Origin of the sequence: Spirosoma sp. 48-14 (assembly GCF_001898575.1) — a bacterium.
Taxonomy (GTDB): domain Bacteria; phylum Bacteroidota; class Bacteroidia; order Cytophagales; family Spirosomataceae; genus Spirosoma.
The window spans coordinates 115,343-173,013 of the sequence record NZ_MKUD01000063.1; the positions used below are offsets into that span (position 1 = coordinate 115,343).

48 protein-coding genes (1 of these 48 cut by a window edge) are annotated in these 57,671 nt (G+C 49.0%); 22 read left to right on the top strand and 26 right to left on the bottom strand.

Annotated features, from left to right (window positions below):
* Positions 1-140: 140 nt before the first annotated feature.
* From apaG to BGO59_RS27555, 4 genes are all read left to right on the top strand, one after another.
* On the top strand, positions 141-527 hold the full coding sequence (gene apaG, locus BGO59_RS27540; protein ID WP_080058346.1) for a Co2+/Mg2+ efflux protein ApaG: 387 nt from the start codon (positions 141-143) through the stop codon (positions 525-527).
* Positions 528-614: 87 nt separating this feature from the next.
* Positions 615-1,394 (top strand): O-methyltransferase, encoded by a 780-nt coding sequence (locus tag BGO59_RS27545; protein WP_293689122.1) that lies wholly within the window; start codon positions 615-617, stop codon positions 1,392-1,394.
* Between the two features lie 68 nt (positions 1,395-1,462).
* The gene (locus BGO59_RS27550; protein WP_293689124.1) at positions 1,463-2,830 is read left to right on the top strand and encodes a hypothetical protein; all 1,368 of its coding nucleotides are present in this window, start codon (positions 1,463-1,465) and stop codon (positions 2,828-2,830) included.
* Between the two features lie 38 nt (positions 2,831-2,868).
* Complete coding sequence (locus tag BGO59_RS27555; RefSeq protein WP_293689126.1) at positions 2,869-3,555, top strand: LysE family translocator; 687 nt, start codon at positions 2,869-2,871, stop codon at positions 3,553-3,555.
* 82 nt (positions 3,556-3,637) lie between these two features.
* Here the strand turns inward: BGO59_RS27555 and xylA are convergent, their stop codons facing one another.
* From xylA to BGO59_RS27575, 4 genes are all read right to left on the bottom strand, one after another.
* Entirely contained in the window at positions 3,638-4,969 is a 1,332-nt protein-coding gene (gene xylA, locus BGO59_RS27560) for a xylose isomerase (protein WP_293689128.1), read from the bottom strand.
* Between the two features lie 202 nt (positions 4,970-5,171).
* Positions 5,172-5,873 carry an NUDIX domain-containing protein gene (locus tag BGO59_RS27565; RefSeq protein ID WP_080058351.1) on the bottom strand — a complete coding sequence of 234 codons (702 nt, stop codon included), beginning with the start codon at positions 5,871-5,873 and terminating at the stop codon, positions 5,172-5,174.
* 89 nt (positions 5,874-5,962) lie between these two features.
* The gene (locus tag BGO59_RS27570; protein WP_293689131.1) at positions 5,963-8,881 is read right to left on the bottom strand and encodes a glycosyl hydrolase 115 family protein; all 2,919 of its coding nucleotides are present in this window, start codon (positions 8,879-8,881) and stop codon (positions 5,963-5,965) included.
* A gap of 181 nt (positions 8,882-9,062) precedes the next feature.
* Positions 9,063-9,605 (bottom strand): RNA 2'-phosphotransferase, encoded by a 543-nt coding sequence (locus BGO59_RS27575; RefSeq protein ID WP_293689133.1) that lies wholly within the window; start codon positions 9,603-9,605, stop codon positions 9,063-9,065.
* A 235-nt stretch (positions 9,606-9,840) separates the two neighbouring features.
* On the opposite strand from BGO59_RS27575, the gene BGO59_RS27580 reads away from it, so the two are divergent.
* Complete coding sequence (locus BGO59_RS27580; protein WP_293689135.1) at positions 9,841-10,539, top strand: RNA ligase family protein; 699 nt, start codon at positions 9,841-9,843, stop codon at positions 10,537-10,539.
* A complete protein-coding gene (locus BGO59_RS27585) occupies positions 10,536-11,645 on the top strand; it encodes an AAA family ATPase (protein ID WP_293689137.1) in 1,110 nt (369 codons plus the stop codon). The genes BGO59_RS27580 and BGO59_RS27585 overlap by 4 nt, the downstream gene beginning before the upstream one ends.
* A 45-nt stretch (positions 11,646-11,690) precedes the next feature.
* On the opposite strand, the gene BGO59_RS27590 is transcribed toward BGO59_RS27585, so the two are convergent.
* The 3 genes from BGO59_RS27590 to BGO59_RS27600 form a co-directional block, all read right to left on the bottom strand.
* The gene (locus BGO59_RS27590; protein ID WP_293689139.1) at positions 11,691-12,260 is read right to left on the bottom strand and encodes a hypothetical protein; all 570 of its coding nucleotides are present in this window, start codon (positions 12,258-12,260) and stop codon (positions 11,691-11,693) included.
* Positions 12,250-12,762, bottom strand: a complete 513-nt coding sequence (locus BGO59_RS27595) for an RNA polymerase sigma factor (RefSeq protein WP_293689141.1) — start codon at positions 12,760-12,762, stop codon at positions 12,250-12,252. Before BGO59_RS27595 ends, BGO59_RS27590 begins: the two co-directional genes overlap by 11 nt.
* Positions 12,763-12,948: 186 nt before the next feature.
* Positions 12,949-14,844 carry a YgiQ family radical SAM protein gene (locus BGO59_RS27600; protein ID WP_293689143.1) on the bottom strand — a complete coding sequence of 632 codons (1,896 nt, stop codon included), beginning with the start codon at positions 14,842-14,844 and terminating at the stop codon, positions 12,949-12,951.
* A 218-nt stretch (positions 14,845-15,062) separates the two neighbouring features.
* On the opposite strand from BGO59_RS27600, the gene BGO59_RS27605 reads away from it, so the two are divergent.
* Entirely contained in the window at positions 15,063-15,965 is a 903-nt protein-coding gene (locus BGO59_RS27605) for a Nif3-like dinuclear metal center hexameric protein (protein WP_293689145.1), read from the top strand.
* Positions 15,966-16,017: 52 nt separating this feature from the next.
* Here the strand turns inward: BGO59_RS27605 and BGO59_RS27610 are convergent, their stop codons facing one another.
* On the bottom strand, positions 16,018-19,578 hold the full coding sequence (locus tag BGO59_RS27610; RefSeq protein WP_293689147.1) for a ThuA domain-containing protein: 3,561 nt from the start codon (positions 19,576-19,578) through the stop codon (positions 16,018-16,020).
* Between the two features lie 410 nt (positions 19,579-19,988).
* Between BGO59_RS27610 and BGO59_RS27615 the strand changes: the two genes are divergently transcribed.
* Positions 19,989-20,363 carry a LytTR family DNA-binding domain-containing protein gene (locus BGO59_RS27615; RefSeq protein ID WP_293689149.1) on the top strand — a complete coding sequence of 125 codons (375 nt, stop codon included), beginning with the start codon at positions 19,989-19,991 and terminating at the stop codon, positions 20,361-20,363.
* 350 nt (positions 20,364-20,713) lie between these two features.
* Here the strand turns inward: BGO59_RS27615 and BGO59_RS27620 are convergent, their stop codons facing one another.
* Positions 20,714-24,997 carry an ATP-binding protein gene (locus BGO59_RS27620; RefSeq protein WP_293689151.1) on the bottom strand — a complete coding sequence of 1,428 codons (4,284 nt, stop codon included), beginning with the start codon at positions 24,995-24,997 and terminating at the stop codon, positions 20,714-20,716.
* Positions 24,998-25,360: 363 nt separating this feature from the next.
* On the opposite strand from BGO59_RS27620, the gene BGO59_RS27625 reads away from it, so the two are divergent.
* Both BGO59_RS27625 and BGO59_RS27630 read left to right on the top strand, forming a co-directional pair.
* Positions 25,361-27,487: a hypothetical protein gene (locus tag BGO59_RS27625; RefSeq protein ID WP_293689153.1), complete on the top strand. Its 2,127-nt coding sequence runs from the start codon at positions 25,361-25,363 to the stop codon at positions 27,485-27,487.
* Between the two features lie 61 nt (positions 27,488-27,548).
* Positions 27,549-27,995 (top strand): LytTR family DNA-binding domain-containing protein, encoded by a 447-nt coding sequence (locus BGO59_RS27630; protein ID WP_293689155.1) that lies wholly within the window; start codon positions 27,549-27,551, stop codon positions 27,993-27,995.
* Between the two features lie 48 nt (positions 27,996-28,043).
* Here the strand turns inward: BGO59_RS27630 and BGO59_RS27635 are convergent, their stop codons facing one another.
* From BGO59_RS27635 to BGO59_RS27650, 4 genes are read right to left on the bottom strand one after another with little or no spacing between them, the layout of a single operon-like run.
* Entirely contained in the window at positions 28,044-28,979 is a 936-nt protein-coding gene (locus tag BGO59_RS27635; RefSeq protein WP_293689157.1) for a sugar phosphate isomerase/epimerase, read from the bottom strand.
* Between the two features lie 11 nt (positions 28,980-28,990).
* Positions 28,991-29,830, bottom strand: a complete 840-nt coding sequence (locus BGO59_RS27640; protein WP_293689159.1) for a ThuA domain-containing protein — start codon at positions 29,828-29,830, stop codon at positions 28,991-28,993.
* Between the two features lie 49 nt (positions 29,831-29,879).
* Positions 29,880-30,629 carry a LytTR family DNA-binding domain-containing protein gene (locus tag BGO59_RS27645; protein WP_293689161.1) on the bottom strand — a complete coding sequence of 250 codons (750 nt, stop codon included), beginning with the start codon at positions 30,627-30,629 and terminating at the stop codon, positions 29,880-29,882.
* Positions 30,630-30,674: 45 nt separating this feature from the next.
* Positions 30,675-31,835 (bottom strand): sensor histidine kinase, encoded by a 1,161-nt coding sequence (locus BGO59_RS27650; protein ID WP_293689163.1) that lies wholly within the window; start codon positions 31,833-31,835, stop codon positions 30,675-30,677.
* A gap of 248 nt (positions 31,836-32,083) precedes the next feature.
* Between BGO59_RS27650 and BGO59_RS27655 the strand changes: the two genes are divergently transcribed.
* Positions 32,084-32,422: a hypothetical protein gene (locus tag BGO59_RS27655; protein ID WP_293689165.1), complete on the top strand. Its 339-nt coding sequence runs from the start codon at positions 32,084-32,086 to the stop codon at positions 32,420-32,422.
* Positions 32,423-32,588: 166 nt separating this feature from the next.
* On the opposite strand, the gene BGO59_RS27660 is transcribed toward BGO59_RS27655, so the two are convergent.
* Positions 32,589-33,164: a hypothetical protein gene (locus BGO59_RS27660; RefSeq protein WP_293689167.1), complete on the bottom strand. Its 576-nt coding sequence runs from the start codon at positions 33,162-33,164 to the stop codon at positions 32,589-32,591.
* 272 nt (positions 33,165-33,436) lie between these two features.
* On the opposite strand from BGO59_RS27660, the gene BGO59_RS27665 reads away from it, so the two are divergent.
* Complete coding sequence (locus tag BGO59_RS27665; protein WP_293689169.1) at positions 33,437-34,897, top strand: Gfo/Idh/MocA family oxidoreductase; 1,461 nt, start codon at positions 33,437-33,439, stop codon at positions 34,895-34,897.
* 175 nt (positions 34,898-35,072) lie between these two features.
* Here BGO59_RS27665 and BGO59_RS27670 read toward each other — a convergent pair whose 3' ends face one another.
* Positions 35,073-35,618: a sigma factor-like helix-turn-helix DNA-binding protein gene (locus tag BGO59_RS27670; protein WP_293689171.1), complete on the bottom strand. Its 546-nt coding sequence runs from the start codon at positions 35,616-35,618 to the stop codon at positions 35,073-35,075.
* 244 nt (positions 35,619-35,862) lie between these two features.
* Here BGO59_RS27670 and BGO59_RS27675 point away from each other — a divergent pair, with 244 nt between their 5' ends.
* The 3 genes from BGO59_RS27675 (at position 35,863) to BGO59_RS27685 (ending at position 37,778) form a co-directional block, all read left to right on the top strand.
* The gene (locus BGO59_RS27675) at positions 35,863-36,168 is read left to right on the top strand and encodes a (2Fe-2S) ferredoxin domain-containing protein (RefSeq protein ID WP_293689173.1); all 306 of its coding nucleotides are present in this window, start codon (positions 35,863-35,865) and stop codon (positions 36,166-36,168) included.
* Positions 36,169-36,266: 98 nt separating this feature from the next.
* On the top strand, positions 36,267-36,956 hold the full coding sequence (locus tag BGO59_RS27680) for a YjjG family noncanonical pyrimidine nucleotidase (protein WP_293689175.1): 690 nt from the start codon (positions 36,267-36,269) through the stop codon (positions 36,954-36,956).
* A gap of 42 nt (positions 36,957-36,998) precedes the next feature.
* A complete protein-coding gene (locus tag BGO59_RS27685) occupies positions 36,999-37,778 on the top strand; it encodes a 3-hydroxyacyl-CoA dehydrogenase (RefSeq protein ID WP_293689177.1) in 780 nt (259 codons plus the stop codon).
* Positions 37,779-37,789: 11 nt separating this feature from the next.
* Here BGO59_RS27685 and BGO59_RS27690 read toward each other — a convergent pair whose 3' ends face one another.
* The 4 genes from BGO59_RS27690 to BGO59_RS27705 all read right to left on the bottom strand — a co-directional run bounded on the left by BGO59_RS27690 (position 37,790) and on the right by BGO59_RS27705 (position 42,143).
* The gene (locus BGO59_RS27690) at positions 37,790-39,052 is read right to left on the bottom strand and encodes an SGNH/GDSL hydrolase family protein (protein WP_293689179.1); all 1,263 of its coding nucleotides are present in this window, start codon (positions 39,050-39,052) and stop codon (positions 37,790-37,792) included.
* 146 nt (positions 39,053-39,198) lie between these two features.
* Positions 39,199-40,143, bottom strand: coding sequence for an FKBP-type peptidyl-prolyl cis-trans isomerase (locus BGO59_RS27695; protein WP_293689181.1), 945 nt, complete (start codon positions 40,141-40,143; stop codon positions 39,199-39,201).
* Between the two features lie 35 nt (positions 40,144-40,178).
* Positions 40,179-41,063 carry an FKBP-type peptidyl-prolyl cis-trans isomerase gene (locus tag BGO59_RS27700; RefSeq protein WP_293689183.1) on the bottom strand — a complete coding sequence of 295 codons (885 nt, stop codon included), beginning with the start codon at positions 41,061-41,063 and terminating at the stop codon, positions 40,179-40,181.
* A gap of 126 nt (positions 41,064-41,189) precedes the next feature.
* Complete coding sequence (locus BGO59_RS27705; protein ID WP_293689185.1) at positions 41,190-42,143, bottom strand: fasciclin domain-containing protein; 954 nt, start codon at positions 42,141-42,143, stop codon at positions 41,190-41,192.
* Between the two features lie 334 nt (positions 42,144-42,477).
* Here BGO59_RS27705 and BGO59_RS27710 point away from each other — a divergent pair, with 334 nt between their 5' ends.
* Positions 42,478-42,669 carry a cold-shock protein gene (locus tag BGO59_RS27710; RefSeq protein WP_293689187.1) on the top strand — a complete coding sequence of 64 codons (192 nt, stop codon included), beginning with the start codon at positions 42,478-42,480 and terminating at the stop codon, positions 42,667-42,669.
* Between the two features lie 162 nt (positions 42,670-42,831).
* Here the strand turns inward: BGO59_RS27710 and BGO59_RS27715 are convergent, their stop codons facing one another.
* Together BGO59_RS27715 and BGO59_RS27720 are read right to left on the bottom strand one after the other, a co-directional pair.
* Positions 42,832-43,002, bottom strand: a complete 171-nt coding sequence (locus tag BGO59_RS27715) for a hypothetical protein (RefSeq protein ID WP_293689189.1) — start codon at positions 43,000-43,002, stop codon at positions 42,832-42,834.
* A 62-nt stretch (positions 43,003-43,064) separates the two neighbouring features.
* Positions 43,065-43,508, bottom strand: a complete 444-nt coding sequence (locus BGO59_RS27720; protein ID WP_293689191.1) for a cold-shock protein — start codon at positions 43,506-43,508, stop codon at positions 43,065-43,067.
* Positions 43,509-43,996: 488 nt separating this feature from the next.
* On the opposite strand from BGO59_RS27720, the gene BGO59_RS27725 reads away from it, so the two are divergent.
* The 5 genes from BGO59_RS27725 to BGO59_RS27745 all read left to right on the top strand — a co-directional run bounded on the left by BGO59_RS27725 (position 43,997) and on the right by BGO59_RS27745 (position 50,731).
* A complete protein-coding gene (locus tag BGO59_RS27725; RefSeq protein WP_293689193.1) occupies positions 43,997-44,734 on the top strand; it encodes an isoprenyl transferase in 738 nt (245 codons plus the stop codon).
* Positions 44,735-44,924: 190 nt separating this feature from the next.
* Positions 44,925-47,474 carry an outer membrane protein assembly factor BamA gene (gene bamA, locus BGO59_RS27730; protein WP_293689882.1) on the top strand — a complete coding sequence of 850 codons (2,550 nt, stop codon included), beginning with the start codon at positions 44,925-44,927 and terminating at the stop codon, positions 47,472-47,474.
* Positions 47,475-47,613: 139 nt separating this feature from the next.
* Positions 47,614-48,189: an OmpH family outer membrane protein gene (locus BGO59_RS27735; RefSeq protein WP_020594863.1), complete on the top strand. Its 576-nt coding sequence runs from the start codon at positions 47,614-47,616 to the stop codon at positions 48,187-48,189.
* A gap of 23 nt (positions 48,190-48,212) precedes the next feature.
* Complete coding sequence (locus tag BGO59_RS27740; RefSeq protein WP_293689197.1) at positions 48,213-48,884, top strand: OmpH family outer membrane protein; 672 nt, start codon at positions 48,213-48,215, stop codon at positions 48,882-48,884.
* A 275-nt stretch (positions 48,885-49,159) separates the two neighbouring features.
* Positions 49,160-50,731 (top strand): hypothetical protein, encoded by a 1,572-nt coding sequence (locus BGO59_RS27745; RefSeq protein WP_293689199.1) that lies wholly within the window; start codon positions 49,160-49,162, stop codon positions 50,729-50,731.
* Positions 50,732-50,800: 69 nt separating this feature from the next.
* Here the strand turns inward: BGO59_RS27745 and BGO59_RS27750 are convergent, their stop codons facing one another.
* The 5 genes from BGO59_RS27750 to BGO59_RS27770 form a co-directional block, all read right to left on the bottom strand.
* On the bottom strand, positions 50,801-51,670 hold the full coding sequence (locus BGO59_RS27750) for an aldose 1-epimerase family protein (RefSeq protein ID WP_293689201.1): 870 nt from the start codon (positions 51,668-51,670) through the stop codon (positions 50,801-50,803).
* An 86-nt stretch (positions 51,671-51,756) separates the two neighbouring features.
* On the bottom strand, positions 51,757-52,224 hold the full coding sequence (gene rpsG / locus BGO59_RS27755; protein WP_080058471.1) for a 30S ribosomal protein S7: 468 nt from the start codon (positions 52,222-52,224) through the stop codon (positions 51,757-51,759).
* A gap of 139 nt (positions 52,225-52,363) precedes the next feature.
* Positions 52,364-52,795, bottom strand: coding sequence for a 30S ribosomal protein S12 (gene rpsL / locus BGO59_RS27760; protein WP_020594858.1), 432 nt, complete (start codon positions 52,793-52,795; stop codon positions 52,364-52,366).
* 164 nt (positions 52,796-52,959) lie between these two features.
* Positions 52,960-53,289 carry a DUF3467 domain-containing protein gene (locus BGO59_RS27765; RefSeq protein ID WP_293689204.1) on the bottom strand — a complete coding sequence of 110 codons (330 nt, stop codon included), beginning with the start codon at positions 53,287-53,289 and terminating at the stop codon, positions 52,960-52,962.
* 335 nt (positions 53,290-53,624) lie between these two features.
* Entirely contained in the window at positions 53,625-57,074 is a 3,450-nt protein-coding gene (locus tag BGO59_RS27770) for a pyruvate carboxylase (RefSeq protein ID WP_293689206.1), read from the bottom strand.
* A gap of 267 nt (positions 57,075-57,341) precedes the next feature.
* Between BGO59_RS27770 and BGO59_RS27775 the strand changes: the two genes are divergently transcribed.
* On the top strand, positions 57,342-57,671 hold the 5' end (the start) of the coding sequence (locus BGO59_RS27775; RefSeq protein ID WP_293689208.1) for a DUF1345 domain-containing protein. It continues 339 nt past the right edge of the window; the window shows 330 of its 669 coding nt (coding positions 1-330); it begins with the start codon at positions 57,342-57,344; its stop codon lies beyond the right edge, outside the window.

Genomic DNA, 57,671 nt, shown 5'->3' on the forward strand with positions numbered 1-57,671 from the left:
AAGGAACTGATAAGGGTTATTTGAGATTATAGACCTAAACCAGGCGCAAGCGGCTCTCTGAAATTTTTTCGCCAACGCTCTTGCGTAACAAAACTAATCAACTTAATTTTCGTTCTTAGGTTGCAAACGATACTAAATTTATGGTTTCGTCAGTCACAGAAGGCGTAAAAGTTAGCGTGAAAACAGAGTATCAGGCCGACTACTCCAGTCCGCTTCAGGCTCACTATGTATTCACCTACCGAATCACGATTGAAAATGCCAGCGACTATACCATCCAGTTGCTTCGGCGGCATTGGTTGATTTTCGATTCAAACGGAACAATTCGGGAGGTCGAAGGCGAAGGGGTTGTCGGGCTACAACCCGTATTGGAACCGGGCGAAGTCCACGAATATGTATCAGGCTGCAATCTCCGGTCGAGCATCGGCAAAATGTCGGGTACCTACCTGATCGAACGAATTATCGATGGCAAACAATTCCGTGTAAACATCCCTGAGTTTACGATGGTCGTGCCCTATAAATTGAATTAATAATGAAAAATGCATAATGGATAATGAAAAGCGAATGATGTGCTGAACTGCCATTGTTCATTTTACATTCTACATTATCCATTCCTTATGTTGCTTCCTTACTTTCGTTATTTAAGTCGCGCTCGCGACGAACATTCGCTGCATTCACCATTTCTCTTCTCGCTGTATACCCAGGTTATTCGGCCCAGGAATGGCTCAAAAGCAGTTTTTCAACCAATTCAGACGCTTCGAAAAGAACTTCGAAAAAATCACCAACTCATTACCATTACAGACTTTGGCGCAGGCTCAAAAGTGAACGCAGCCCGGCAACGTACAGTTGGTGATATTGCTCGTAACTCTCAAAAACCAGCTCACTTTGGTCGACTGCTGTATCGGCTTATTCACCGATTCGAAGCCCGGACGATTATCGATCTCGGCACCTCGCTTGGTATTACGACAGCCTACTTAGCCGAAGCAACCCGGTCCTTTCAGGGAAACGTTCTGACGTTTGAAGGGTGCCCGGAAACAGCGGCTATTGCCCGACAGAATTTTGCACAGCTTGGCTTTGACAATGTATCGCTGGTTGTTGGTAATCTGGACGAAACGCTGGCTCCGCAAATTGCTGCCAGTCCACCCATCGATTTTGTGTTCTTCGATGCCAACCACCGATATGAACCTACTATCCGCTATTTTGAAACCTGCCTGACCAACATTCATAACGATACAGTTTTCGTATTCGATGATATTCACTGGTCGGCAGAAATGGAGCAGGCATGGGCCTATATCAAGGCACATACGTCCGTAAGCATTACCGTCGATCTATTTTGGGTGGGGCTGGTTTTCTTTCGGAAGGAGCAGCCAAGGCAGGATTTTATCCTCCGCTTTTAACAGGCGTTTAACAGAAAAGTGCAGAAATAGCGTTATCTTTCGAAGGGCTTTTTGGCCTGAAACGGACTATGAACTTCCTGACTTATACCCGCTTAGGCCTTTGCATTGGGGTGTCGGCTATCCTGCTGAATCTGGTATCGTGTAGTAAAACGACAACTGATTCCCCCACACCTACCGAAACGGCCACCTTCGATCTGATTCAACAGAAAATCTTTACCCCATCCTGCGCGCTATCGGGTTGCCACGCATCGGAGAAAGATGCTACGTTTATTCAACACGGGCTGGTACTGGCCGAAGGAGTTGCGTATGCCAATCTGGTTGGCGTTGATCCGAAAAACACGAATGCTAAAGCCGATGGTCTGAAACGGGTGAAAGCCTATGCATCGCTGGAAAGTCTGCTCTATCATAAACTGAACATTTCGGCCAGCCACCACTCCGGGAAATCGTATGGCAACCAGATGCCCTTGGGAGGGAATACATTGCCTGACGGCCAGATCGAATTCGTCCGGCGATGGATTGAAGCAGGTGCCCCCAAAACGGGTAGTGTTGTCGATGCAAACCTGCTGGCCGATAATACGGTTACCATAACTCCCTACGAATCGTTATCGGTGCCCGCTACCGGAACTGGCTATCAGATGGCGGTACCCTCGTTCGATATTCAGCCAAATTTTGAACGGGAACTGTTCACTCGTCGGCTGGTGGGCAACACAACCGATATTTACGTAAATCGGTACGAAACCAAAATGCGGAGTGGTAGCCATCATTTTGTAGCCTACGATTTTTCGAATAAAAGTCTGCTTCCTAACCTGAACGACATTCGTGATCTCCGAAACGCCGATAATTCGCTCAATGTTGTAACGGCCTTGAGCATGTCAAACCATGTTTACCTGGCTGGCTCTCAGGCGCAATACCAGAATTACGTTTTCCCGGAAGGTGCGGCTCTACTCATTCCGGCTAATGCGTCGCTCGACCTAAACTCGCACTTTGTCAATAAAACGACGTCGGTCATGAAGGGGGAAGCACAGATTAATTTGTACACAGTTGATAAATCGAAAGTGGTCAATGTGGTGCAGACGTTAAATCTGAGCAATACGAATCTGAATATTCCGGCCGGGAAAACGGTGACACTGACCAAATCCTTTACGTTCGACAAGCCCCGTAAGATTCTGACACTGACCTCACACATGCACCAGTTGGGAACGAAGTTTGTGATCAAAATTAAAGGCGGCACCCGCGATGGTGAAGTGGTATTCACCTCAACAGACTGGGCCCATCCCGACATTGTCACGTTTACAACACCGATTGCCCTCAAGAAAGGCGAAGGGCTAACATCAGAAATCACCTATACGAATACCACAGCCAAAGATGTTAGTTTCGGCCTGACGAGTGACGACGAAATGGGCATCATCTTCGGCTATTACTACGAAGATCAATAGTTTTTCTTCGACAGGATTTACAGGATAAACAAGATTGGATGAGACAAATAAATCCTGTTTATCCTGTAAATCCTGTCGATAACTTGCTGCATATGTTTGGCATCGACAATTATCTGGCCTTTCTGGTTGCTGGTATTCTACTGAACATCACGCCCGGTTCCGATACACTGTATATTCTGGGGCGAAGTCTGTCGCAGGGAAAGCAGGCGGGTATTTATTCGGCGTTGGGGATTTCGGCGGGCTGTTTTTTTCACAGCTGTCTGGCGGCTTTTGGGCTGTCGGCCATCATCGCAGAGTCACAATTGGCCTTCGATGTGATCAAATATACAGGGGCGGCCTATCTGGTCTACCTCGGCCTGAAGATGTTGCTGCATCAAAAAGCGACCCTGGCTATTCAGGCTACCGACAAAGCTCATAGTACTGGTAAGCTGTTTGTATCGGGCGCCTTGACCAATATCCTGAACCCGAAAGTTGCGTTGTTCTTCCTGGCCTTTCTGCCTCAGTTTGTTCAAAAAGAATACAGCCATGAGCCGATTCCTTTTCTGGTGCTGGGCTTAACCTTCACCCTGACCGGAACCCTCTGGTGCATTCTGCTGGCCCTGTTTTCGGCAAGCCTAAGTCATCGTCTGAAAGAGAATCCGACTGTTCAGCATTGGTTCACCAACGTTACTGGCAGTGTGTTTATTCTGCTGGGTCTTAAACTAACGCTGGAGCAGGCCAAGTAGGTCAATTAAACCGTTTCTTAACAAAACAGCCTGAAAGCAGTAAGCTCTCAGGCTGTTTAGAATACCCCATCTTAGAGAAAAATCAGATATACTGATTGATAATACTTTCAAGCCACTCCTGCTTACCGCTGCGCATCTGAGGTTCGCCATTTTCCAGCGTATAGGCGCGCAGGTCTTCCAGCGTCAGCGTTCCTTCTTCAAAGGCTTTACCCTGACCACTATCGAATGATGCGTACCGTTCTGCCCGGAATTTGAGGTAATTGGACTCTTTCAGAATGGCGTCGGCAGCGATAAACGCACGAGCAAAGGCATCCATACCGCTAATGTGCGCAATGAACAGGTCGTCTATATCGGTTGAGTTCCGACGTACTTTCGCATCGAAGTTGATCCCACCAGGCTTAATCCCACCGGCCTGCTGAATTACCAAAGCGGCTTCAACGAGTTCGTAAATATTGATTGGGAACTGGTCGGTATCCCAGCCATTCTGGTAGTCACCCCGGTTAGCATCGATACTTCCCAGCATACCCGCATCGGCGGCTACCTGCAATTCGTGGTCGAAGGTGTGGCCTGCCAGCGTTGCGTGATTTACTTCAATGTTCAGTTGGAAGTCTTTATCGAGTCCGTATTGGCGCAGGAAACCAATAACCGTAGCAGCATCGTAATCGTACTGATGCTTGGTTGGCTCCATTGGCTTTGGCTCGATGAAGAAGGTTCCTGTAAAGCCTTGCTTACGGGCATAGTCCCGTGCCATGGTCAGGAAGCGGGCCAGGTGCTCTACTTCCCGTTTCATGTTGGTGTTCAACAACGACATATAGCCCTCGCGACCACCCCAGAATACGTAGTTCTCACCACCTAGCGCAATGGTTGCATCAATGGCATTTTTCACCTGCGTACCTGCATAGGCCAATACGGAAAAATCAGGATTCGTTGAAGCACCGTTCATGTAACGGGGATTCGAAAATACGTTGGCTGTCCCCCAAAGCAGTTTCACCCCACTGGCAGCCTGTTTCTGTTTGCCATAGTCAACAATGGTTTGCAGGCGTTTTTCGTATTCTGCCGCCGACGAACCTTCATCCACCAAATCAATATCGTGGAAGCAATAGTAAGGAGCGTCTATTTTGGTGAAGAATTCAAAAGCGGCATCCATTTTGAGCTTGGCCCGTACATTGGCGTCGCTATCCTGATCCCAGGGAAATACACGCGTACCGGGGCCAAAGGGATCGCCCCCCGTTCCACAGAAGGTATGCCAGTAACTGATCGCAAAGCGCAATTGCTCCCGTAATGATTTACCGTTTATAATCAGTTCGGGATTATACCATTTAAAAGCTAAGGGATTTTTGGATTTGGGGCCTTCGTAGGCAATAGCGCCAATGCCTTTGAAGAACTCCTGGTCGCCAAGCGTGATGTTCGACATGATTCTGAAATTGGTTAAGCGTTAATTTTCCAGCAATTTCTATAGTGTAAAGTTGACACTTATTTTTTAATTGTCAAAATGACAATTAAAAAATAAGTGTCTCTGGCTGATGCTATATGTTTCAACAACATAAAGGCTTGCTGGAAAGAGGCAGAAGACCCGTTGATTTTACTCTATACGCCCGAATGAAAAATACGGACGCTTACAGAATGGTATCTGTATTCGGTATGAAATTCAGGAAAGAATTGGTCAACTGGCCATATTTAACCGCATCGACCTGATAGTAATACGCGCCCTTCTTGGAAAAGCCCTTCTGCTTCTCATCCAATTTAATGAGCAGTCCCGTTGAGAGAATTTTACGGCTGAAGTTCCGTTTATCGAAGTCCGTATTATAAATAGCGTCGTAGAGTTTCTTGAGCTGAGGAATGGTAAATTTTTCGGGAAGGAGTTCAAAACCGATTGGATGCTGGGCCGCTTTATATCGTAACCGCTTAAGAGCCAGGTCGACCATATCGGCATGATCGAACAGCAACGTAGGCAGATCGTAAATCGAAAACCAGCGTGCCTGAAACGCTTCAGACAGGTTCGATTCGTAGTCGGCTACTTTGACCAGCGAGAAATAGGCAACGGAAATAGTACGGACAATGGGATCGCGGTACGGATCACCAAAAGCATGTAGTTGTTCGAGATACACGTTGGTCAGGCCCGTCAGTTCGAACAGGATGCGGGCAGCTGCCTGTTCCAGACTCTCTTCAGGCTGAAGCCAGCCACCCATCAGCGACCAGGTACTCCCTTCGATACCCCGCTTTACCAGCAATACCCGGAGGCCTTCCCCATCGAAGCCAAAAATAATGGAGTCTAATGCCAATAAATAAGGTCGCTGCTCTTTGTATTGCTCTACCATCAACAATGTTATTCGATTCAGGTCGGAAGGTTTTAAACCTGCAAACTACGGAAATTTGGCGGCTTTCTTTAAAAGAAATAGAAGGCCGATTAATCTACCTGTCGTTTACGTTTATACTCTTTACCGATCTCAACAGAGGTTTCCTGCGTTCGATAAAAACTTTCGGGTGGACCGAGGTAACTGGATTTTAAACCGCCAACGTCTACTACTATCTTTTGAAGCACTACGGCCGGGTCTACCATCCAGAATTTCAGCATGTGTTCGCCGGGTTTGGCAAGTGTATGCTGTGACATCAGGATACGGATGTTATTCGCGACCGATTGCTCCCAAACTTTATTCGTTTCGCCCGCGTGTATATCAATTACCTGTGGCTTTTCGTCATCGAATGAAATACCGAACCGTAACCCTTTGTTCTCGTTGACATTAAGTGTTGGCGACAGATAGGTATACACTCGTACCTGGCCTGTATCGGCGGCATAGATACGGTATTCCAGATGAGGGGTTTGGGCAGTAAGTTCTTCCTGACTGGGCGATGTAACCGGCGAAATCATCATGCCAGCCCCAGTACGACCAATATCCGGCACCGACTCCCAATGAATCGAATCGGTATGAATCGCTTTCGTATAATGAGCCGCTTCCATCGACACATAGCCATCACTCGCCAGGAAACCATTCATTTCGGTACGCTTCGGCCAGACAAGGTTCTCTACAACAGCCTCGATCACAATAACCTGACTACCATTGAACCCACTAACGGTAATTGGAATCCGGTGGGTACCGATGGGCACTTTTTTCCAGTCGAGAACACTGACGGCTATCCGCTCCTGGTCCGTTATTCGACTTCCTGAAAGAACTTTCAACCAGGAAACGGGGGTTTCAATGGTACAGGTGAACGGTGTTTTGCCTCGATTGAACACGTCGAAATAAACGGACTGGTTCTGGAACGAATTGATAACAGGCAACACCGGCTTTGTCGTTGCTGAAGGCCACCAGTCGTCCGACCCTTCGACAGCTACGCCCATTTCGTCTGTCGTTGGATCATCTATTATTTTCACATCGGGCATGGTGTTTTTGTCGGGCTGTTGCCAGTAGGTGTAGCCAATGTGTGTTTGGTCCATCAGGTGGTGCCACTTGCCATTAGCCAGAGTATCGTTGTAATAGCGCGTAATTTGGGCGTCGCGCTCGAACAATTCCTTCGCTCGTAGTGCCAGTTTATTCGTCAGTATTCTTCGCTGCGCAGCATACTGGCGATTTTTGGCGACGGTTACGTATAATTCATTCAGATTGGCACAAGCACGTACCGGATGCAGCACAAGCTGGTAATACGCAGCGTGATAGGCTGCTGGCAGGTCGTTATAAATCTGTTCGGCTTCCCGTAGCAGCGCGTTATACTCATTCACAATGGTCTCGGCTTCGCGGTAGTGGGTAAGGCTATACGTATCGGGCGAAAGTAATTCAGGTTTTCGGCGGCTGTTGTAGCTAGTGTACTTTTGAAGGATGCGGCCAACAGCCCGAGCGTGTTTCGGCCCAAACTGGCGCTCAGCCCATAACGACGCATACGTATCCAGCCGTTCGGCAGGCCATTGGTCGGGTGCCCAGGCGTAGTCCAGAAAAAACTCAATCGGAAATTCCATTGGCTTGATATCACCGACGTTTACAATCCAGATACGATCGACCCCATGCTCATAGGCCAGATGCATCTGTTCCCAGGTACGGGCAATAGGACTGGTATTGAGCCATTTGTAGTTCCGGGGTCCACCCACATAATCGAAGTGATAATAGATGCCATAGCCGCCCTGCCGTTTAGGCGAACCGACAGCGGGCAGTTTGCGAATATTACCCCAGTTATCATCGCAAAGGAGCAGCGTCACATCGTCGGGTACCCGCATGCCTTTGTCGTAGTACGCCTGCACTTCTTTGTACAGTGCCCAGAGTTGCGGTGTCTCAGACGGATTTTTACGTGTAACATCGCTAATAATTTTACGCTGATCGGTCACAATTCGCTCCAGCAACGCAATGTTGCTTTCCCGGCTCATGGGTTCATCGCCATCGCCCCGCATTCCGACGGAAACAATACTCTCATTCGTTCCCATCCGCCGAATCCCCTCTTTCCAGAATTCACGTAATGCCGCTTCGTTTTTCTGGTAGTTCCAGGGGCCTTTACCATAGCGTCGCCATTCGTCATGGGCACGCATAAGAGGTTCGTGGTGTGTCGTACCAATCACAACTCCATATTCGTTGGCCAGATACGGATTCAGGTTATCATCGTCATAAAAAGCACTTCCCCACATGGCAGGCCAGAGGTAATTGCCTTTCAGGCGAAGAATCAGCTCAAACACTTTCTCGTAGAACCGATGGTTAAAACCACCGAATTTCTCCTTTGCCCAACCTGATAGTGCCGGGGCTTCATCGTTGATAAAGATGCCCCGGTACTTAACGGCGGGGGTTCCCTGGGTATGACGACCCGGTAATACATACAGTGACGACTGCGGACTCACAGGAACATCGGCCCACCAGTTCCAGGGCGAAACACCGATCTGAGCCGATAGGTCATAAATACCGTAAATGGTTCCGCGCTTATCGCTTCCGGCAATGACCAGTGCCCGGTCGACACCCGGCATGGGATTTTCTACAATCTGTGTCAGAAACGTCTCCCATTTGCCGACGAGACCAGCTACATCCAGTTTCTTTACCTGAACCAGCCGGTCAATCAGAGTGCTTTTTCCTACTGTGCCAACCAGAACAATTTCTTTGGTATAGAGGTCTTTGTCCGTTTTCAGAATGGGCAGGCTTTGGGTTACCTGATGTATATCGGCCTGCAAGTTTTTCAGCGCCCGCACAACACCAGGATACTCGCCCGTACTGGTCATGAGTGGCGTTGCTTTCCCGTAGGCCACCAATGCAAAATAGCCCGCTCCGTTCTGATTAGCCACATAGGCCCTGGTGTCGGTAGCCAGCGTGAGTAGAGGAGACAGGCAGACAATTAAAATGATGAAAGTAAGTCGCATAAGAAACCGATCTAAAACCTCCCTCCTGCCAACCGACAGGAGGGTGTCTTACGTTAACCTATGATTAAAAAAACTGGGTATTACTACCTTTCGGTAGCACCTAAAAGCGACTATTCGGCTAGTTATAACGATAGTGCTTCACTTTTGACTAGACGACTTTCTGACAAAGCTGTAAAGATGGCTACCTATTTTCGACAATAATGTAGGTTGCAGGTACGGCATCTGTCAGCCAAACGCCATTTTCGGACTGGTAAAAAATGTACCCGGTGGCTGCCATTTCGCCCGCTTTTATAGTGAGAATAATAGGCTTGCCATGACGACTCCCAACCGTAAAAGCCGTTTGTTCATCAGCACTTAGATGTACGTGATGGCGATTCATCTTTTTCAATCCTTCAGCCCTGATCAGCTCCAGAAATCGTGTCGCCGTTCCATGGTACAGAAATTGGGGTGGCTGTTTTTCGATATACCCTAAATCGACCTCAACTGAATGCCCTTGATTAGCCCGTATCTGGCGTTCATCCTGACTAAAGGCAAATCGCTTTTTGTTGTTGGTCTCCACAAGATAGGCTAGCTGTTCTCGCGTGATTCGATAGCCTCGCTGGTTCAACGTTGCCAGCAGTATATCGACATCGGTCCAGCCCTGTTCATTGAGGGTAATTCCAAGCGTATCGGGTTTATGACGAAGCACTAAACTGAGAAATTTGCTCACACGCTGAGCTTCCATATCGGTCAACATCAAATCGAATCTGTTAAATCAAAACAGGCTCATAGTCCCTGTCCATCACTATCTGACTGAAAGTTAGTGGAATGTCTATATTTTTTTACTTTTGTGCCGCGCAATTCTGAACCCGCGCTCCAATGCCCCGGCAAAGCCATGTAATACGAATCGACACTGCACTTTTCTAAAAAGCCTTCGCTCCGAAGGCCGTGTGTTATCGTATTACCTAAATTTTTGAAACATGGCTTTATCAACCAAGTACGGGCGAACGTACCACTATCCCTTTTCGCCTGGCACCACCAGCGACGACCGTATCAACTACGATTATGCATCGGATCTGGCTCACATTCAAACGCTTATCCATACTGAAAAACTGGACGGTGAAAACAACTGCCTGAGTCGCTACGGCGTTTTTGCCCGCTCTCATGCAGCTCCCACCACATCGCCCTGGACCAGCGCCATTCGCCAACGGTGGGAATCGATTCGGTATGACCTGGGCAATCTGGAAATCTTTGGCGAGAACCTGTTTGCGATCCACTCCATTCGGTACGAACGGCTGGAAGATCATTTCTTTGTCTTTGCCATACGGGAGCATGATGTCTGGCTATCGTGGGAAGAAACGCAGTTTTACGCCCATTTGCTCGATTTTCCGACTGTACCCGAAATAGGGAGAATCACCGCTCCGTTACAGGCCAACGACATCGAAGCAGATGTACGTTCGCTGGCCAGCCAGGGAAGTCGGTTTGGCTCCGTCGATGCCCAGACGGGCGAATCATGCACAATGGAAGGAATTGTTTCGCGGGATTCAGAGTCGTATGCCGTAACAGCGTTTCCGAATCGGGTATTCAAATATGTTCGGGAAGGGCATGTTCAGACGAATGAGCACTGGACCCGTAGCTGGAAACGCGCACCATTAGCGTCGGAAAGGAGGAACGTATGATTTGGCAATTAACTGACCGAAAAAGCTGGCCCGATTTGCTGCGCCAGTTCGATTTTGTCCGCGACATGGTAGGTGTTCCGCAAGACCCCGTTCATCATGCCGAAGGGGATGTAGCCGTGCATACCCGCATGGTGCTGGAGGCCCTTGAATCGTTACCGGGCTATCGGGCATTACCCGCCGACGAACAGGCGATCCTTTGGGCAGCTGCGCTATTGCATGATGTTGAAAAGCGTTCGACAACCGTGCAGGAAGATGATGGACGAATTACTTCTAAAGGCCACGCCCGCAAAGGCGAACGAACCGCTCGACTACTTCTATATGATGCGTATCCGACGCCTTTCGTTCAGCGTGAAGCCGTTGCCAAACTTGTCCGTTATCATGGGTTGCCGCTCTGGGTATTTGAGAAAGGAAGCCCACGTCAGGCACTTTTGCAGGCCAGTCTGGAAGTCAACACGGCCTGGCTGGCGCTGCTGGCTCGCGCCGATGTGCTGGGGCGAGTCTGCGCCGATCAGGACGAGTTGTTGTACCGGATCGATTTGTTTGAGGAGTTCTGTCGGGAGCAGGATTGCTGGGGTAAACCGTATCCGTTTGCGTCAAATCTGACCCGGTTCCACTATTTCCGACGCGACGATCTGGCTCCCGATTTCCCACTTTACGACGATACCAAAACAACCGTTGTCCTATTGAGTGGCTTACCGGGCGTGGGAAAAGACCATTACCTTTTGTCGCACTATCGGGATTGGCCAGTGGTTAGCCTGGATGCTTTCCGGCGGCAGTACGGCATCGACCCGTTAGATCGGAAGGGAACAGGCCGGGTTGTCCAGATGGCGAAGGAACAGGCGCGGGCCTATTTGCGAAGCCAGCAACCATTTGTCTGGAATGCGACCAACATAACCCGGAATTTACGGTCCCAGTTGATCGACTTATTCGTGACCTACGGTGCCTGGGTGAAAGTGATCTACCTGGAAGTACCCAACGCCCGTCGGGCCGAACAGAACGCGAATCGTAAACATCCCGTACCCGAACCAGCCGTTAGCCGTATGCTGGAGAAGCTAGAGATTCCGGCTATCTGGGAAGCCCACGAGGTACTCTATGAAGTAGGCTAACGCTCGTCCGCGAGTGCATCGCGGACGAGCTGAAACGATGAGAAACTACCCCTGCTGTAATTTTCGCTGCAACGTTTCCAATTCGAGCTTTCTGGACTGATAAAAGCGATGCTCCCAACCGCTGGCAAAATTGACCAGTATGAAGAAAATGACCAGCGCGAATGCGAACCATAGCGGCTTCCCTCCTTCCAGCAGACCAGCTATGATCAGTAAAGCAATGGGCAAATTATTCCAGCGCATGAGTTGGGAAAGTCGCACCTGATAGGTTGTCATGGCAATGGCATGGTCCAGTTCGCCAACCAGCGAACGATCAAACCGATTCTCCCGCTGTAATCTACGGATTCGGCTTACCAAAACGGCCAATGCGGTAATCAGCATCCAACCTGCCAGCAGATACATAAATATAGTACTGCCCGCCTTTGACGCCGTCAGGCCAAATAGCACACAGCCTGCTCCGGCATTAACGACCATCAGGAGCCATTCGCTGGCATTAGTGATATGGCTGGCCTTCGCCTTTTTCGTATGAATGCGGTTGTGCAGCGCATCTTCGTTAATCATGTACATAGGGCGTTGATTTTGCGAGTCCCAGATTTTTTGCAGTTCGTCAAATTCCATATGGATTCAGTTGTTTTGATCGGGCAATGAGTTGTTTCTTGATTCGATTAATCTTCACGCCCACATTCGACTCCGTGATACCCAGCATGGATGCCATCTCTTTGTAACTAAAGCCATCCAGCAACAATAGGGTAATGGATCGATCGATTTCATCGAGTTTGTGAATCTCTTGGTAGAGCCAGTTCAGGCGCTCATCGGGTGGTACTTTGGCCTCCTGCAAAACAGCCTGAACCGTGTCGAGCGATTCGCGGCTTTTCGCATACTTTTGCTCTTTGCCGACCCACTTAATAGCCGTGTTGAGCGCAATACGATAGACCCAGGTATTGACCGACGACTCTTCCCGGAAGGTGGGAATGGAGTGCCATACCTGAATCATTATCTCCTGAAACAGGTCATCCTGATCCATGGTTGTTGCTGCATACGCCCGAATCACCTTAAAAATCTGCCCTTTATGCTGCTGAAGCCACTTGCCGAAAATGTTGTTCTGCTCCGATTCCGTCATGACTTCCTTGGTTTACGCTAATTAGTACGCATCAGGCTTTCATTTCTTACAGGTCGGAGCAAAATGATATACACTATATCATTCTTAAACAACAAACGCGAAGCCAGAAGACTTCGCGTTTGTTGTTTGGGGATAACGCTATTATTGCTCGTCCGCGATTGTATCGCGGACGAATGGAGAACACATCTACCGTTTTTTCTTACCAGAAAAGTTCCGGTTAAACGTTGGTTTACCCGACTTTTCTTTTTTGGGTCCACCCAGCAGCTTATCGGCCAGATCGGGGCGGTTGAGCTTATTCAGGCGGTTCCGAATCCAGTCTTTGTATTCAGGTTTGTACCAGAAGAAGTAACGATTTTGTGCCTGTTTCTCATCCCGTGTTTTGGCCGTTTTAACGGGTTTCAGCGTGTACGGATGCACACCTGAATAGTAGATCACTTCAGCCACGGTCATGGGTGTGGGCGTGAAATCCTGCACCTGTTCAAGCTGAAAACCCATGTCTTTGGTTTCGGCCGCCAGGTTGGCCATGTCCTGCTCTTCACAGCCGGGGTGCGACGAAATGAAGTAAGGAATCAGCGGCTGCTTGAGATTATGCTTCTCCTGAATCTGGTCATATTTTTTCTTGAACAGCTTGAAATACTTGAACGATGGTTTCCGCATAATCCGCAGGGTATCGTCGGCCGTATGTTCAGGAGCCACTTTTAATCGACCCGATACATGGCGCGTAGTCAGTTGCTCCATGTATTCGTCGTGGTTGCCGTCCTCGTTGTTTTTGTTGAAATCATCGACCAGCAGATCGTACCGAACACCCGACCCGACAAACGCTTTCTTGATTTTCGGATGCGCGTCGACCTGACGGTATAACTGCGTTAGAGGCTTGTGCGAGGTATCGAGGTTGGAGCAGATAACCGGATGGATACAGCTTGGGCTCTGGCAACGAGCACAGATCGACTCGTCTTTCCCCTTCATCTTATACATGTTGGCCGAAGGGCCACCCAGATCGGAGATGTATCCTTTAAACTCAGGGTGTTTCGTAATCTCTTCTACCTCGCGCATTACCGATTTTTCACTCCGCGACGCAATGAATTTACCCTGATGCGCCGAGATGGTACAGAAACTACAGCCACCGAAACAACCCCGGTGCATATTGACCGAGAATTTGATCATGTCGTAGGCTGGAATCGGTCCCCGTTTTTTGTATTTCGGATGCGGTAGACGAGTATACGGCAGGTCGAACGATTTATCGATTTCGGTTTCGTCCATCGTTTTGAACGGTGGATTTATTACCAGCACCTGATCGCCAACCTTTTGCGTAATCCGGTTCGCCTGCCACTTGTTCGACTCGACCTCAACAATCTTGAAGTTGGCCGCGTATTTGATTTTATCGTTCAGACACTCCTCATGACTCGATAGCTCGACCGTGTTCCAGTTGTTGTAATCCCGCAGTTCGGTCTGTGCATCATGCATGAATGCCACCTGATTGATATTCCGCATGGACGAAAACGGTACATTTTTCCGAACCAGTTTCAGAATTTCACGTAGTGGCTGCTCTCCCATACCGTACACCAGCATATCAGCCCCAGAATCGACCAGAATCGACGGCATCAGCTTATCCTGCCAGTAGTCGTAATGGGTTACCCGACGCAGGGACGCTTCAATACCACCCAGCAGAACAGGCACATCTGGATACAGTGTTTTCAGAATGTTGGAATACACAATGGTCGCGTAGTCGGGTCGGAAACCCGCTTCGCCACCGGGCGTGTAGGAGTCATTGGAGCGCAGGCGTTTGTTGGCCGTGTAATGGTTCACCATCGAATCCATACAGCCCGCCGTTACGCCAAAGAAATATTTAGGGCGACCAAATTTCTTAAAATCGCGTAGATCGTCTTTCCAGTTGGGTTGGGCAATAATGGCTACGCGAAACCCTTCGCTTTCCATAATCCGACCGATAACGGCCGTTCCGAAAGCCGGATGGTCAACATAGGCGTCCCCCGACACCAGCACAATATCCACTTCGTCCCAGCCTCTCTTGTCAACTTCCTGTTTTGTGAGCGGCAACCAATCGGTAAGGGGTCTTTCCAGCATAAATACGTGAGCTAATCTTTCTGAAAACCACCGAATCGGGTAAATGATTCACTCGAAAGCCGTTCTTAAAAGCTATTGCCAATAGAACGCGGATTATTATGATCTTTATGATCAGCACTGATAAAATCATAAAGATCATAATAATCCGCGTTCTATTGGCACCGATTCCCCTTTCATCAAAATTGCGTATTATCGTCTCTGCTAAACCGAAAACAACCATGAAGAACGCTCCCGGACGCCGTCAATTTCTAACAACTGTTACAAAAGCTGTTGGCACGTCGCTCCTGATCAATACACCTTTTCTAACAAAAGCAGGCTCGTCAACCGCAGCCCCGTTTACCGTTGGGCAAGTGATGGACCTAATTTTGAAAACGATACCCGGTGCTCCATTTCCCAAAACCGTCGATACCCTGAAATCGGGTAGCCCATCCCAGACCGTTACGGGAATCGTATCAACCATGTTTACGACGGTTGAAGTAATTGAAAAGACCATTGCCGCCGGAGCCAACTTTATCATCGCCCACGAACCGACATTCTACAATCATCTCGACGAAACCGACTGGCTCAATAATGATCCGGTCTTTAAACACAAACATGACCTACTGACGAAAAATAACATCGCTGTCTGGCGATTCCACGATTATTGGCATTCCCACAAGCCCGATGGTATTCGGGCGGGGATGTTGTCGGCTCTAGGCTGGGAGAAACAGGTAGACCCCGAAAATCCACAGGTTCTGCTACTGCCATCAACTACGGTCGGGCAGGTTATCACCCATGCCAAGCAAAAACTGGGCATCAAGCAGGTGCGGATCGTTGGGGATACAGCTCAGAAATGCCAGCGCGTGTTGCTGTTACCGGGTGCTGCGGGTGGCCGGAATCAGATAATGGCCATCGAAAAAGCCAAACCCGATTTGGTACTTTGCGGAGAAGCCAGTGAGTGGGAAACACCCGAGTATATTCGTGATGCGCGTAGGCAGGGACAAACCATTTCGCTGGTGGTGCTGGGACACATTATGAGCGAAGCCGCTGGAATGGAATGGCTTGTTTCGTGGCTGCAACCTAAAGTACCTGGTGTAAAGGTCAGCTACATTCCATCAGGCAATCCGTTTAGCTACGAATAGTTTTTCTCACCCCAACCTCTCTTCCGTTTTGAGAGAGGTTGGGGTGAAGGCATTACTGATTGAACTGAATGCTTTTCAACTGAATAATACCGTCGTTGGGTTTGTCGCGCTTCACGACAATCACATACACATCATGGCGGCCCGTAAAGGGTGTGTCGAACGTACTGGTTACCTGCGCAGTCTTATTCCAGGCCCCTGTCGCTTTATACGGTACCCGGCTTACCACAGGACCTGCATACGAATCCAGCCGTACTTCAATTTCACCATCCTTATCCTGCGATGAATAGTCATACGTCAGCGATTTGATAGTCGTCATATCAATGCCTTTCAGCAATACATACGATTTATGGTTACCCGCACTCAGGTTGTTGCCAAATCGGGGGAATCCGACATAGGCATCTGCATTGATCGTTTTGACATTAGCACTACGCAGCGTAACAACTTCAGAGCCCGTTAGCGGCCCAACTGCCTTAGCGCCCGGTGTGGATACGCCTTTATCCGTATAGGATGCCAGGATGGTGTATTGCCCACGAGCCTCTTCGGGTTTGTGTTCGTTCAGGGCCAGACTTCCCTGCAATGGAAGTGTCTTTTGCTTACGGGCGTCGGTCAGCGAGAAAATATATTTCACCATTTCCTGCGCATCCTGCACCGGAATTTGGGGATGGGCACTCATCAGGTGATCTTTACTCCAGCTTCCGCCACCGCCTTCAATGATCTTCTTCGCCAGTCGCTCTACACTGCCCGCCTGCCCTTTATACCGATCGGCAACGGCCAGGAATGTTGGACCAACAGAAGGCTTGTCGATGGTATGGCAGGCTTTGCAATCACTCCCTGCAATCAGGGTTTTTCCAAGTGAACCATTCCCGACCATCGCCAAATCCTGGTGGCCCTGCTGGGGTCCCAGAACAGGTGTCCCTCGTGGCTGAGCATTGTATTCGTAAACAACTTTAATACGTTTCGGATCAATCTTGCCGTCTTCCTTATCGGTTACTTTGACAGTGTAGGTAAACGGTTTACCTTCCCAGAAGAACGACTTGTTATCTGGGGTTGCAATCACGACATCGGGTTTTGCATTCCCCACTTTCACGACAATCGTATCGGCTCCGACCAGACCTGTTTGATCGGACACCCGCAGAATGGCATTGTAAACACCCGGCTGGGTATAGGTGTACGTCGCCATAGGTCGAGTAGCGCCAACCGTTTTGCCATCGAACAGCCACTGGTAGGTCAGTTTGTCATCTTCGTCCAGGTCCGTTCCGCGTCCACTGAATTTCACCCGCAACGGAGCTGGGCCAATAGCTTCCCGAATAACCGGTGCATTGCGCCCATCAGAAGTCAGGTACGACCGGGCATTGAATTGAACCATTGCGAGGGAATCAACTACATTAGCCCGAACCGTAGGAGGACGGCTCCCTGTATTGTATTCAATTTTAACCAACCGGGCATCGTCGTTATCGGCACCATATACCGAGCCATATTCAAGCATATACATCACCCCGTCTTTGCCAAAAGCCAGGTCGATAGGCCGCCGGAAATCGCCGTTACCAGCCATGAAAGGTTCGGTACGGACGTAATTATCGTTTTTGTCGATGCGTAGAGCCATTACCCAGTTGCGCATCCAGTCGAAAATAAACAGTGCCCCATCATAGTATTCCGGGAATTTGTTTTTCGACGGTGAATTGGGATCGTAGGTATAAAACTCACCCGCCATCGCACTTCGTCCACCCTGCCCTAACTCTGGGAACTCCTTCGAGGCTGCATACGGGTACCAGATCATGGCCGGATTTACGGGCGGCAGGTGTTTCAGTCCCGTACTTTTGGGCGAATCGTTCACTGGGTCATTTGGATCAAAACGAGGGCCAATCGCATTGGTAGCAAAATCATTGGCGGCATACGGCTGACTGTTACCAATAAATAACGGCCAGCCAAAATTGCCCGCTTTTTTTGCCTGATTAAATTCGTCGTAGCCCCGTGGCCCCAGCGTACTGTCTTTCCCCGCATCTGGCCCGATCTCACCCCAATAGAGTACCGACGATTTAGGGTTCAACGCAATACGGTACGGGTTCCGCAGGCCCATCGTATAAATTTCCGGCCGAGTCTGTGCGCGGTCCGACGGGTCGGTACCTTTCGGAAAAAGATTGCCTTCGGGAATGGTATACGTGCCATCGGTCTGGGGCCGGATACGCAGGATTTTACCCCGCAAATCGTTCGTATTGGCGGCAGTACCACGTGCATCAGCGGCTAAGTGATCAGGCCGGGCATCGATCGGTGCGTAACCGTTCGAGGGGAAAGGGTTGGTATGATCACCCGTCGAGAGGTACAGGTTGCCTTCTTTATCGAAGGCCAGCGAACCGCCGTGGTGTGCCCCCGGCTCAGCGATACTGGGCACTTTAAGCAGCACCTTTTCGGATGAAAGATCAATCGTATTGTCGTCTTTCAGAGTAAAACGCGATAGGTTATACGACGGGTCTTTATCGAACGGGGGTGAGTAATACACATAGAACCAGTGATTGGCAGCAAAGTTCGGATCGAGGGTAATCCCCTGTAAACCATGCCCGAATTTGGTGGGTGCGTCGAACTTATGAACAAGCTGGTGCTTGTTGGTCTTCGTGTCATAGACCGACAAATTGCCACTACGCTCGGTAAAGAAAACCCGGCCATCGTTGGCAACCGCCACTTCCATCGGTTCGTTTAAGTCGTTGACCAGAACCGTTTTCACGAACCGATTATCCTCAGGCATCACCACTGAATATGACTTACTGTAATCCAGCGGCTTACCACTCCCCATTACCCAGTTGAGCGCTCCCAGCAGATGCTGCACAAACAACGGCTCCGTAAAGCTTTCATCGGTATGGCCTCCGCCGGTATAATACGCCCGTCCTCCATCGAACTCATGATACCAGGCGATTGGGTGGTTGGCTCCATTGATTCCACCGTCGTAGGTATTTTCGTCCAGGTTAGCCAGTACGTGCAGATCCGTGTAGAGTGATCGATAATTATACCATTCGTCGGTACGCTCCCAATGGTCGGGAAGCATATTGGTCGACCCATGGCTCTTATCGAGCACATCGACCGTTGCTTTCCGCACGTTGGAATTGCTGGGGTGACTGGCAAAGTAGCCCCCAGCCAGTTTATTATACCAAGGCCAGTCGTATTCGGTATCGGCAGCCGCGTGGATGCCCAGATAACCGCCACCTGCCTGAATGTATCGCTCAAAAGCGGCCTGTTGCACCTGATTCAGCACATTACCAGTAGTACTAAGCCAGATCACCGCCTGATAGTGCTTCAGACTATCATCGTTGAAATAGGCGGCATTTTTGGTGGTATCGACCCGGAAATTATTTTCCCGGCCCAGTTTCTGAATAGCGGCAATCCCAGACGGAATAGAGGTATGGTTCCACCCTTTCGTTTTCGAAAAGACCAACACGCGTTTGGGCACAATAGGCACGGATGGCGTTGGAGCTGCCGCAACCGTAGTCGTTGAGGTCGTTTTTGTGACTGTGGTTGTGGTAACCGTTTTTGGATTACTGGCACAGGCATACAAGCCAGCCGCAGCACCTAGAGTAGCCAGCCAGCGAAGTATAGGCTTAGGAGAGTTCGTTAACGTAATCATAGAAAAGGTAGGTTGGGCCTTCGAATCGGTCACAGATCGAGACTCTTTTTGAGCCAAATCGATTAGCTGGTTAATAAGCAAATTGGCACTGCAAACTACCTGTGTTCTGTCTTTCGTTATCCGTTTCGGTAATCAACAGCCATTCAGGTGAAAATGCTACTTAGGAAGAATTACTTACTCCTTAAAAAGCTTTTTGGTACTGACTTTAATCATGTAAGCAAAAGTTCGTGTATGAATCAAGCCTGTTCATGTATTATTCAGCCTTGTTAATAAACTCATCAAAAACCGACTTCCATTCTACTTAGTCAAAATTTATTTTTGTTCATACTGAGCTATGTAGGCCACCTGTATAAGCTATTGACTATAGCTTATGAACCTCAGGTAGCCGCATTCAGCCCACCGTTTTTACTATGGAAAAAAGACTGACTATTGCAAAAGGCCATTACCGATTCGACCCCAATGCTGTTCTTTACTTAACTGGCGATGCCAACTACTGCTATGTGCACATGCTCAATGGCGATATGATTTTGACAAGTCGTACACTGAAGTGGTTTGAAAAGCAGTGGCCCACCTTTCTGCGGGTCCACAAGCATGCGCTTGTCAATCCACAGCATGCGTTTCAGGTAAACAGAGCGTCTCGGCTCACCTCGCCCAGCTACCTGATCATGCGCGATCAGACTCAGCTTCTGATCTCCCGTCGGCGTTTATCGGATGTAGTTGAGCAGTTAAGTCCACTGCATAAAATCGTTTATGCCAAACGGCATCGCACAGTCATGGTGTGCTGAGATGAAGTCAGTGGCAGCTATTTGGTTTAAGTCGTAGCCCCACCTTCGTTTTAGCGTAAAGCATTCCAATCCCGTACACATGAAACCTGGTAGTCAGCGAGCCGTTTTATTCAACAGCTTTCCGGCTATCAGGTTTACCTACATGGTCTCCTTTTGAAGCGTCGACAGACGCCAAAACGCTCCCGACAAAGCCTCTCGACTATGAGGCTTTATCATAACCAACTGTACAAACCACTGTACGGGAGCATATTTCTGAATGCCGCCCCCTGCCTGGGGCCCAGAGCAGACTGTACATCAGGGAATACTCTACACAACCAATTGACTCATGTGGGCGATTAACCAGTGTATGTTTACATACGTTTAGGGGATTCCACAGCCGAACGCTTCTTTGTCGGCCCTTTGGGGTATAGAGCGCTGGCTGTTGCATGCGAGCGCTCACCCGGATTGATGCCAAAACGCTCCCGATAAATTCGAATGAAATACGACGTATTCTGATAACCCACCTGATACCCGATCGATTTGATCATGGATTTAGGCTGGCTTTTTATCAGTTCCTGGGCAACCTGAAGCCGTACTTCCTGAATAAACTGATTGGGTGACAGTCCTGTCAATTCCCGAATACGCCGGTACAACTGACGTTCACTCAACGAGCTTGTTTCAGCCAGAAAATGAATCGTCAACGCTGGATTGGTCAGATTATTCCGAATAAGCTGCTGAAGGGTGTCAATCCACACTGCATCCTGATCGGAGGTGGTCTCCGCCAATAGATCCGCTTCGTCGGCTAACTGATTGAGTAAACGAGCCTGCTCTTCGGCCCGTTCGATCAGATGCTGACTCCTTACCAGTAACTCGGTCTCGTTGAATGGCTTGGTCAGGTAATCGGCAATACCCAGCCTAAGCGCCTGTAGGCGGGTCTCCAGGTCTACGCGAGCGGTTAGCAGAATGATCGGTATATGAACAAAGGTAGTATTGGTACGCAGTGCATTAACTAAGGCCATACCATCAACTTCGGGCATCATTATATCCGAAACAATCAGATCCGGAAGCTGGTCGGGTGTTAACTGATGCAGTAAATCGAGTGCCTGCCTACCATTCCGGGCAATCAGCAGTTCATAGTGTGGCGATAAGACTGTCTGAATATAGAGCAACATATCCACATGGTCTTCTACAACTAATACCGACTTACCTGTAGCCAACAGAGCCATTTCTTCCCGTGTATTCAACCGTACTAAAGCTGGTATCGCCAATTCGCCAGAGGGAGGGGGGATGACTTTGGCAGGGCCGACTGAAACGTGTTCAGAGATCCGACGATCCGGATAGGTGATCGTAAACGCGCTTCCTTTTCCCAACTCACTCCTTACCTGGATTTCGCCCCCCCAAAGCGTACAATACTCCTGACACAACGCCAGCCCGATACCTGTACCCCCTCGCACGGGATTATCGATCTGCTTCGACTGGAAGTACCGCTCAAAAATATGCGGCAGATCATCAGCATGAATACCACTACCCGTATCGACCACCCTGATTTCTGCCAGTTTATCCGTTTTTGAAAGCTGAACCTGTATAGTACCTCCTGTCGCGGTGTAGTGGAGAGCGTTGGCCAGCAAATTCCGCAAAACCGTTTCCATTTTGGGGGAATCCAGCGGCATCCAGACAGCTTCATCCAGGCCGGTAGCATACAGATAAACGCCCAGGTACTGCGCCTGGGTCATAAAATTATTGACCGTTTGACGGACAAGCAACGCCAGGTCGGCAGGTTGTTCTACCAGTTGAGCCTGCTGATTATCCAATCGGGTCAGGTCGAGCAGATCATTGACCAAGGTTAGCAACTGGTTGGTATTGCGGTTCATAACACTCAGCAACTGCTGAGCTGATTCATCCGTCACACGGCGGCTCAGGTACTGAATAGGCCCTAGCAGCAGGGTTAATGGTGTGTGTAGTTCATGCGACACATTGGCGAAGAATCTGGATTTAAGGGTAACGTTGGCCTGCAAATCGGCGGCCTGCTGTTCAATAATGGCCTTATCGCGTTCGATAATCGCTTTATCTTCCTCAATCTGGGCCGTTCGGCGAGCGACTTCTGCTTCCAGGTGAATCTTATCGCGCATCAGTTGCCGATTGCGCCATCGAAACACCACCCCGATGCCCACCATCAGGAGCAGTGTACAAAGCAGCAAAAACCAGGCACGCAGATACACCGGCTTATCGACAATAACAGGAACACTAAGTAGGGGCGATGCCCAGTTCCCATGGCTGGTCTGCGCTCGTACCTGAATGGTGTAACTACCAGCAGGCAGACTATTTAGCCGCAGCTCCAGTTGATCCTGCACAACCCACTTATCCTGCCATCCCTTGATCCGATACCACAATCGTGCCTGCCCTATATAGCGATAGTCCAGTAAGGCGAACCCCAGCGTAAACAGCCGGTCACTGGCCGTCAGGTGAATCTGGCTATCCTCCCGAAACTCAGCAAAGTGATTGTCCATCTGTCCCGTTTCAGTATTCAGCTTCTGGTACTGTGTCAACAGCAACGGAGCCTGACTTGACTTACTAGTCGGAATCTGATCTGGGTAAAAGGCCGTAACCCCATTGAGCCCCCCAACATATAATCGACCATCTGGAGCTCTGTAATGCGAAATCAGGTTAAACTCCTCATCGGCAATCCCATCTTTGGTATGGTAGATCTGAAGCTGATGGGTTTTACGATGGAAACTCATCAGTCCATAATTGCTGGGTAACCATAATCGCTGATGACCATCTTCATAGATGGCGTAAAGTGTATTGTCCGACAAGCCTTGTTTCTGGGTAAACGACGTATAGCCACCCTTGCGTCGATCCCAACGGACAAGCCCCCCTCCGCTGGTGGCCAGCCAGTACACGGTTGGCTGTTCGGGATCGGGATGAACAAACGTGATATGATCGAACGGCAACGAATAAGGGGCCGCCATCTGAGCACTATACCGGGCCTCAATACCCTTCAGCGTATCGAGCAGATACAAACCCGACGATGACGTAATCCAAACCTTTCCGATACGCTTATCCGGGAAAAAGCCATTAACCCGGCTACGGGCCAACTCCGAAAAACGATTGTAGCGGGTAAAAGCACGCACCACCTGGCGCCGGGTATCAAAAAGAGAGATGCCCTGCTGTTGGCCCACCCACAGGGTTGCATACCCATCAGGCCAGATCGTAACACAATTGTTATCGGCTGCTGGCAGCGCGAAAGGTGTATAGGCATACGTTTTAGGGTCGATCCGAATAAGCCCCTGCATCCCTGACCAGAGCGTACCATCCCGGTCCCGAACAATAGGGCACAAGTCTAAGGCATACGTCCAGGAAGCAGGAGCCCGTTGAAAAACAAACTGGCCCTTACCTGTCTTAAGATCGACCAGTTGGGTTTCCCGAGCATTTACCCAAAGCTGGTTTCCCAGTTGCATCATACCCCGAATAGCCTGCCGAACAGCGGTAGGATTACCTGTGGCGGGTTGACTGAGATACCGTTGAAAATAGTTTGTTTCCAGAGTCAGTAGCAGCACACCATTGGTTGAACAAACCCAAACGGCTCCGGTCCGATCAATAAAAACGTATAAGAATTTCTGAATACTTTCCATCGAGAAACCCGACTTCGACAGATCGAAGACAATCCCCTTCTGCTCATGCCAAGCCAGTAAAACATGGGGACCGCAAATCCAGAAAAGGTTGTGGTGAGCGTCGTAGGAAATACTCAGGTCGGCAAACGGAGGATGGGCCTGCCGGGGAAAAAGATCCCGGTCCAATCCAATAGGCAGCGGAGCTAATTTCCCATCGGGGCTCAGCCGATACAGGAACGTTTGGAGCGGAGGAGTGCCTGCTTCTGGTGGATTACGGTCCAAGAGCCGTTGCAGATAAATGTTTCCCGTACTATCCTTCCAGATGGGTCGCAAGTGCATCGGCAATACGTGTCGCTGGCGAATGCGGCCCGTGGAATCCAGTTCCATTAATTCGCTGGACGAATTGGCCTGGCTCAGGCTAGTTGGCTGCCCCACCAGCAACGTTTGCTGGCTGGTTTCATATAGCGATTGGCCAAACCGACCGACCAGAGCGGGATGCTGATATAACTTCCGGAAACGACCCTTCCCGGTATGCCACCACAGGGTTCCACTTTTGGTTCGAACATACTGAAACCAATTGGCGGCCGATGGAACAAAATCATAGATAAGCTCCATCCGGGCATTGGCAGGTAGGTTAAACGCATCTTCGACCTGCTGTGGCCGAACGGCTCCGGCCTTCAGAACGCCTTGCCTGCGACTGTCCGACACCACATTGCTGGCAAACCATAAATTTCCCTCTCGGTCGGGCTGTATAAATTTTACATCAGGGCTGACTGATTGCTGCGTCGAACGAAGCAAGGGAGGCATGGGCGTAAACCGATGGCCATCAAAGCGATAGGCATTATTAAACGTACCGACCCACATAAACCCCTGTCGATCCTGCCCCAGCGCAATCACTTGTTTATTAGGCAAGCCCTGTTCCAGAGAAAAGTGCCTGATACTGGCCACAACCGGCAGTTGTTGTGCCTCTACAACGGCACAAAGCATGACTCCTAAAAGGCACAAAGCAAGGGAGTTGGTGTAGACCTTAATAAACGACTTCATCTGGTGCGGTCACGACGAGTAGCTCTTTCCGTACTTTACTCACCATCTGGCTAAATTAAGTAGCCAACACCGATAAATCAATCAAGACAGCGAAAACCGGCCTGACCAGACTATGTCCGGCAGGATTTTACGATCAATTGGCAGGATCGGACTATCGATTGGCAGGATTGGATGTGCTGGGATTACGTCCTTTGTAGCTGCAAACCTCACGCATGCCTTTACCCGAATTACCTAGCAGACAGCCACTTGTGGCGAACTCTTGGCTGTTCGTCTCTTTGCTTACTGATTCGCCGGCTCAGTCTCGCCAGCACACCCATATTAACACCGTACGCATACGCTTATCATAACCACCTCTCTCTCACTATGCTTGCTTTTGCAATTATCACACACACTAATCAAGTTGAACACCTAAAACATCTGAAAATACGCAACGCCTGCTGGTTTATAGCCGCCCTTATTTTGCTGCTGATTTATGCGCCAATCACGCAGGCCCAGGATTGCCCCTCGCTGACCATTACCGCCAGCCCTTCGCTAACCATTGCCAGCAATAAGTCGGCGAGTGGCAATGTAGCGGCTATCACCGGCACGCCCTGCAAGCTGGTGGCTGAGGGGGCTACCAGCTACAAGTGGAGCACAGGAGCCAGTACCAGTGCCATTTCGACTACAGTAGCCGGTACTTACTCAGTAACCGGTATCACGGCGGGATGCTCGGCTACGGCCTCCGTGCAGGTGGTGGTGGTAGCTCCCGCTGCCTTTGACCCCGTTTTCCCTTGCGGTATCACAGGCAACTGGGTTCCCAATTACCTCTTTTTTCACGCTGATGGAACCAACTCCTACACCTTTGCCCCCGGCGAAACCATCTATAGTTTTGGGGCCGACCCGGCCGGGGGCTGCAAGTCCCCCAGTACCATCAGCCCCATCTATGCCACCCTGCCTTCGGTAGCGAAAGTGATTGCTCCGAATGCGATGTATGCCTATTATGTTACGTCGTCCACCCGTACCGATGGAGGCTACTCTTACATAAGCAAAACCTGCCAGAAGGTTGGCCCCCTGCAGTACCTTGCAGGGTCAGAACAGAAGTTTTCGATTGATACACCCGGCGACTACCTCATCACGTTTACCAATGGTACCACCCGCACGCTGACCATCTCACCAACGGCCGTACCGGCAACAAGCCCTTATACGGTGACGATGCTATCAGCAGCCATACCCGATGGTACGTTATCGCTTACGGCCGTTCCGGGCAGTACGGATCTGCTGGGGGATGTGACCGGGCTTCTCAATGGCGGTACGCCGGCCACACAACATGCCTACTACCAATGGCTGGCCGGGGGGAATGTGCTGGATCAGACGCTGGCCCTTTCCACCAATAGCTACGTGGTATCCAGCCCCATCTGGGGGCAAACGTATCAGGTAAAGATTCGCTCTGCTGATGAAAACATCTACAGCTATACCAGTTCTCCACCTGATCCCTGTGGTGTTCCGACCGCAGACGGTATCATCATCAGCAGTGGCTTTACAGTGCCGTATCCGTCGGCGCAGGTCAGTTCGGCTACGGCCTGTGCGGGTAGTGTGCTGAGTTTGTCGGCCAATGTACCTTATGGTACGGCTCCGTTCAGCTACACCTGGGCGGCCCCGCCAGGTATTACCCTGGCCGACCCAACGGCCAGCCCAACCACCGCAACCATTAACCCAGGGGTATCGGGTGTGCAAACCTTCACTGTTACCATCATGGACTCGACCACACCTACCCCACAGCTCACTACCACCACTGTCAGTGTTACCGTCGTCTCGCCCCTCACCATCGCGGCCCTGCCTTCACTGACCACCACCGCCGGGCAGTCGGTCACCCTGACCGCATCGGGCGGCCCCACCAGCTACCTATGGAGCGATGGCAGCAGTGGTGGCAGTTTAACCGTAAACCCCACCAGCACGACGTCTTATTCGGTAACAGGTACCTTCGCCAATGGTTGTTTGGTAACTGCGTCGGCTTCGGTCAGTGTGACCACCATTACAACTCCCACCGGTCCCGACCTGTCGCCCATCCTCTCCCTGCCCGATGCCCAGTTCGACAAATCACCCGGTGCTTTCAAAGACTTCGTCATGCAGATTCAGGAAGTGGGTGGGGTGGCCACCTCTACCGGTTCAGTCACCATAACCGTGTCGGTCCCGACCGGCTACTCCATCAGCTTCGATGCCAACCTCTCCCAGATCGACGTCTCGGGTGGCTCCAATAACCCCGTAACAGTCAGCAATTCCGCCTGGCAACTCATCAAGCAAGTCGACAATCAGCAGATCTCGCTGAGCCTGAAAGCAGGCCAGTTCATTGGGGCCAACGAGCAGAGCAATGTCGGCTTGCGGTTGGTGCGTACCACAGCCAACTCAGGTTCGGTAGCCAACATCACCGTCAACGTCAGTAACGATCCGGGGCAGGGCTACGACATCAAACCAGCCAACAACGTCTACGCTCGAATCATATCTGGTCTTTAACCGATGCAGGGGAATAGCCACTCTTGTCTATTCCCCTGCCTTTTATCCTCATCTAACGCTTATGAAACAATCGCTACGCACCAAAGGCGCTCACATTCGGTTCGATCAGCAAAAAGTCCTCTACCTCACCGGCGAAGAAAACTATAGCCACATTCACCTCACCAATGGCGAAGTGATTTTGATGTCGCGCACCTTAAAGTGGTTTGAAAAACGCTGGCCCTCGTTCGTACGAGTCCACAAACACACCCTGATCAATCCCCAGCATGCGTTTCGGGTAAAGCGGGCTGCCCGATTAACCCTACCCAGTTACCTGGTCATGCGGGATCAGACCCAACTGCTAATTTCCCGTCGGCGGGTAACCAGGGTGATCGCCCAATTAAGCTTTATGCCAGAAATAGGATACGAACGTCAGCCCTATCTTTTCCAAGCAGATGCAGGAAAAAGAATTCTGATTCCAGGCGCACCTAAAACCAACTCATATAGGGATGCGGGGCAAATCAGACATTAATCCGACTTCTCTTTTTAATACGAATCCTATGCCTCTTCTAACAATCGGTTAGGCCAGCGGAATACTCGCTTTATCAGCCTGACCAATGACGAACTGACGGGCTTCGTCATACTCTTCTGCCGTGCGAAGGTGCTCCAACATCAGGGGGACTTCGCGCGGTAAAGCCGTTACATTACGGATGTACGTTTGATAATCCATCTTCCCCCGCCCCGGCATGGTTTCGGCAAAATGGCCATCTTTTCCGTAAATATCCTTCGCATGGACGGATACGATCCAGCGGCCCAGCTTCTGGAATGTTTCGTTGATGAGGGCCGTGTTGTTGTAATAGCGTGCCGGACTGTTGATGATATTGGCAATATCGACATGGGCAGCAAAGGCAGGTCGATCAATGGCTTTAATGAACTTCAGATAAGAATCCGGTCCATCGGGTAAGCTCCAACCCATCATTTCGAGAGCGAATCTGGCCCGTTTTGGCTTTACGGCATCGATTATTTTCCGGCAGTTTTCAACCGTTGCGTCGATGTATTCCTGGGTCAGGTTTCGGGCATCAGGACCATCCCATTGGGTAGGGTTGAACGACCCGGCAATGTTTACACAGGTCAGCGCACCGACCGCTTCGGCCAGTGCCAGTCGTTCTGTCACGTAATCCAGGTTTTTCTTCCGTTTTACCGCATCGGCCTCCAGCATATTTACCCACGCTCCCACCTCAGCGATAAGAACATTCTGGGTAGCAAAGGCTTTCTGAATGGCATCAATCCGGGTCGTATCCGTGAGTTCTACCTTCGGAACGTAGGCCGCGCTGTAGCGTAACCGGCGATGTTCACGGGCTAACTCGTCGGGATCATCGCTTTTCAGAAAAACAGGCCCGCCTAACCGCAGCGGGTTTTGCTTCGTCGTTTGATGGGCAACGAACGCAGGCAGTAAGACACTACCCGCCAGCACGGACGACGATTGCAGAAATTTACGACGGGAGAGGGAGGCCATAGGGTTACCGATCAACGTTTTTTACCATTTCCCAGCCAACGTAATGCATCGATCAGAAAGCGGTTCTGGGTTTCGCTACTAAACGACGATGAAAGCTCCCGGTTGGTTTTCCCTTCGTAATCGATGTCGTTATGACCCATGTTTACGTAAACCATTTTATATTTTTTGTTCGTCCAGACCACCGGATAATACCCGCTATGCCAGATTTCGTGGGGTTTGGGTCCCGTACCCAACGGAAAGCTGGTGGAATCGATCGACATGAGTATGTCGATGTTTGGATTGGTTTTCAGATCATTCGTCCAGCGATACCACTCATTGGGAGCCGCTTTGAAGGTTTCGGGCAACCGCTTCGTAGCCGGGTGTTTTCGATCTTCGACCCGTAAAATAGCCGATGTAGGTCGCCAGGTGTTACTTTTATACGATCCGGCCCCAATAAATTCGTTGTGGTACCAGTCCCAGTTCTGCGGGTATTTGGAGGGTGTTAGAGCGAAAGCAGCAAAATGAAAACCTAACCAGCTCCCGCCATTTTCCATGTATTTCTGAAAGGCTTCCCGTTGGGCTGGCTCGTCGGGTCGGGTGTCCAGAAACAGGACAACCTGATAGGTAGCCAGAAAGGCCGGATTCAGATTATCCCAGTTGCTGGTCGAATCATACGAAAATCCATATTGCTCACCCATCTTCGGAAACCACCGGTTGGCTTCGTGCACAAAGCTGATGTGGGCACGGTCGTTTTGGGCCGTATAAAACGCAATAACCCGGAATTTGGGATTTTGCTGGGCCTGTAATCCGGTTATTAGCCAGAACAGGCACAGAATCAGACTATACGCAAGTTTTTTCGGAGAAGATGCCATGACATCAATTAACACATTCCTGGTATCTGAATACCTTAATCGACGGTTTCTACTCCATTTTGAGCACACGCCCCACTTCTTTATGATACAATCGGCCAATGGGCAGTTCCTGACCAGCTATATCGACGCAACTGGGTGTGTAGGCATTGATCTTGTCGACGGCAACAATGTAGGATCGGTGAATGCGCAGAAAACCAGCGTCGGGCAGCATCTCCTCCAGCGAACTAATGCTTTGCTTGACCACTAATGGCTTGGCAGACGTTGTCACAATTTTGACGTAATCTTTCAGGCTCTCCACATACAGAATATCGCGGATAAACACTTTCACCATCTTACGGTCGGCCCGGAAGTAGAGAAATGAGTTTTCGGGCGTAGCCGTTATAGGCTTTTCAACTGCCGATTCCGGCCCGTTGTCTGGTAAAGCCGCTCCTATAGCTCTGGGCTCAATCCGCATAACTTTCGACACCGCCCGTAAAAATCGCTCAAACGAAATCGGTTTCAGCAGGTAATCAACGGCATCCAGTTCGAATCCATCCAGGGCGTAATCCCGATAGGCCGTGGTAAAAATAACCTTGGGTGGCTGCCGCAGACTACGCACAAAATCGGTGCCGAGCAGTTTGGGCATTTTTATATCTAAAAAAAGCAGATCGACGGGCATCGACTGCAACACCCCGAATGCCTGAATGGCATTATGGCACTTACCCACAATAGTCAGACCATCGATCATCGCAATGTGTGACTCAATCACAGCCAGTGCCGGGGGTTCATCATCGACCAGTAAGCAACGTATTGGAGGCATGGAAAATAACTAGGTAGTGCGAAACAGACTAGAAAACGGATCAAATCAGGCGGTTTCTACCAGCTGAGCAGCGGAGGTGGCAGGCATTGTCTTCGTGGATTGCAAATCTAAGGTTAGTAAAACCATGAATGTTTCTTCTTCTGCCACAATTCGTAAATCATGCCGATCTTCATAAAGTAGTTGTAGCCGCTTTTTTACATTCTGAAGCCCTATTCCTCCCCCATGACCATCTGTTCGCTCCGGTAGTTCGCGGCTATTGATTACCTTAAATTTCAACTGATTACCCTGAACCGACAAGTCAACATGCATCCAGGCCTGCTCCAGTTGTTCGCTGGCGCCATGTTTAAACGCGTTTTCCAGAAAAGGAACCAGTAATAGCGGAGCAATCAGTTTAGTCTGATAATCGCCGGTAATACTAATTGACAAATCGAGTCGATCACCGTACCGAAGTTGCTCCAGCCCGATGTAATTTCGCATGAAAGCGATTTCTTTCTGGAGCGGTACCTCAGGCGCATTGCAGTCGTAGAGCATATAACTCAGCAATTCAGATAATTTCAACACCACTTCGGGCGAATGTTCCGATTTATTTAAGGTTAATCCGTACAGGTTATTCAGCGTATTGAACAGAAAGTGCGGATGCACCTGCGATTTCAGCAACTGCAACTCGGCCTGTAACTTTTCGTGCTCGATCTGTTGGTATGCTTCCTGTTTCTGATACCAGATTTTTACCAGTTTGATAGCTACCGCAAACCCTGCAATGGTCGTAGCGCCACGCATCCCCGCCATCATAGCAAAAAAGAAGCTGTTGCCCGAATACCGATTGAAAACCGCCATACGGATCGGATACACCACAAACTCGGCCAGAACTGCCGATATAGCAGCTGTAGCGATTACCAGCAGTATGGTACTCAAGACAACGATCCAATATCTTCCCCGCATCAGGTAACGCGGAATTACCCAATACATCAGCGTGTAGGACAGAAACATATGGGCGGGCATGAACAGGATCGAATCGATGCCGGAAACTGTAAACCCTTTCAGGAATGCCAGCGGCCACGCTACGCCTTCATGAAGCAGGTAGTTGGCCGGTAGAAATCCGTACGTCAGCGTAAAAAAGATCATCCAGACGGTCCAGAACAATCCGTGCCGAATCAATCGCTGGCGGGGTTGATTAGAGAAGACAAATTCTTTGTTCAGGCGTTGCATAGCTCATCCAATTACCTACCCGAAGATAGACAAACAGAGCCGCTTCACCTACCGAACGATTCGTTAGTCGACAGACGACAGGCTTCCGTCGCTGAACGGCTCTGTTTCGCCGGAACTACCATTCATAGACGGATAGCTGACGTATAGCGATAAACGATGGTAAACCAGCGAATTTCCTGGCAGCCAATTGATTGAAGCAGTACGTTTGATCCAGTTAACAACAAATCGAAACACACAAGCACAAACCAATGAACACACGTAAACACCTCTGCCTAACCATTATTGGTCTTTTCTTCCTGGCTGCCTCATTCGGAGCACAAGCCCAGTCATTGAATACGTTCACTACACCACAGGATGGGTTCTGGGTAATCGAAACGACCCCGAAAAGTAGTGTATCAATCGTTCGTTTTTATACCAACGACCAACGTCTGATTTATCAGGAAACCATCAGTCGGAAGTTGAATATTCGTCGCGTACAAACCAAGAAACAACTAAACGTTGCGCTTGAACAGGCTTTATTTGTTTGGAATGCTACCCATAAAGTCCCAACCGACCGTCAATGGGTGGCTATGCAGTTCGATAAATAGTTTGGAGAGGGCAGTGCGTAGCGTAGTACCACCTGTATATTCCTGTCGTATCAAACCGCGTACTCGAAACTTCAAACTATTTTTTTCAGAAAACTTTTTAACGTAGCGGGCGACCAGTTGAACTAGTCGCCCGCTACTTGTTTCTCAGATCAGGCGTAGGGTAACCTTATTCCGCAGCCTGCGATGTTACCCCTGGTTTATAAAATGCTTCGACCAATTGCCGGGCCCGAACCGATGGGTGATCATTCTGCCAATCGATACCATCGAAGGCGGTTAGTTTGGCAGGCTGGTCGTAATACACCTCACTGAGATGCTTCGCCGTGATCAGATAAATCGGCGAATTCAGTTCCCGACTAAAATAGTACGTATTCCACCCTGCCCCGGTAATGGTATTGGCGGGCAAACTGTAAATAATTACCCGATCAGCATGTTCAACCCGATAAAGCTGGCCATCGACAATCCGGTAATCGACGCCAAGCTTGCGTTCACCCCATAAAGTAGCCATAGACAGTTTAACCTCCTGCTGGTTGGGTTCATCCACTTTAACCACCGGCTCAAACACTTCATTTTTAAGCCGATAGCCTGGCTGGCCGGTGTCGAACCCATCGGTTAAGGTATGTGCGGCAAAATCGGAAGCCGACCGATAAATTCCATTGTCAGGAAAGGATACGCGTTGGGCATTTTGTTGGCCCAGAACAGAAAATGGCAATGCGGCAAGCACTGCAAAAACAATCGTTTTCATACTCATTGATGATTAAAATGAAACAAAAGAATCAACCCACTCAGGAAGTGGCAACCTGTTTACACGGTTCAGTAGCTTTGTATCATCAATCGGTTCGGGGGCGGTTATAAGCAGCTTTCCGCCTGCCCTGCAAACTTGAGTCGGTCAGATTAGGCTGATCTAAAAACGACTTTAACAATCCATTAAAAATTAAGTAGTCTGCCGGGCCTGCCCCCCTATCGGCCGGGTAAATCAAAACACCCAGCGGCTTTGTATAGAAACCTCTCAACTCTATGCAATCCAACAGACGCACGTTTATCAGGACCCTGTCAGCGGCTTCGGCAATCGTCGCAACGGAGGGCCTCGCCAAGCCATTCGGCGCTCCTGCCTACATTCCCAATCTGATGAAAGTTAGTCCGAACGATAAAATCCGGATTGCAACCATCGGGATGGGGATTCAGGGCAATTTTGACACACGGGCGGCCCTGCGTAACCCAGACATTGAACTGGTCGGAGTTGCTGATCTATACACGGGTCGGCTCGAACACGCCAAAAGCGAATACGGCAAGGATAAAACGCTGTTTACAACCCGCGATTACCGCGAAATTCTGGCCCGCCCCGATGTCGATGCGGTGCTGATTGTAACCCCCGACCACTGGCACGACCATATCACCATAGCCTCGTTGAAAGCCGGAAAGCATGTGTACTGCGAAAAACCGATGGTCCAGCACCTGAACGAAGGCAAAGCCGTGATTGATGCCTGGAAAAAATCGGGCAAGACCATGCAGGTCGGTAGCCAACGCATCAGCAGTGCCGCCTTTCAGGAAGCCAAACGGCTGGTCGAAGCGGGCGAAATTGGGGCCATCAATTACATTGAATCGAACAGCGACCGTTTCAACGCCATAGGTGCCTGGAACTACTCGATTCCACCCGATGCCTCACCCCAAACCGTCGACTGGGATCGCTTCCTGGGCGATGCGCCGAAACGACCGTTCGATGCCACCCGGTTCTTCCGCTGGCGGAACTACAAGGACTACGGCACGGGCGTTGCGGGCGATCTGTTCATCCACCTCATTACCGGCGTTCACTTCGTAACCAACACGCTGGGGCCAACCCGTATTTTCTCGTCGGGCAATCTGGCCTACTGGAAAGATGGCCGCGACGTGCCTGATGTGATGTCGTGCATCATGGATTACCCCAAAACCGACCAGCATGAGGCTTTCCAGATGGTACTCCGGGTAAACTTTGCCAACGCGGGGAAAATCAACAATGTCACACGGATCATCGGCAACGAAGGGCAGATCGAGTTTTCGGAAGATAACCTCATCATGACCAAGAAAAAGTTACCCATTGCGCCCGGCTACGGCAATTACGATAGCTTCTTTACCTTTACGGAGCCCGTTCAGCAGGAATTTGTCAAACAATACGACGCCAAATATCCGCCCGACACGCGAACCGCTGAGCCGGTAAAAGAAGTGAAGTTTACCGCCCCAAAAGATGATGACGCTCACGCCAAACACTTTGGCAACTTCTTCGAAAATGTTCGTAAAGGTAGTCAGGGTACGGTCGAAGATCCGGTATTCGGCTTCCGGGCAGCTGCTCCTGTACTGGCCTGCAACGAAAGCTATTTCGAACAAAAAGTGGTGTATTGGGACCCGGTTACGATGACGCAGAAGAATCCCTCGGCTCCCGCATCAGGAAAAAAGAAACCGTCTGTAACGGCTTCGTCAAAAATGGCAGCGAAGAAATCGTAATGAAAAATGTGTAACTAATTTTTTCGAACCCCACGGGCCAATAGAATGTCAGGATTAGACGCTGTTTGAGTTCGTGGTGGCAGGTTCTTACAACCTTGCCAGGGCAGATTTAAGAATCTGCCCTCACTCTACCTAAAGTAATACAGCAAAGGCATCATAGATTCGTAACTGAACGCTATGATGCCTTTGCTGTATTCCGTACCTGTTGCATAGCCATTCGTAATTGTTGCCGAACCGTTTCGACAGGGATTCCCAGCGAACGAGCGGCTTCTTCGGGTGTGCAGTTTTTAAATAAAACCATATCCAGCAGTTGCTTTTGCTGGCTTTCAACAGCATTAGTCGGTAAAATAGTAAGGACCGCTGCCTTACTTTCTCCCCACATCGGACGAACAACCTGCCCTGCTTCGGTTAACTGAAGTGTAGGCCTGGATACAGAAGTACGCTCCTTAAGAGCATCCAAAGCCGTGCACCGGGCAATTTGCAGGAGCCATACAAATAGGGGTTGTTTGGTGGGTTTAAATTGAGGCAGCTCATAACGGACTTTACTAAACGTTGCCTCCAGCAGCAATACAGCTTCTGCTTTCTCAGGAATAATTTTGTTGATTACTCCCAGCAACACAGCCGCATACCGATCGTAGATCGCTGAAAACGTTAGTTGATTATCGGATTCCGACTGGCCCAATAATCCCTCCTTCCGCGAGAGCGTAATTGGGATTCTCATATGGATATAGGGAAAAGTTATTCATGTTGATCAAATACCCCTTGGGTCATTACGGCAGAATTAGCAGGTCATATATGAAGCTTCTTCTTCAGAACACCATTAGCGACTAACATTTTGTTCAGCATTAAGTTTAATTATTTTTTTTTGTGGTTTCGCTCCTCACTCTTTTCTGCCCTTTCCCTGAACAAAGTAGGATTGCCATGCGGTTCGTTTGTACCTTTGAACCTGCATTCAATCAGACTTTATGAAATACAAGAAGCACGTTTTCATTTGTAATAACCAAAAGCCTGCACCCAAAAAGTCGTGTGGAGAAGCCCATGGGAACGAATTAGTCGATGCATTTAAAGCAGCTCTGGCACAGCGTGGATTACTGAAAGAGATGCGGGCACAACGAACTGGCTGCCTCGATGCCTGCGCCTTCGGCCCCAGTCTGGTCGTTTACCCCGAAGGTACATACTATGGGAATGTACAACTTTCTGATGTCGACGAAATTGTTGACAGTCATCTGGTGAACAATCAGCCCGTCGAACGATTAAAGCTGGACTTTTAACGTTTACAGCGTTGGGTATACGGTTCCTGGTAAGCTGAGTAGTCAGTCTTACTCGCGAAAACCATATACCCAACGCTGTAAATTGAAAACGACGTTCCATGTACAAACACCTGTTTTTCGACCTCGACCATACCTTGTGGGATTTCGACCGGAACTCAGCCGAGTGTATTACTGAGCTTTTTGACACCTTCCGACTGGCCGATCTGGGTATTGAGTCGGCAGCGGAATTTAGTCGGCACTTTATTGCCGTGAACCGAAAGCTGTGGGCCGACTACGACAAAAACCTGATTGAGCACAGTTACATCCGGCAGCACCGATTTCCGATGGTATTTCGGGCATTAGGCGTCGACGAGTCGGCGGTTCAGGCCGACCTGAATGCCGAATACCTGAAATTGCTTCCTTACAAACCACATCTATTGGAATCGGCCCGCGATATTCTGGACTACCTGCATGGCCGGTATGTGATGCACATTATCACCAACGGGTTCGCCGAAATTCAGGCAATCAAGATGAACAGTTCCGATATTGCTCACTATTTCGTGAACGTAATTACGAGTGAGAAAGCCAACGCCAAAAAGCCTGATCCACGGGTATTTGAGTACGCAATGGCGATCAGTGGCACAACAGCCGCCGAGAGTTTGATGATTGGCGATAACTACGAGGCCGATATTCTGGGAGCTAAAAGTGTGGGTATCGACACGCTATTCTATAACCCGGCAGGTATCTCTGTTGCCGATAAACCGACCTACGAGATTTGCCACTGGAATGAACTCAGGGCTATTCTGTAACTATGTTTGCGGTATATTGTAAGCTCCCAACTAATCAAACCTATGAACTTAACGAATAAAACAGCCATCGTTTCGGGGGGAGCTTCCGGTTTAGGCGAAGCCACTACGCGCATGCTGGTTGCGAACGGAGCCAATGTGATTATTCTGGACCTGAATGATACCCGCGGACAGGCACTGGCCGAAGAACTGGGGCCGCAGGTACGTTTTCATCGAACCAACGTTACCGATGAGGCCGACGTTCAGGCAGCGATTAATCTGGCCATACAAACGTTTGGCGGTTTGCATATCAATGTCAACTGTGCCGGAGTAGCCGAAGCCCGTAAAACAGTCGGCAAAGTCGATGGTGTATACGGTGCGCACTCGCTGGCGGCTTTTCAGAAAGTAATTTCCGTCAATTTGATTGGTACATTCAATGTTATTCGGCTGGCGGCCCTAGCTATGGAGTCGAACGCACCTGACGAAGAAGGTGAGCGTGGAGTCATTATCAATACGGCTTCGGTAGCAGCTTATGACGGGCAAATCGGCCAGGCAGCTTATTCGGCCTCAAAAGGTGGCATTGTCGGAATGACCTTACCCATTGCCCGCGATCTGGCCCGTTCCGGGATTCGGGTCATGACTATTGCGCCCGGTTTATTCGAAACACCGCTACTCGCCAGCCTCCCCGAAGAAGCGCGTCTATCGCTGGGTCATCAAGTCCCGTTCCCGTCACGATTAGGTAGGCCAGGAGAGTATGCTATGCTGGCCAAAAGCATTATCGAAAACCCGATGCTCAACGGTGAAGTGATCCGGCTGGATGGAGCCATCCGCATGGCCCCAAAATAACGGTTCTCATTTTATAACACTTCCCCGATAACAAGCAGTTGTCCGACGTAACCATTTTGGGGTGCATACTGAGCGGGATCGGCGATTACCTGATTTCGTCGTTTAAGGATCGTGGCCTTATCCAGCTTTTGCGAATCGAGGGTTATTTCGACCGTATGAACCCCATCGGGAAGCGGTGGTAGTAAAATATAGTTAGCGCGATAATACGTACAGTACTCATCGAACCGAGGGAATACCATGGGTTCCTGTCCATCGACCACCACCCGATATTGCCCGCAACCTGGTCCCATGACGTCGTATAAGCCTAAACGAGTACCTCGAAAACGGACCTTTAGTTGCTCGCCGGAATTGGTCGCTTTTAATAAAGACGTAAAGCGGTTTGAGAGCTTCCTGGCTACCGAATCAGTAGCTGGCGTAATTACCTGCCAACCCGCCGACCGAGTAGCCCGCTCGCCACTGACCATCTGAGCATTCTCCCAGTTGTTTGGATAGAGAGGCCCTTTAAGTTGCCCTCGCGGTTTTGTAGCGGTTTTATCTAATACCCTAAAGGCCCGAATCAACGCTTCGGTATAGAGTCGATGGCCCGTTTGCGGATACGGATGCACGTTATCAGCCGAAAAAACCAGTTTGCCAGGATACTCGTCGGGCTTCCCACTGAAAACCAGTTCGCCCTTTTCGGCCAACTGCACCACTTCCAGCCCCATATGAATGGACGGAATCGCATAGTGATCGGCAATCGTTTCCATCACCGAAGCCGACAGCGGGAAATAGCCTTTTGCCAATGTAGGGGCCATAGGAGCCGACAGCGTGTACACAAAACAAATATCGGTTTGCAGATTGGCCTGCCAGATTTGCCGAACGATACCTTCCATCGCTAAAGCAATTGGCGTAGGCTTTTTTCCATTATCATTTACAGCAAACTCCACAAAAACCAGGTCAGGTTTATAGGCCAGAACCTGGTCCTTCAGCCGAAAAACGCCCAGGTCAGACCCTGTACCGCCAACGGCAGCGACAATCTGCTCAATACTGGATTTCGGATATTGCTGTTGAAACCACTTCAGCGATTGTTCCCGCCAGCCTCCTCCTGCTTCGGTAATACTCCCCCCCAAATACGCTATTTTGACGTGCTGCCCGGCTCTGACTTTTTGAAAGAAATAAGGTAAGCCACTACGTGGTCTGCATTCTTGAGCCTTCACCAGCGTATCAGGCTGCGCAGCGCTCACGGTGGCAAAGCCAAGCAGCAACAGAGCGTAAAAAAATGCCGTTTTTACCATATCGAAAAATTCAGGTCGATAGTACTTTCCGCAAGCCCCACCCAGGAACGCAACAAGAATGCCGCCCTATTGAAATCATTCTCAAAAAAAAAGCGACTTACGGAATCCGCAGGTCGCTTTAAGAAATAGCATGCATGCTACATTGCTTATTGCACAGAAACCAGCTCTATATCAAACCGCAATGGAGCATAAGGCGGAATTATATAACTTGCCGTAGTCGAATTTGTTACGCCCTTACTGGCATACCCCAACTTCGAGGCAAATACAATCGTTGCTTTTTCGCCTACCTTCAGTTTTGATAACCCCTCCGAAAAACCAGGTATAAATTGGGAAGCGGTCGACGCCAGGGTTCCCGTACCAGTACTGTCAAAGGCGGTCCCCAGTTTCAGGTTCGACGTAGCTCGAAGCAATTGGCCTCGGTACTTTATAACCAGCGTTTGTGTAGGACCGGGCGTCTGGCCGGTAGGATTCGACTGTGTTTTGATAAAACGTAAGCCTGTTGATGTCACCTCGGTGGGTGTCAGCTTCTGGGTGGTCAGGTACTCATCCATCTGCTGGTCTTCAGTACGCACACGATTGAGTCGTACATCAAACCGAACAGGCGAGTTGGCCGGGAGATCGGATGTTGACCCATTCCCAAACGCCAGAACCGACGGCATAATCATCACAGCCTGATCGCCTTCATGCATTTTTAGCAGTCCCTCTTCCAGACCCGGCAGCAGTACCCCCTGGTATAAATACCGATACATAGGTGTGCTGATATAGGTTGAATCCAGCAGGCGATCCGTAACCGTAACGGCCCCGCTCGAATTACTAGGTCCATACAACGCGTAAAGACGATAATTAAATTCTAGCTCAGTACCGTAGGTTGCTGTGAGCCCCGTTGCATTTACTTTCAGCGGAGCAAAGAAAAGGCCCGTATTGCTGGTAGTGCCGGTTAGCCCTTTAAGGGATGTATACGTATTAATATCAGCCATGTTGGCCTGGTAAATCGTATTAGGGTCCTGGCTCGGATCAACAACACTATTCGAGCAGGAAGCCAGCCCGAAGCTAACCAGAAGGCCGAAAAAGAAGAAAGGTAATGTACGCATGAAAAATTGAATTGATAATCGTTTTTGATCTTAGTTTATTTGGCCGAAACCACCGTAACCGTATATACTAACGGCGTATAGGGAGCTACCCGATATAGATACGTTCCATCAGTAGGTACGGTTGCTTTATTACCAGTAGCTGCATAGCCCAACGCCGATGGGAAAATAAGGATGGCCGATTCGCCCACCCGCAACTGACTCAGCCCTTCGGTATACCCACTCAAATTCTTTACATTGGCCCCTGTTGTATCGAAGTCAAACGCCGTTTTTGCCCGAAGCTGCTTCACTGTAGCCGTTGTGGTTATTACAGTTTTACCACTCACTGCGTCGCCCGTAGGATTGGTAGTCGTTCGAATCACGCGCACCCCGTTTGTCGTCGTGGTGGTCACTGTCAATTTATTGGCAGCAATGTATTCCGTAATCTGCTGATCTTCCGTCCGCGCCCGAACGATTGTTACATCATACCGAACAGGCGAATTTGCGGCCACTTTCCCATCCGTCGACCCTACACTCTTGAACGCCAGGCTGGCAGGCATCAACATGGCAGCACTTTCTCCTTCGTGCATTTTCAGAATACCCTCCTGCAAACCCGTCTTTAGCGAACCATTGAAAAAAGGAAAAAAGGTCGATGTTGTATTATAGGCAGTATCGACAGCCTGGGCTACAATAACATTGGTATTACTGGTACTACGCGTCAGGACCGATAAAGTATAGTTTAACTCAAGCTCTTCGCCCAAAGCCGGAACCACCGTAGATGAACTCGCTTTAGTAGTCACGAAATACAGTCCACTCCCCGTTGCCGAGAATGACAGCGGTTGGGTATCGATATAGCTTTGGATAACTTCCAGATTCGACGTATCTGCAGGATCTACGGAACTGTCTGAGCAGGAAGCCAACCCTACGATTGCTAATAGGCTCAAAATGAGTAACTGAACGTTAGGCATCAACACGATACAATATAGGAACTACGCTAACTGACCCCAAAACGTGGCAAAACGTTGGGAATATGATAAAAAGTTTTCGGGTAACTGTTTACAGAAAGCCGACTATGGCAACAATACCTGATCGATCAAATGAATGACACCGTTATTAGTGAGTACATCAGCCTGCTTTACACTCGACAGGGTGGCATTCTTGGCACCTTTCACCGTAATCTGCCCTGCCCCTACCGTCACGATCAGTTTACTGCCGCTTAGCAGGGTATTATAAGTTCCCGACTGAAGCTGATTGGAAAACACCGCCCCCGGTATAACATGATACAATAACGTATTGGTCAGGGTCTGTACATTGGCCGATTCAATCGCCGTTTTCGTATTGTACACCTTGTCCATCATAAAAGCGGCATCGGTTGGTGCAAATACGGTCACTCCATTGGCAGCCGTTGTGCTCGTCAGCATATCGACCAGTGCCGGGCTACTCGTACTAACGCGCTTAAGGGCTGCTGCCAGGTAGGTCAGATTCGGATTATTCTGGATAGCGGCCAGCATACTCCCTGTAGCCGGAACCAGCACCCGATCAATGGTGTGTATATATCCATTGGCCACCGTGATCGTGGTCTGAGTCAGTTTAGCGTTGTTGATCGATACCGCCCCATCGGTCGATTTGTTCACGAACGCAATCCCTTTACTGGCCATTTCTACCGAATTAGCGCCTGAAGGAATAGCACTGATAGCAACCTGACCATATAATACATGATATAAGACAAGTGCCCGCACCTGAGCCGGTGTCATAGCCCGAATCGATTCGGCTGTAATACCCGACGCCTGAAAAGCGGCATCGGTCGGTGCAAACAATGTCATATTCCCGTCTTTGAGGGCATCACTAACCCCGGCATAAGCAACGGCCGCCCGTAATAATCCGAACTGGCTGTCTTCCAGCAGTCGGTCGGTTATGGTTTGCGGCTCTGCAACAGCATCGTCACGTTTCTGACAGCCCAATGTGGCCAGCAGGATGACAAACACTGAAAGACGACGTAGCGACATCGAAAACGAAGTGTTCATTACAATGAATGGAAAAAATAGGTTCGTACCCAAACAACGTACCGCCCTACTTTATGTTTTCTATGGGCACAAAGATACCCAACAAACAACGAAAGAATGAACGTGTAAATCAGTGAATACAAGATGGCGCCTACTTTCAGGTTTCTATGGTTAAGTATGTCGCTTGCGGTCACCTACCTACCATTAGCACAACCTAATTGAGCTTTATAAGCACATATAGGTATAGAATCCGCTGGGTAATATCTGAAAATCAACAAAATAATCCGGTTGCACTGAGGCCGATCGCTTGGAATTCCCATTAATAGTTGCGTACTTCGTGTCAAATTATAACAAAATGCAAACAGGAACTGTAAAATTCTTCAATGAGACCAAAGGGTTTGGCTTCATTAAACCTGATGATGGTAGCGCTGATATTTTTGTACACGCTTCGGGTGTCATTGATCTTATCCGTGAAAACGACAAAGTAAAGTTCAGCGTCGAGCAAGGACGGAAAGGCTTAAACGCTGTTGATGTCGAGCGAGCTTAATTGTGCGATATACGTAGTAAGTCATAAAAAAAGCACACCCGCAAGGTGTGCTTTTTTCTTATAGTGGATTCGGGTATATAAAACGATAAGAGTAGATTTCTCAATCCACAATACCCCAAGAGTAACGGGTATCCCTTCGTTGACATCTTCCCTCGACTGGACCTATCGACCAAATTGAGGAATCAGGTCGAATCGTTTCGTTGCCTGTTCATCGCTCAAATACAGCACCGTTTTGGGCATACCTTTCACCAAATAGGGCTTTTTGGCCGCTTCGGCCTGTTGGCGTGCTACTTCATGCCGCTCTTTAGCCGTTAATTTCGAGTGTTCTCTCATAATATGTCAGGAACTCGTTAACCTATTGAATTCGCAAAGAGCTATTCACCAATTATCCTGGCTCATAGCTGTTTTTTTACCTGAATGGCACTCGCCCCTTTAGGTGTAGTCTTTATTTCGAAAATGACGCGATCATTTTCGCTGATTGGCTCGATTAATTCATTCTGATGAACAAAAACACTTTGTCGGCTTTGCTTATCCCGAATAAATCCGTACCCTTTTACCGGATCAAACCGAGTCAGAACACCCTCTCGAACACGTTCCGTTTTTACCTGATTCGATTGACCATCGGCGGCAGCATCCTGCTTTGATTCAGAAGGCCTATAGATAGGGGGCGATGACGACAAATTACCATTTTCATCCACATACGCTAACATCTGATCTAAGCTCTTGCCTTTAGTGAGGTTAGATTTTCTGTCTTCCCGTTTTTCTTGCTTTTGCAGTTTCTTCTTTTGTCTGGCTTTTTCTTTCTCTCGTTTGTTAAATGTTTCTTTGGATGTGCTCATATAGAGAATTTATAGTCCTGAATAGTAATAGTGGATTCAAAGTCATAACTGACCCGGCAGAAAAATCCCTGGTTCAATTGATAGCTGTAGCCCCATAAATGATCGCTTATTCGTTTTAGGATAGGCTGGGTTTGGGCTTCGCTAGCCGCAAACGGGATAAAAAACGGCATGAGTTGATGGCTAAAGGACGTGCTAGACCGTCAACTCAAAGGGAGCGGAAGGAGAAGTAGTCGATAAACAACTATTTTTTCCTAAAGGTATGTAAATTAATCAGAATATAAACGAATTATTAGGTGAATAGAGCCCATCAGACTAGAAATACTCAAAAGGTTTTCTGATTCGACGTATTAAAATAAGTTAAGACCCACTGCATGCTTCATCTCTATTCTTTTGATCTGATAGAATTTAGTAACTTTGCAGACTAGGCAGTCGAACATTGGCGATCTAAAGGCATATATCTTAATTCTTGTTAAAACGCCCCACTTGGGATGAAGGAACATATTAACCCGAGCAATCTGCCCCAGCACATAGCCGTTATCATGGATGGAAATGGACGCTGGGCAAAACGACAGGGAGCCGCCCGGGTATTTGGTCATCGCAGTGCCATCAAGGCTGTGCGTGAAGTTACGGAAGGATGCGCCGAACTGGGCGTAAAGTACCTTACCCTCTATGCGTTTTCCACCGAAAACTGGAATCGCCCAAAGTTCGAAGTAGACGCACTCATGACGCTCCTGGTCCATACCATTCGGGATGAGATAAAAACACTGATGAACAATAATGTTCGGCTGGCAACCATCGGCAACATCGATAGTCTGCCAACGGACTGCCGACGGGAACTGTCCGAAGCGATCCGCGAAACCAGTCAGAATACGGGTTTAACGCTCATTCTGGCCTTGAGCTACAGCGGCCGTTGGGATATAGTGGAAGCCGCTAAAAGACTGGCTGAAGATGTCCGGGATGGCAAATTGACCCCTGAGCAGATTGACGAAACGGCATTTAGCCACCATCTGACTACGGGCGATATCCCCGACCCAGAACTGATGATCCGAACCAGTGGCGAGATGCGTATCAGCAATTTTATGCTTTGGCAACTGGCGTATGCGGAGTTATATATGCCCGATGTACTCTGGCCCGACTTTCGGAAAATCCACCTGCACGAAGCGATTGTGAATTATCAGCAACGCGAGCGCCGGTTTGGTAAAATCAGTGAGCAATTGGTAAAATAAACCGTCTGAAATCCAACCCTGTAGGGTTAAATGGAATCTAATCAACATAATGAATGAATAATAGATAATGTAAAGTGAATACCATCTGCTGATGCGTTCTCATTATTCATTTCATATTATTCATTCACTTAACGTGAATACCAACTTGGAACACCGTATAAAAGTCATATTTGGAGCCGTTTGTCTGCTCATGAGCCTGCTACCCGCTCAGCTACAGGCTCAGGTACGCGTAGGTGTAGGTCGCGACACTCCGTCTGCACCCGCAGAAAGTAATGAACTACTCAATTATGCTAACCCCAAAGAATACGAAATTGTTGGTTTGACCGTAACGGGCACCCGCTACCTTGATCCCAACTCCCTGGTATCGTTGGCGGGCCTGAAAATGGGCGACAAAATCCGAATTCCAGGCGAAGCAGTTGGCTCATCAGTACGTAAGCTAATGGAATCAGGGCTGCTCGACAATGTGGAGCTGTTCGCAACCAATGTCAATGGAGAAAAAATCTCCCTTATGTTCCGCGTTCAGGAACGCCCCCGTCTTTACCGGGTCAACTTCATCGGCGTCAAAAAAGGGGAACAGGACAACCTGAAAGATAAAATCAAGCTTAACCTGGGTAAAATTGTAACAAATACTATTACCAAGAATACCCAATTGGCCGTCCGTAAGTACTTCGTCGATAAGGGGTATCTGAATACAAAAGTTAAAATCACGACAATTCCTGATAGCACGCGCAACAATGCGACCATGCGGGTATCGGTCGACAAGGGTCAAAAAATCAAAATTGCCAAAATCAATTTCGAAGGACTGGACGAGGTTGACGAAGATGCTGTACGGATGAAGATGAAGAGTACCAAAGAAATGCGCTTCGGCCGACTCTTCTCTCCTTCGAAATTTATCCCCAAAAAGTACGAAGAGGATAAGCAAAAGCTGCTGGAATACTATAACAAGCTTGGCTACCGCGATGCCGCCATCGAACACGATACCGTAATCAACAACGGGGGGCGCACCATCAGCATCAACATGAAGCTGAACGAAGGCCACCAGTATTATTATCGGAAAATCGATTTTTCGGGCAACTACCTATACACAGCCGATCAGCTCCGCCAGGTACTCGGTATCACCAAAGGCGATGTTTACAACCCTGAAGATCTGGAGAAGCGCCTGAACGGAAATCCAGGGCAGGACTTGAGTTCGCAGTACATGGATTTGGGTTATCTGTATTACAATGCCCAGCCCATCGAACGAGCTATTGAAGGCGATTCTATTGACCTTGAAATCCGAATTTTCGAAGGGAAACAAGCGACGATCAACAAGGTAATTCTGAATGGGAATACGAAAACCAGCGACCATGTAGTCATGCGGACCATTCGGACACTACCCGGTCAGAAATTCTCGAAAACAGCCCTGATTCGTACACAACGTGAATTGGCTACACTTGGCTATTTCGATCCCGAAAAAATTGGCATTAATCCTGTCCCACAGAGCGACGGAACCGTCGATATTGAATACTCGGTTGAAGAAAAACCCTCTGATCAGATCGAATTATCAGGTGGTTGGGGTGGTTACGTTGGTTTCGTCGGAACCCTCGGTCTGACGTTCAACAACTTCTCGGCCCGCAATATTCCGAACTTTAGTGCCTGGAAACCCCTGCCTGCGGGTGATGGTCAGCGGGTGCAGTTGCGCTTCCAGGCCAATGGTAGCCAGTATCAGGTATATTCGTTGTCATTTACCGAACCCTGGTTAGGTGGACGCAAACCAAACGCTTTTTCAGTGAGTGCCAGCCATACGGTGTACCGGACGTTCTACGACCCACTCAACCCATACAGTATCTATCAGAGTTTGCAGGGCCGTACCCCGACGGGTTCGTATACCAACACAGCCATTACAATTGGGCTAGGACGTCAGTTGAAGATTCCAGATGATTACTTCTCACTGACCAACTCCCTGTCTTATCAACGATATGACCTGAATAACCTTGACCTGTTCTACATTGGTTATAAGGATGGTATTTCGAATAACATTACGTTCAACACAACCTTATCGCGTAATAGCATCGACAATCCGCAGTTCCCAAGGAATGGTTCTTCGTTCACACTGAGCGGTTCGTTTACTCCCCCGTATTCGGCATGGCGCACAACAACTGCGGCAGAAGCTCCAAGAGATAAATACAAATTCGTAGAGTACCATAAGTGGATGTTCGATGCAAGCTGGTTCCAGACGGTATTTGGCAAACTGGTTCTGAATGCCCGTGCTCACCTGGGCTTCTTGGGTAGCTATAACAAACGCACCTCTATCGGTCCATTCGAACGCTTCGTTTTAGGCGGCTCGGGTCTGGCCGGCCAGGGTCAGTTTGCACTGGCACAGGACATTATCGGTCTTCGTGGGTATGATGATCGTAGTGTATACACAGCCGATTATGACCGGGCCGTTGATCAGACCTCACGCAGTCAGGGCGGTGTCGTGTATAACAAGTTCGTTGCTGAACTTCGTTACCCCGTATCGCTGAACCCGTCGGCAACCATCTTTGTACTGACCTTCCTGGAAGCCGGTAATAACTGGGCCAGTTACAAGCAGTATAATCCGTTCGATCTGAAGCGGTCGATGGGCTTTGGTGCTCGTATTTTCATGCCTGCTTTTGGTCTGATTGGTATTGACTATGGCTACGGTTTCGATAAGATACCGGGCGTTAAAGACAAGGCATCGGGTCAGTTCCACTTTACGATTGGGCAGCAAATCAGATAAGATTTTAGAAGAATTGACGTTAAATGGATTTACGAGTCTGGCTACCCGAGCGGTACGGTTTTTGTAACGGTTTGTTCGCCAATTGCTCATAAATCCATTTGACAATCAACACCTTCCCGCAAAAATTACCTGGCTCCTGATGAAAAAAGTCCTGTTTTTTGTATTTTTGTATGCTATTGCGTTGAGTATTCCCGCTCAGGCCCAGAAGTTTGGCTACATTGATTCGGAATACATCTTCAGTAAAATGCCTGAATATCAAAAAGCACTCAGCGAAATCGATAAGTTTGCTGATAAATGGTCAAAGGATATTCAGGATAAATACGTCGATATTGAAAAATTGCAAAAGGCGTATCAGGCGGAAGAAATTCTGCTGACCGAAGATATGAAACGAGACCGCCAGCGCATCATTAGCGACAAAGAGCGTGAAGCTCGCGAATACAACAACAAAGTCTTTGGTTATCAGGGACTTCTGTATGAAAAGAAGAAGGAGTTGATGAAAGCTCCAATGGAGTTGATAAACCGGGCTGTTGAAAAAATATGCCTGCAAAAAAAATTGGATTTCATGTTCGATAAAGCCTCTGATTTTGTTATGCTTTATACGAATCCCCGACACGATTACTCCGATTATGTGATGGAAGAACTGGGGCTGGATACTAAACCAATAGCTACCCCAACCAATCCAACCAACAAAACAACCATAGTAAAACCGAAGTAAGCTAAAACAACTAAAAATTCGAAATGAAGAAAAATCTCGTCATGGCGTTTGCTGCTGCTCTACTGATGGGCGGTTTAAACGCACAGGCACAAGCCCCAACGACAACGCCCACTACGACCTCCGCAGCGGGTCCGCTGAAGTTAGGCTATACGAACATTGATTACGTTCTGTCGCAAACTCCCGAAGCAAAAGATATTCAAAACCAACTGACCATCCAGCGTACGCAAACAGAAAACGAACTGAAGCGCATGCAGAAAGAGTTGGAAGACAAATACAGCGCCTATGAAAAAGGAGCTGCCCAAATGTCGGATGTGATTCGGAAAGACCGCGAAACAGAATTACAGAGCCTTCAGGCCCGTATTCAGGAGTTCGGCCAGACCTCGCAGCAATCGTTGCAGAGCAAGTATCAGCAATTGGTGAACCCAGTTGTTCAGAAAATTCAGAAAGCCATTGATGCGGTTGCCAAAGAAAGCGGCTTCCAGTATGTATTTAACCTGGACGCTGGCGCTAACACCATCCCCATTCTGTTGGTGGCTCCTGAAGAAAACAATATCACCGAGCTGGTGCTGAAAAAACTAGGTATCGATCCAGCTAAAGCCGCTGCAGCTGCTAAACCTGCTACAACGGGTGGTAGCACAGCCCCAGCACCCAAACCTGCTACACCAGCAGGTGGCACCGCTCCTAAGAAAAACTAAATTTCTTTCATCGAGAAAAGCGCTTTACCAACCCGGTAAGGCGCTTTTTTTATGCGCTGTACTTGACCTACGAATAAACCTACAAAATCTATTGACAAAATACTGGCCAAAAGCTTTGCTAAGAACGCGATAAAAGCCTTCAAAAAAGTCAATTATTTCAGGGTAAAACCAAGTAATACATAAGAAAAATCTTAAAACTGACGATTATCAACCGTTAGACGAAATCTTGGTCGTATTTTTGCGTTTTTTAAGACAGACTACCCTCGAACGTCCTTATGACCCGAACTGTCGGTTTAGTATCATGGCTGTTAGCAATCGTATGTTTCGGTAGCAGCTATGCTCAAGATTCAAAGCCACTACAACTCGTTTTCCCAACCCAGAACAACTGGAATATTGTTTCGGAAGGAACCCCTGTCCGGTTTGATCTCAAAGCTACTGGCTCCACGACGGATACCCTACTGTTTGCATTCGGCAGTGATCCTGTAGAAGGGATGCACCTGGATTCGCTGGGCCATTTTACGTGGACACCTGGCTTCGGCCTTGCCGACCGGATTCAGACCACCAAAACCTACCCCGTAACCTTTGAGGTTCGTAACAGTCATGGCCAGACGGCTTCGCAGACGGTCGATTTCAAAGTCCAGCACGTCAACCGCCCACCCGTGATCGACGAGTTGCGTCCGTTTTACGTAAGCTACCGAACGCAGAACACCTATAAGATGGACGCGCAAATGGTGCATGACGATGATGGCGACCCGATCGTGTTCATTCCCATTACGGATCAAATGCCCGAAGGCAGTAAGCTCTCGTCGCAGGGAGAATTGACCTGGACCCTATCGCTGAACCAGTTCAATCGGCTGAAGCAAAATCCGCAGTATATTGAGTTCTGGGTAGAAGATCAGCCCTCCAAAGTTCGAACCAAAGGCCGGCTCAAAGTAGAGGTGACGCAAATGGATCTGCCGCCTGACATATCTATTATTCCGAAAGAATCACATTACAAACTCCGCGAAAACGCTACCGTCAACCTAAAATTCTATTTATCAGACTTAAATGGCGATGATGATGTTTCGACCTTTGGCTTTTTATCGGATAACCAGAATATCCCCAAGTCAGCGCTGGTCAAGAACACCAACAACCAATACGAATTTATCTGGCAGCCGGGCTACGAATTCGTTAAGGACCCCTATGATTCGCTGAACGTTCAAATCACCTTTTATGTGCTGGATAAAGCCCAGAACCGGGAGGAAAAACGCATTACATTTACCATTCTGAATACCGTAAACGAGGCTGAGAAAGACCGCTATTACTATGCCCAATACCGACAGGCATTAGTACAGGCCTGGGGCCTTGTGGAGCAACTGAGCGAAAAAGAAGAACAACTTAAGCGCGATTACCGGAAAGCCAAAGGCGGCAAACGCAATCGATCAGTAGCCAACGCATCACTTGGTGCCATAACCGGTGTATCGCCTGCCATTACGGCCAATGACCCGAATTCACAAAAGATTATTTCAGCAGTTGGCGGTACGGCCGTCCTCACAATGGGTACCCTCGAAGCAACTGAAGTCATCGGAAAGTCGATGAAAGATCTGCTCGATCGCTACAATTATGTGCTGGGCAAGAAAAGCGAATTACAGAATAAGGGCGACGTTTTCGCACGGGAGTTTGCGCTCAAATCATCACGTCGTAATAATGAATTCATCAAAAAGCTGGATGACTTCCGTAATTCGATGAGTTTGAGTGGCCTGGTCGCACTTGAGTTAGATGCGAACTGGCAAAGCAAGAAAGACTCCTCCGACAAAGCCATCAAGAGGACCTTCAAAGACTTCACCCCGCTGGAAGAAACGCAGTAATCATTGGCCGTCTTCAGCTCGACTGATACGTCAGCGAACTGAAGACGACAAGCAGAAAACCGTAAACTATTAAGCAATTTCCACCGCAAAGGCAGCTTCAAACACATCGCCTTCGGCAACCTGCTGAATAGCTTCTTTTTGTTGAATGGGCTTGAGCTCACCTTCGCTATCAGCACAGCCTAACCAGGGTTCGATACAGACAAATGATGCGCCCGGTTTAGCCCATAGTCCTAAATACGGGAAATCGGGGAAACTGACGGTCACCGAATGATTATGCCGATCACTGCGGATGGCCACCCGGCGCGAAGCCAGATTTTTGAAAACCAGCGCATCCTGATCGAATAAATGTCTGGTCAGCGGCAATCGGCTCCCTTCGGTAGGGATGGGTTTGGTTTCTCCCGTAAAGTACCCTGCCGCCGAAAGCATATGCGTTTCCAGTGGCTCCTCCTTCTCAAATTCAATAAAATAATCTTCGTATTCCTCATTCACATAAAACGGAACGTTGAATGCCGGATGTGCCCCCACCGAAAAGAAAACCGTTTTAGTATCTTCATTAACAACCCGGTAGGTAATCGTTAAGCGAGGCCCTTCGATTTCATAGATTATCTGAAATTCAAAGGCATACGGATAATGGACACGGGTACTACTGCTTGATCGCAACTGAAATACCGCATGGGTTGTCGATGACTCGATGGTGGTAAAGACCGACTGCCGGGTAAAGCCGTGGCGCTCAATTGGGTATGTTTTACCGTCAACCAGTAACTGGTTGTTCAGGCAACCGCCTACTACCGGAAACAGATTGGGGGCATGCCAGTTCCAAACCATCGGATCGGCCTGCCAAAGGTGTTCAATGCCACTTGGCTTATGCAAAATGGACGTCAGTTCGGCCCCTTTCGAGCGAATGGAGACGCGAATGGATTCGTTTTCTAGGGTTGTCATGGGGCCAAAAATAACAAAAGCCACCCAATAGTGGGCGGCTTTTGTCAGATTCAACAGCCTTCGGGAACTGAGTCTGTTGAGTTGGTTTAGAACCGGAAGTGCGAGAACGCCTTGTTGGCTTCAGCCATACGGTGCGTATCGTCCTTCTTTTTAACAGCAGCACCTTCGCCTTTAGCGGCTGCGATGATTTCGGCTGCTAACCGGTCAACCATGGTTTTTTCACCCCGCGAACGAGCGTACCGGATAAGCCATTTCATGCCTACCGCGACCTTCCGGTCTGCCCGTACTTCGGTTGGCACCTGGAAGGTAGCTCCACCGACGCGACGGCTTTTTACTTCGACTGATGGCATTACGTTATTCAATGCCTTTCTCCACGTATCGAGCCCGTTTTCATTCGTGCGCTTAGCCACTACATCGAGGGCATCGTAGAAAATTCCGTACGCCAGGCTTTTCTTGCCTTCGTACATCAGATTGTTAACAAATTTGGTTACGAGGACCTCCTTATATTTCGGATCAGGTAACACGTAACGCTTGGGCGGTTTCGCCTTTCTCATGTGTTCTTCAGATTTTTGGTCTTACTCTGCCGTGTTTTTCAACGGGCAGTCAATTTTTTAATGTATAATGACTAATGAACAATGTACAATGATGGCTGTTGCAGGCCATTTTTCATTATACATTTTACATTATTCATTCTTACTTTTTCTTACCTTTTGCTGGAGGAGCGCCTTTGCCACCTTTCGCTGGAGCCTGACCTGGTTTCGGACGTTTGGCACCGTATTTCGAACGGCTTTGCAGACGACCGTTTACACCAGCTGTATCGAGGGCACCCCGAACGATGTGGTAACGAACACCTGGCAGGTCTTTTACCCGGCCACCCCGGATCAGCACGATTGAGTGCTCCTGTAGGTTGTGGCCTTCACCTGGGATGTAAGCGTTCACTTCCCGGCCGTTTGTTAAACGAACCCGGGCAACTTTACGAAGAGCCGAGTTTGGCTTCTTCGGCGTCGTCGTGTACACACGTGTGCACACTCCCCGACGTTGCGGGCAGGCATCTAAAGCTGGCGATTTCGACTTGTCGATCAGCTTTTCACGCCCTTTACGCACTAATTGTTGTATAGTAGGCATTATTGATTTTGGTTACGAAAAACAGTCTTCCCGAATTTTGAGGTGCAAAGATACGGAAAAACTATTGATTGGCAAATGTTTTCGACTTACAGTTTGGGCTATACAGCAAGCTAACACACTATCAATTCTATGTGAATCCGCTATATACTATAAGCTCAAAACTATTAGGCCTGACCTACAGGTCCACCAAAACCACCGGAAGGGAACCGGAACGAGTCGTTAGGCTGGTTAATGCCGCCATAGGCTTCTTCGTACCGACTAATGTTTTCACGCAGCGCATCCAGTAACCGTTTGGCGTGTTCGGGGGTCAGGATGATGCGAGCTTTAACTTTTGCTTTGGGTACCCCCGGCATCAGCCGAATAAAATCAAGAATAAACTCACTATTCGAATGCGCGATCATTGCCAGATTGGCGTATACCCCTTCGGCAATTTCTTCACTCAATTCGACGTCGATTGCTCCTTCAGGATTTGGGTTTTGCTGCTGTGTAGCCATGCTATTTTATCGTTGGCAAATACGAATTACTAACTTAGTTAGCGAAACCTAATTGCTGTCTGTTTTGCTGGTTATATAAATAGTAAACGCTTGTATCACACGGACAACCTTCTGTAATTGGCTGGCTCTCCGACCAACTTTTTTGCAAAGGTACAGCATCTACCAGCTTTTTCGGGGAAATAATAGTTAAAACGAGTCAGACTAGCAGAATAGCTACACCTGAACCTAGTGCGGATTCGACAGCGAAAAGGAACTGTAACTAGGCGGCATACTCCCTTTTCGGGGCATCCATTGCTACTAAAAAAGGGGAACCTTCCGATTCCCCTTTTTTGGCGTTAAGCCATATCTAATATACAGTCGTCCTGTTCAACAACCGTACCTTCTTTGAGCTTGATCGTTGCGATTGTTCCTTCTTTCGAAGCCGCTACGATACTTTCCATCTTCATGGCTTCGATCACAAACAGGGGCTGGTTTTTCTTCACCACATCGCCCGGTTTAACCAGAATCCGCGTCAGGCGACCCTGTAACGGAGCCCCTACATCACCTGCGTTAGCAACCTTAGCATGTTGCTGTTTTTCGACCTTCGAGGCTTTGTCCCGTACCTTCACCTGACGGCTTTGCCCGTTCAGTTCGAAGGTGATCGTCCGCATACCAAACTCGTCGGGTTCCGATTTGAAAAGGAGTCGAACCAGAATATTTTTACCCTCTTCAATATTGATCAGGATTTCTTCATTTTCCTTTAGACCGTAAAAGAATGCAGGCGTTGGAATGATGCTAACGTTACCATACTGCTCATTGGCCTTATAATATTCGTCATAAACCTTCGGATACATCTGGTACGACAGATAATCTACGAAGCCATCATTAAGCGGGTATTTCTCCTGAAAGGCTTTGAAATCGGCATCGAAGTCGATTGGTTTCAGGTGGCTGTTCGGTCGGTCGGTGATGGGCGCTTCGCCTTTGAGGACTACCCGTTGAATAGCTTCCGGGAAACCACCTACAGGTTGCCCGAGAATCCCTTTCATCAATTCTTTTACCGACTCCGGGAACGACAGCGATTCTCCCCGATCAATCACATCCTTAGCTGTCAGGTTATTAGCTGTCATGAAAATAGCCATATCACCTACTACTTTCGACGATGGAGTTACCTTCACAATATCGCCGAAGAGCTGGTTGGCTACCGAATAGTTTTTCTTCAGCGTTTCGAACTTATCGCCCAGACCTGTTGCAATAGCCTGTGGTTTCAGGTTCGAATACTGGCCACCCGGAATTTCGTTCTCGTACACTTCGGCGCTGCTCGCTTTCATGCCCGACTCGAACGGATAGTAATACTCCCGAACGTCTTCCCAATAATTGGAATAGTCGTTCAGCGACGACAGGTCCATGGGGCATTCACGCTCGTGGCCCTGCATCATAGCCACCACCGAGTTGAAGTTTGGCTGGGAAGTCAGTCCTGATAAAGCACCCAATGCACAGTCAACAATATCGACTCCCGAATCAATGGCTTTCAGATACGTAGCGGCCTGAATACCTGCCGTATCGTGTGTATGCAGGTGAATCGGGATGTTTACAGCTTTTTTCAGTTCACGGACCAGCACCTCAGCCGATAAGGGTTTTAGCAAACCGGCCATGTCTTTAATTGCCAGCAAATGTGCCCCTTCATCTTCAAGCTGACGGGCCATGTCGAGGTAATACTGGAGCGTGTATTTGTGTTGATTCGGCGACAGCACATCACCGGTGTAGCAAATGGCCGCTTCACATAACGCATCGGTCCGTTCGCGAACGGCGCGGATACTCACTTTCATGGCTTCGACCCAGTTCAACGAGTCGAAAATGCGGAATACATCGATGCCCGTCTCCCACGATTTTTCAACAAACTTTTCAATCAGATTATCCGGGTAGGCCGAGTAACCGACGGCATTGGAACCCCGGAACAGCATTTGCAGAAGCATGTTCGGCATGGCTTCGCGAAGGGCCGCCAGCCGTTTCCAGGGACTTTCGTACAGGAAACGCATCGCTACATCGAACGTAGCGCCCCCCCATACTTCCATCGAAAACAGTTCGGGATGTTTTTTGGCAAACCCTTCAGCGGCTTTTAGTAAGTCCTGCGTCCGCACCCGCGTTGCCAGCAGTGACTGGTGACCATCACGGAAGGTGGTATCGGTATACAGAATTCCTTTCTGATCCCGCACCCATTCGCTGAATTTATCCCGGCCTAACTCTTTAAGACGATCACGGTTCCCTTTCGGGTATGGGCTGTAGGTATCGAACGTTGGAACAATCGGTGTCCGGAAAACCTTACTATCGTCTTTCTTTTTAACTTCCGGATTGCCATTCACGATCACTTCGGCCAGGTAATTCAGCACGCGCGACGAGCGGTCCTGTGGCTTACGGAAGTTGAACAGCTCAGGATGGGTTTCTATAAACGATACCCGTGCTTCGCCCCGCTGGAAAATCGGGTTACGGATTACGTTTTCGAGAAAGCCAATGTTGGTTTTAACGCCCCGAATCCGGAACTCGACCAATGCCCGCATTAGTCGCTGACAGGCGCCTTTGAGCGTCCGCCCCCGTGCCGAGACTTTTACAATCATCGAGTCGAAGTAGGGCGAGATTTTCATACCCGCATAGCTACTACCCTCATCGAGCCGGATACCAAAACCAGCCGCATTCCGATAGGCCGTAATTGTTCCAAAGTCGGGTTTAAAACCGTTGGCAGGATCTTCGGTCGTAATTCGACACTGAATAGCGTATCCGTTCAGCGGAATTTCGTCCTGATGATTGATGTAGATGCCATTGTCGGAAAGCCGATAGCCCATCGCAATCAGAATCTGCGTTCTGACGATGTCGATACCGGTTACTTCCTCAGTAATAGTATGCTCAACCTGAATACGGGGGTTAACCTCAATGAAGTAAATATTCTCATTTTTGTCGACCAGAAATTCGACCGTACCGGCATTGGAATAATTAACCGCCCGGCCTAGCTGTAGCGCATATTCATAGAGCTTATTTTTCGTTTCCTGCCGTAGTCCAAACGACGGGGCCACCTCGACCACTTTCTGGAACCGCCGTTGTACCGAACAATCGCGCTCATACAGGTGAACGATGCTTCCGTGCTGATCGCCCAGCAACTGTACCTCGATATGCTTGGGGTCTTCAATGAATTTTTCGAGGAAAATCGTATCGTCGCCAAAAGCGTTACGAGCTTCATTTTTCGCTTCGGTGAAGGCTTTGGGGAAATCTTCAGCATTTCGAACGACGCGCATACCGCGCCCACCGCCACCGGCAGCCGCTTTCACCATTACCGGAAAGCCAATGCGTTCGGCCTCGGTAAGCGCAAACTCCGGCGACATATTTTCTTCCCGCGAATCAGGGATCAAGGGAACGCCAGCCGTAGTAGCCAGATTTTTCGCCCGAACTTTATCGCCAAGGGCATCCATAGCCTCCGGCGAAGGACCAACGAATATGATCCCCTCCTCCCGACAGCGTCGGGCTAGTTTTACATTTTCCGACAGGAATCCATAACCGGGGTGAATGGCATCGATTTTATGCCGTTTGGCCAGCAAAATAATTCCTTCAACATCCAGATACGGTTTAAGCGGATCTTCATCGCGGCCGATCTGATAAGCCTCATCGGCTTTGTAGCGGTGTAGCGAATAACGGTCTTCATACGTGTAAACGGCAACCGTTGTAATGCCGAGTTCGGTAGCAGCCCGCATGATGCGGATAGCAATTTCGCCCCGGTTGGCGACAAGCAGACGTTTAATCGGTCGGATGTATTCTTTCATGGAATCTTAATGAAAGCGGCTTTTGGCTATAAGCCTGTCTAAAAACATGGCAAGATGGTTGAAAATTTTGAAAAAGCTCTCCTGTACCGTACAATCTTTGGATAATTTATCTTTTTCAGGAAATATTACATATAGTATAAAAAAGATGCGTTTGGCCCTGGTGGGGTTATGTGTAAATTGCCCCCAACTCCCAAATCATTTTTGGTCTGCGGACTGAGCCAGCTGCAGAAGCAGTATGACAACACCCAGCCCATCGCACATCGTATTATGCTTGCTCGACTACTGGATTACATTATTCATTTTAAGCCCCATCAGCGGTTCCTGGTTGGATTATCGGCTTCAATACTGGTCAGTTTTATGGTGCCTGATACCTTTAATTTCCCTGCCCGCAGTACGGTTGCCTGGGTAGCCTACGCTCTGACTTCCCTGCTGATTATGTGGATAATTATTACAAACGTACACCCACGCGAACTACCTAAAATCTCGCGCAGCGAAGACTCGAACCGTACTGTTTTTCTTATTCTGGTACTTGTAGCGGCTGTAGCCAGCTTAGTTGCTATCGTAGCCCTTCTGAACTCGGCCGATGAAAATCTACCA

Bases quoted from the DNA above. Each gene is read 5' to 3' on its own strand.
- apaG (WP_080058346.1), top strand. From the start codon at position 141: ATGGTTTCGTCAGTCACAGAAGGCGTAAAAGTTAGCGTGAAAACAGAG.
- BGO59_RS27545 (WP_293689122.1), top strand. From the start codon at position 615: ATGTTGCTTCCTTACTTTCGTTATTTAAGTCGCGCTCGCGACGAACAT.
- BGO59_RS27550 (WP_293689124.1), top strand. From the start codon at position 1,463: ATGAACTTCCTGACTTATACCCGCTTAGGCCTTTGCATTGGGGTGTCG.
- BGO59_RS27555 (WP_293689126.1), top strand. From the start codon at position 2,869: ATGAGACAAATAAATCCTGTTTATCCTGTAAATCCTGTCGATAACTTG.
- xylA (WP_293689128.1), bottom strand. From the start codon at position 4,969: ATGTCGAACATCACGCTTGGCGACCAGGAGTTCTTCAAAGGCATTGGC.
- BGO59_RS27565 (WP_080058351.1), bottom strand. From the start codon at position 5,873: ATGGTAGAGCAATACAAAGAGCAGCGACCTTATTTATTGGCATTAGAC.
- BGO59_RS27570 (WP_293689131.1), bottom strand. From the start codon at position 8,881: ATGCGACTTACTTTCATCATTTTAATTGTCTGCCTGTCTCCTCTACTC.
- BGO59_RS27575 (WP_293689133.1), bottom strand. From the start codon at position 9,605: ATGGAAGCTCAGCGTGTGAGCAAATTTCTCAGTTTAGTGCTTCGTCAT.
- BGO59_RS27580 (WP_293689135.1), top strand. From the start codon at position 9,841: ATGGCTTTATCAACCAAGTACGGGCGAACGTACCACTATCCCTTTTCG.
- BGO59_RS27585 (WP_293689137.1), top strand. From the start codon at position 10,536: ATGATTTGGCAATTAACTGACCGAAAAAGCTGGCCCGATTTGCTGCGC.
- BGO59_RS27590 (WP_293689139.1), bottom strand. From the start codon at position 12,260: ATGGAATTTGACGAACTGCAAAAAATCTGGGACTCGCAAAATCAACGC.
- BGO59_RS27595 (WP_293689141.1), bottom strand. From the start codon at position 12,762: ATGACGGAATCGGAGCAGAACAACATTTTCGGCAAGTGGCTTCAGCAG.
- BGO59_RS27600 (WP_293689143.1), bottom strand. From the start codon at position 14,844: ATGCTGGAAAGACCCCTTACCGATTGGTTGCCGCTCACAAAACAGGAA.
- BGO59_RS27605 (WP_293689145.1), top strand. From the start codon at position 15,063: ATGAAGAACGCTCCCGGACGCCGTCAATTTCTAACAACTGTTACAAAA.
- BGO59_RS27610 (WP_293689147.1), bottom strand. From the start codon at position 19,578: ATGATTACGTTAACGAACTCTCCTAAGCCTATACTTCGCTGGCTGGCT.
- BGO59_RS27615 (WP_293689149.1), top strand. From the start codon at position 19,989: ATGGAAAAAAGACTGACTATTGCAAAAGGCCATTACCGATTCGACCCC.
- BGO59_RS27620 (WP_293689151.1), bottom strand. From the start codon at position 24,997: ATGAAGTCGTTTATTAAGGTCTACACCAACTCCCTTGCTTTGTGCCTT.
- BGO59_RS27625 (WP_293689153.1), top strand. From the start codon at position 25,361: ATGCTTGCTTTTGCAATTATCACACACACTAATCAAGTTGAACACCTA.
- BGO59_RS27630 (WP_293689155.1), top strand. From the start codon at position 27,549: ATGAAACAATCGCTACGCACCAAAGGCGCTCACATTCGGTTCGATCAG.
- BGO59_RS27635 (WP_293689157.1), bottom strand. From the start codon at position 28,979: ATGGCCTCCCTCTCCCGTCGTAAATTTCTGCAATCGTCGTCCGTGCTG.
- BGO59_RS27640 (WP_293689159.1), bottom strand. From the start codon at position 29,830: ATGGCATCTTCTCCGAAAAAACTTGCGTATAGTCTGATTCTGTGCCTG.
- BGO59_RS27645 (WP_293689161.1), bottom strand. From the start codon at position 30,629: ATGCCTCCAATACGTTGCTTACTGGTCGATGATGAACCCCCGGCACTG.
- BGO59_RS27650 (WP_293689163.1), bottom strand. From the start codon at position 31,835: ATGCAACGCCTGAACAAAGAATTTGTCTTCTCTAATCAACCCCGCCAG.
- BGO59_RS27655 (WP_293689165.1), top strand. From the start codon at position 32,084: ATGAACACACGTAAACACCTCTGCCTAACCATTATTGGTCTTTTCTTC.
- BGO59_RS27660 (WP_293689167.1), bottom strand. From the start codon at position 33,164: ATGAAAACGATTGTTTTTGCAGTGCTTGCCGCATTGCCATTTTCTGTT.
- BGO59_RS27665 (WP_293689169.1), top strand. From the start codon at position 33,437: ATGCAATCCAACAGACGCACGTTTATCAGGACCCTGTCAGCGGCTTCG.
- BGO59_RS27670 (WP_293689171.1), bottom strand. From the start codon at position 35,618: ATGAGAATCCCAATTACGCTCTCGCGGAAGGAGGGATTATTGGGCCAG.
- BGO59_RS27675 (WP_293689173.1), top strand. From the start codon at position 35,863: ATGAAATACAAGAAGCACGTTTTCATTTGTAATAACCAAAAGCCTGCA.
- BGO59_RS27680 (WP_293689175.1), top strand. From the start codon at position 36,267: ATGTACAAACACCTGTTTTTCGACCTCGACCATACCTTGTGGGATTTC.
- BGO59_RS27685 (WP_293689177.1), top strand. From the start codon at position 36,999: ATGAACTTAACGAATAAAACAGCCATCGTTTCGGGGGGAGCTTCCGGT.
- BGO59_RS27690 (WP_293689179.1), bottom strand. From the start codon at position 39,052: ATGGTAAAAACGGCATTTTTTTACGCTCTGTTGCTGCTTGGCTTTGCC.
- BGO59_RS27695 (WP_293689181.1), bottom strand. From the start codon at position 40,143: ATGCGTACATTACCTTTCTTCTTTTTCGGCCTTCTGGTTAGCTTCGGG.
- BGO59_RS27705 (WP_293689185.1), bottom strand. From the start codon at position 42,143: ATGAACACTTCGTTTTCGATGTCGCTACGTCGTCTTTCAGTGTTTGTC.
- BGO59_RS27710 (WP_293689187.1), top strand. From the start codon at position 42,478: ATGCAAACAGGAACTGTAAAATTCTTCAATGAGACCAAAGGGTTTGGC.
- BGO59_RS27715 (WP_293689189.1), bottom strand. From the start codon at position 43,002: ATGAGAGAACACTCGAAATTAACGGCTAAAGAGCGGCATGAAGTAGCA.
- BGO59_RS27720 (WP_293689191.1), bottom strand. From the start codon at position 43,508: ATGAGCACATCCAAAGAAACATTTAACAAACGAGAGAAAGAAAAAGCC.
- BGO59_RS27725 (WP_293689193.1), top strand. From the start codon at position 43,997: ATGAAGGAACATATTAACCCGAGCAATCTGCCCCAGCACATAGCCGTT.
- bamA (WP_293689882.1), top strand. From the start codon at position 44,925: ATGAGCCTGCTACCCGCTCAGCTACAGGCTCAGGTACGCGTAGGTGTA.
- BGO59_RS27735 (WP_020594863.1), top strand. From the start codon at position 47,614: ATGAAAAAAGTCCTGTTTTTTGTATTTTTGTATGCTATTGCGTTGAGT.
- BGO59_RS27740 (WP_293689197.1), top strand. From the start codon at position 48,213: ATGAAGAAAAATCTCGTCATGGCGTTTGCTGCTGCTCTACTGATGGGC.
- BGO59_RS27745 (WP_293689199.1), top strand. From the start codon at position 49,160: ATGACCCGAACTGTCGGTTTAGTATCATGGCTGTTAGCAATCGTATGT.
- BGO59_RS27750 (WP_293689201.1), bottom strand. From the start codon at position 51,670: ATGACAACCCTAGAAAACGAATCCATTCGCGTCTCCATTCGCTCGAAA.
- rpsG (WP_080058471.1), bottom strand. From the start codon at position 52,224: ATGAGAAAGGCGAAACCGCCCAAGCGTTACGTGTTACCTGATCCGAAA.
- rpsL (WP_020594858.1), bottom strand. From the start codon at position 52,795: ATGCCTACTATACAACAATTAGTGCGTAAAGGGCGTGAAAAGCTGATC.
- BGO59_RS27765 (WP_293689204.1), bottom strand. From the start codon at position 53,289: ATGGCTACACAGCAGCAAAACCCAAATCCTGAAGGAGCAATCGACGTC.
- BGO59_RS27770 (WP_293689206.1), bottom strand. From the start codon at position 57,074: ATGAAAGAATACATCCGACCGATTAAACGTCTGCTTGTCGCCAACCGG.